The organism is Chelativorans sp. M5D2P16 (assembly GCF_034427935.1).
Taxonomy (GTDB): Bacteria; Pseudomonadota; Alphaproteobacteria; order Rhizobiales; family Rhizobiaceae; genus Chelativorans.
Window position 1 is genome coordinate 337,916 of sequence record NZ_JAXQNM010000008.1, and the last position, 56,862, is coordinate 394,777.

Sequence of the window (56,862 nt, forward strand, 5' to 3'; positions counted from 1 at the left end):
GCGGGGCTCTACGGCGAGCCGCTCCAGCATTTCATGGACGAAGGGCTTTGGCAGCCTGAAAACATGAAAGCTGCCGTTGTCGTCGAAGATACCGACTATGGCCGCGGCTGGGGCGAGGCGCTGGCGAATTCGCTGGAAAAGGTCGGTTTTGATGTCCTGCCCTATGACGTCATTCCGCTGGACGAAACGGAATTCACGCCTCTTCTGGCCAAGTACCGGGCGCAGAACGTCTCGGTAGTGGGAATGACGGTCACCGGTAATGTCAGTGCGTCAAACTTCGTCAAGCAGTTCCATCAGCAGCAACTGCCCGCACTGCTCATCGGTCATGGCCTGACCTGGTTCAGCGAATGGCACGAGTTGACGGGCGAGGCCTCCAACTACGTCATCACCATGGATTCACCGCGCGTGATTGCGCCCTATCAGCAGGAATGGGTCGAGCGCTATCGCGAGAAGTACGACGAGGACCCGTCTTTCGCGCCGGCCGGCCAGCAAGGCTACGATTACATGATGACGGCGATCAAAGTGCTCCAAAATGCCGGCACACTCGACTTCGAGACACTGGTCGAGGAAGCGCGCGCCATCGACCATCAAGGCGTGTGGCAGCGCATAAACTTTGCCGAGGAGGCGGGCGAAAGCGCCTTGTGCCCCGGAGAAGTGCAGGTGGGCGGCTTCGAGGAAGGCTTCTTCTTCCCGCTGGTGCAGCTCATAGACGGCGAGGCGAAGATACTCTGGCCGTTGGAACATGCCCAGGCCGAATTCCAGGCGCCGCCCTGGCTGCAGTAGCGCACTGTCGGCGAGCGCGGGGGGCGAATTGCACATCGGATTCGCCCTCCCGCCATCTCTGTCCAGCGGCTCGGCAAAGGGGACGGTGGCAATGGGGTTGCTCGAGATTCGCGGGCTGAAAAAGCAATTCGACGGCCTCGTCGTGCTCGATGGGATCGACATCGTCGTTGAGGACGGCGAGATACAGGGCGTGATCGGGCCGAACGGCGCGGGAAAGTCGACGCTCTTCAACATCGTCAGTGGAATATACAGGGCCGATTCGGGCAGCATCCGGTTCCGCGACCGCGAGATCGTCAACCGTCCCGTTTACCGGGTGGCGCGCATGGGCGTGGGCCGGACCTTTCAGGTCGCGCGCGCCTTCGACGAAATGACGGTCCTTGAAAACATGCTGGTGCCCAGCGTGGTCATGCACATATCCCGTGCCGAGGCCGTACGGCGCGCCGATGAACTGCTTGAACTGGCGACGCTCGACAGGGTGAGGGAGAACCCGGCGATCGAGATATCGGGCGGCCAACGAAAGCTTCTCGAGTTTGTGCGCATGATGATGACGGATCCCGATCTCATCCTCCTGGACGAGCCTTTCAACGGCATTAACCCGGCACTCATCGAAGTCCTCATGCGGCTTGTGCGCCGGCTCAACGAGCGCGGCAAGACGTTCCTGCTCATCAGCCATGAAATCCCGCATGTAAGTGAACTTTGCAATACGGTGACCGTGCTGGCTGCCGGCACCAATATCGCGCGTGGTACACCGGCCGAGATTCGTGAAAACCCGGCTGTCCTTGACGCCTATCTGGGACACTGAGCATGGCGCTGGAGATCAGGGACATCGTGGCCGGTTACACCCGCGAGGTGCCGATACTCGATGGCGTGAACCTGAAGGCCGAGGATGGACGCGTAACGGTCATTCTGGGGCCGAACGGCGCCGGCAAATCGACATTGCTCAAGGCGATCTACGGGTATTTGACGCCGCAACGTGGTGAGGTGCTGCACGACGGCAGGTCTATCGTAGGGCTGAAGCCGAACGACATGCTGCGCCAGGGCATCGCCTATCTGATACAAGGCCACAGCGTTTTTCCGCGCATGACGGTGGAGGAGAATCTCGAGCTCGGCGGCTGGATCATGCGCGGCGACCACCAGCGCATGCACACGGCACTGGATTCGGTCTACGCCCGGTTTCCACGGCTGAAGGAAAAGCGGCGCCTGCTGGCAGGTATTCTCTCGGGCGGAGAGCAGCGCATGCTGGAGGTCGCGCGGCTGACCATGACGGGTCCGCGGACCATCCTGCTTGACGAACCTTCCGTCGGTCTCATGCCACGCCTGGTCGACGAGGTATATCGGGAGATTATCAAGCTCAAGCAGGAGCGATATACCATCTTGATCGTCGATCAAAACGTCAAGAAGTCGATCTCGATCGCCGATTACGTATACGCGCTGGCACTCGGCCGAAACCGATACGAGGGGCCGAAAGAGGATTTCGAGAAACGCCTCGACGACATCGTGAGGGAGTGGATTTGATGGATTTCAGTCTCCTCTTGGAGCCGGCGATCCTGACCGAAGTGCTCGTGCAAGGGTTGGTTCGCGGCGCCATGTACGCCCTTATGGCTTCCGGGCTGTCGCTCATTTTCGGCATCATGGGCGTGAAGAACTTCTCGCACGGCGAACTGTTCATGCTCGGCACCTATGCCATGTTCTTCGTCACCGTGGTGCTTGGCTGGCCGTGGCCGCTGGGCATCGCCTTCGCGGCGCTGGCGCTGTTCGTGTTCGGCATGCTCTTGGAACGCACGTTGATCGAGACATTGCGCCGGCGCGCCGGGCGCGACTGGCTGCTCGACGCCTTCATTCTCACCATCGGAATGCTGGTGGTGATGCAGAACCTGGCGCTCATCATCTTCGGCACCGAGCGACGCGGCGTGACGAGCCTTGTTGACGGTGTCCTTGTCTGGGGTCCCGTGATCGTCAGCTACGAGCGGCTGATGGTGCTGGCGGTGGCAAGCGGCGTCGGGCTCGCGCTGTGGGCTTTCATCCGCTTTTCCAGCCTCGGCAAGGCCATCCGTGCCGCTGCCCAGGACCCGGATGCCGCCCAGACCCTGGGCATCGACATTCGCCTCGTCTACACGATCACCTTTGGTATCGGCGCTGCATTGGCGGGACTTGCCGGCGGGCTTCTCATTTCGATCTACCCCGCCCATCCCACGGTCGGCTTCCAGCCTGTGATCAAGTCGATCGCCTGCGTCATTCTGGGCGGGCTCGGCAACGTGCCCGGCGCCATTATCGCCGCCCTGCTTTTGGGCATCATCGAGGCCTATTCGACCTTCTTCATGTCTGCGGGCTGGCAGAATGTGGTCACGGCCGCGCTGGTGGTGATCATTCTCATCGTCCGCCCGAGCGGTCTTTTCTCCTCGAGCAAGGTAGAACGGGCATGAAGGCGTTGGAAGCGGCCTCGCAGCTCGCCGATGTGTGGCAGAGCAGGCCGGCCCGCATCATCAAAATCGGTCTTCTGATCGTCCTTCTGATTGCCGTCCCGCCTTTCCTGGACAATCCCTATATCACGCGCATTTTCATCTCCGCCGTGATGCTGGGCGTCATGGCCGCCATCTACGATCTCATGATCGGCTATGCCGGCCTCATCAACTTCGGCTATGCGGGGTTCCTTGCGGTCGGCGCCTATACCTCTGCCCTCGGCACTTTCCACTATGGCGTAAGCCCTTGGATCGGGCTGTTCACCGGCGGCGTGGCAACCGCCTTCGTGGGACTGCTGGCCGGCATCATCTCGCTTAGGCTCCGCGGCCTGTACGTGGCGCTTCTGACCTTCTTCGTCGGCGAGGCGATCCGCTTCACGATCTCCAACCTGCCCGATTATACGCGCGGTATGCTCGGCCTGTCCGTGCGTCCTTACCCCGATATTCTGGGCATCGATTTCGGTCGCAGGGATCTCATCGCCTACTATTACCTGCTGCTCGTTCTCGCCTCCGTCATCATGGGACTGATGACATGGCTGGTACGCTCGCGCTACGGCCTTGCCTTCAAGGCCATCCGCGAGGACCAGCTCGCCACCGAGAGCCTGGGGCTCAGCGCAACCAAGTACAAGCTCTACAATTTCACCATCGCCAGTTTCCTGGCCGGTATCATGGGCGCCTTTTATGCGCACTATCTGGGCATCCTCTCGCCCACGCCGGAGGAGTTCGGCGTTTATCGCACGGTGGAAATCCTCACCATCACCTATGTCGGTGGGCGCGGAACGCTCTGGGGGTCCATCTTTGCCGGATTCCTGCTGGTCGGCTTCCAGGAATATTTCCGCGGCATCGGACCGTGGCGACTGGTCATCTACGGCTGCCTTCTGATCTTCGTCATGCTGTTCGCTCGGCGCGGCCTGTCGGGCCTGAAGAAGTATGTGTGGTGATCCATCGCCCCGCTTTCCGGTGTCATTTCGGATCGAGTGCCGACCAGGTTTCGGCAAGCGCCACGGTGGACGCGTTAATGGGGCCACTTGGCAGTATGGGCATGACGGAGGCGTCGACGACGAAGAGGTTTTGCAGCCCCTTCAGTCTCAATTCGGCGTCGACCACCGCATCGTCCTCATTGCCCATGCGGCATGTTCCTGCGGGGTGATGGTGCGTGGAGACCGTTTGCGCGATGAACGCATCGAGGTCGACGTCCGAGAATTTCTGCGGGCCCGGAAGCACCTCGGCATCGCGCCATTCACTAAGCGCGGGATGCGCACCGACCGTGCGGGCGGTGCGCAGCGCGGCGCGGAGCGTCGCGCGGTCCTGTTCCGACGACAGATATTCGGGGTCTATGATGGGTGGGTCACTAAGGCGCGGTCCCGAGGGAAGGATACGGCCGCGGCTGGTGGGGTGCGTTATGCCGCACAGAATGGTGAAGGCCTGGCCGTACTCCGGGATATGAAATCCCTCCGCCGCCGATGGTGCCACGACACAGGCAAGCACGATGTCGGGACGCCCGCTGGTGGCGGTCAGGTCGGTGCTGTCGAGGTACATCAGGGATTCGGAGTGCTGAAGCCTGGACGGTGGTATCTTCCTTGCTGAGCGATAGACGTTACCCATCACCAGCAGATGGTCTTGGAGATTTGCGCCGACGCCGTTTCTCTCCACTGTGACATCGATCCCGACATCGGAAAGGACATCTTTGTTGCCGATCCCCGATCGCATGAGCAGAAGCGGGCTCTCGATGGCTCCTGCACATAGTACGACACGGTCGGCGTGGAACTGCTGCCGTCTGTCACCCGCGATCACCTCCAACGCCCGCGCCCGCGATCCATCCACCACGATACGCTCGACCAAATGGTCGGTCAGCAGCGTGAGGTTGGGGCGCTGAAGGACTTCATCCGGCAGATAGGCGTCGGCGAGGGAGAGCCTGCGGCCCTTGCGGATGTTGAGTGCATTGGCGCAGGTGCCGATCAGTTCCGGTCCGTTGTGGCTTTCGATCCGGGGCACCCCGAGCGCATTACCGGCGGCCATATAGGCGCGCACCACCGGATTGACCTGCTCCGTCGGCAGATAGACGTCCAGCGGTCCGTCGCCTTCGCGTGAACCGGTCGCGGCGTCGATCACCGCCTCGCTGCGGCGGAAGCCTGCCAGAAGCCCCTCGTAGGACCAGCGATCTCCCCCGGCCGCCCGCCACGGCTCGAAGTCTGAGGGATGCCCGCGCACATAGGCCATGGCGTGGAGGCAACTCGACCCGCCCACCAGCCGCCCGCGTGGCCAATCGTGGACGCGGTTTGCGGTGAAGGGCTGCGGGACGGTGCGATAGGCCCAGTCGAAGGCGCGGCCGGGCAGGGCGGTCCACTTGGCGGGATCGGCGATATCGGGATCCTCGGGCATGCCGCCCGCCTCGATCAGGCCAACCGAACAGGCCGCATCCTCGCTCAACCGGCTGGCAACCACGCAGCCGGCCGAGCCTGCGCCCACGACGAGGACATCGAAGCGCTCCCGCACCCGCTCTGCTCGGCCTCAGGCCGCGAAGGAGGCGGCGGTCGACCGCTCGTTGATCTGTGCCTGCACGGCCAGAAGATGTGCATGCATGGCCGCCTGCGCCGCCTCCGGATCGCGCTGCGAAATAGCCTCGGCGATGCGTCTGTGCTCGGCATCGCGCTGGGCGATCCGCTTCGGGCAGGTGGGCGAGGATGTGCCGGCGATCTTCATGCGCGCATCGACACCGACCTGCCGCAGCATCTTATAGAACTCGACGGCCAGGTGGTTGCGCGAGGCCTGGGCGATGGCGAGATGAAACGACAGGTCGACCTCGCCCGGCCGGGCGTTCGGTGGTGTCGTTGCAGCATCCATGATGCGTGCGATCTCGAAGGCGGAAGCGCGCAGCGAGGCCAATCGCGCCAGCCCCGGTTCGATGATCAGCCGCATCTCCAACACCTCAATGGGATTGCTGACGCGTACCAGTTCCTCGCCATAGCGGGGCAGGGCCTTCTTGGTGGACCTGCGAAGCCGCGGCGGTTGCAGGTCGCCCGCCTCGCGCATGGCCAGAAGCGCCTTGCGCAACTGATGACGCTTGATCTTCAACATGTCGGCCAGATCGCGCTCGGAAGGCAGCTTTCCGCGCTCGCGCTGGAGCCGGCGCACTTCCTCGATAATATCCTCGACGGTGAGGGTATCGGCGTCTGTTGCATCAGCTTTCAAACCAGGTCTCCCTGCAGGCTTTGCTCCAATCGGTCAGCGGGGGCTTGCCCGTCGATGCTTCAGCGCCGGCAAAGCCCGCCATCCGTATAGTCGGTATGGTCGAGCATGCAAGTCCCCAACCGGAGCTCAACCAGCTTATCCAAATATGTCGTGGTTGACAACCATTGGCACAGAGTGGTTGACTGGTCGCAACCAAGAGCGGTCTGCGTGCTTGCACGGTTGGCCGCATAAGAGGGGATTCTGATGCCCGACATCGGGAGCTACGACTACGTGATCGTTGGAGCTGGCTCGGCTGGATGCGTCCTGGCCAATCGGTTGAGCGAGGATCTCACTGTCACCGTGTTGCTCGTGGAGGCGGGCGACTGGGACCGCGACCCCATGATCCACGTTCCGCTTGGCTGGGGCAAGATCCTCACCGAACGGCGTCACGACTGGATGTATTTCTGCGAGCCGGAGGCCAATGTCGGCGGACGAAGGGTCGAATGCGCACGGGGTAAGGTCATCGGCGGCTCGTCCTCGACCAATGCCATGGCGTATGTGCGCGGCAACCGCGGCGACTACGACCGCTGGGCGGCACGGGGACTTTCCGATTGGTCTTACGAGAAGGTGCTTCCCTACTTCAAGCGCCAGGAAAGCTGGGAAGGTGGCGAGGACCCCTATCGCGGAGGCTCGGGCCCTCTCAATACCCAGTTCTGCCGCTACAAGGACGATCTGGTCGAGGCTTTCGCGCTCGCCAGCCGGCAGGCCGGCTATCCGCAAACCGACGATTACAACGGAGCGCAGCAGGAAGGTTTCGGCCGCCTGCAGATGACCATCAGGAACGGGCGCAGGAGCTCAGCGGCTTCCGCCTATCTGCGGCCCGCCCTCCGGCGCCGCAACCTGACGGTGCTGACCCGCGCCCTGGTCACCGGCGTCACGCTCGAGGACGGGCGGGCGACCGGCATCACCTACCGCCGCGGCGGGCAGGAGCACGGCGTCGTGGCGCGGCGCGAGGTGCTGCTGGCGGGGGGCGTCATCAACTCGCCGCAACTCCTGATGCTTTCTGGCATCGGTGCCCAGGCCGAGCTTTCCGCGCACGGCATTCGCACCCTGGTCGACCTTCCCGCAGTCGGAAAGAACCTGCAGGACCACGTGTCGGTCATCCTGATGTACAGGCGCAAACGGCCCGGCCCCTTCTTCGAGATGATGCGCGCCGACCGGATCGGCCTCGACTTTACCCGGACCTATCTGACAGGGCAGGGATTTTCAGGCGATGTGCCCGGCGGGGTGGTGGCATTCCTGCGAAGTGATGAGAACCGTCCCTTGCCGGACGTGCAGATCCTGTTCACCGCAGCGCCGCTTGCCTCCTGGCCCTATCTGCCGCCCTTCCGGGCTCCCTTCACCGATGGTTTCGCCACCCGCATCGTGGCTGTCCAGCCCAAAAGCCGCGGTAGCGTGAAGCTCGCAACCGCGGATCCCGCCGTGCCTCCGTTGATCCACCAGAACTTCCTTTCTTCGCCGCGCGATTGGGAGTCATTGCGTGCGGGCGTGCGCGTTGCGCGTGATCTGGCCGGTCAAGAGGCGATGCGGCCTTTTGTGGAGAGCGAAACCCTGCCTGGCGTTTCATGCCGCAGCGATGCTGCGATCGACGAGCACATCCGTAACACGTCCATCACGGTCCACCATCCGGCCGGCACGTGCCGCATGGGGGCCGATGAGGAGTCCGTCGTCGACCCGGAACTCCGGGTGCGCGGCGTCGAGGGGCTGCGCGTGGTCGATGCGTCGGTTATGCCGGACCTTGTCTGCGGAAATATCAACGCCGCCGTTATCATGATCGCCGAGAAGGCCGCTGATCTCATCCGAGGTCGTGTGGAGCAAGCCCAGGCGGCATAACAGACGCGGTCAACCGATATTTTGGTTGGCAGCGCACCCGCCATGTTGGTTGGAGCTCGATTCGGAGCGGTCGGGCGAACGGTGGCCGTGCGGAAATTTTCACGATGTTCTCATAACGCTTTGCGTTTTCTCCATTTCATCAAGGAACAACCGACCTTTCGTGGTGCAGCCAGGAACCAACTATCTGCGCAACCAAAAACTGCCAAAATGCAAATTTTCTCTATTGTGGTCGATAACCATTGGTCATATGGTTGCGGTGGTTGAAGAGATTTATCGAGGTGTTCGACATGTCCGTTTCCGTGGCGCAACCAGAGAACAAACCCAGCAACAAGAAGGCGGCCCTGCAGGATCTTTACGATCGGCTCTATGCCAAGAACATGTTTCCCTTCTGGGCGGCGTCCGAAGGCGTGGACCATGACGAGATCAAGCAGCTCATGGCGACGTCGAAGGCAGTGCCCTTCGTCTGGTCCTACAGCGATATCGAGCCGCTTCTGCAGAGTGCGGCGCAGCTGGTGACCATGGACGACAGCGAGCGGCGGTCGCTGATCCTGGTCAATCCCGGCCTGGCGCCCAAGCGCGCGTCCGTCAGCACCATGTACACCGCCTATCGGCTCAACGATCCCGACGAGATCATGCCGCCGCACAAGCACTCGCCGAGCGCCATCCGCTTCGGCCTGACCGGTGAAGGCAACTTCACCGGCGTCGAGGGCGAGGACGTCACGTTCGGTCCCGGAGACATGGTCCTCACGCCCAATGATGCCTGGCATAACCACGGCACCGTCGGCGGCGAGCAGGCGGTCAATCTGTCCGTGCTCGACCTGCCGCTGGTCGAAACGCTGCACGCCGTCCATTTCGACCATCGCTATACGGAGATGGAAAACGGCAAGGAGGTGGAGAAAAAGGTCCAGACGGCCCGCTACCCGAGCGACTATTCGCAGCGCATCTATGGTGAAGGCGGAATGATCCCGCGCTTCGTCGACCACAAGCGGGGCGGTGGACTGTCCTCGCCGATGTATGTCTACCGGTGGGAGAAGATGGAGGCCCTGCTCGAGGCCCACAAGGACTGGGACGGCGATCCGCATGAGGGGATCGTGATCGACTATGCCGACCCGACGACCGGCGGCCCCGTCTTCCAGACGATCAACTTCTACGTCCAGATGCTGCGGCCGGGCGAAAAGACGCTGCCCCAGCGCGAGACCGCGAGCCTGCTGCTGGCGCCGTTCCGCGGCAGCGGCCACTCCATCATCGACGGCGAGCGCTATGACTGGAACCAGTTCGACACGCTGGCCGTGCCGGGCGGTTGCTGGGTCGAGCACGTCAACGGTTCTTCGAGCGAACCGGTGATCTTCTTCGGTGCGACCGATGCGCCGACCCAGAAGAAGCTTCTGCTCTACAAGCGCTGGGGCCGCAACAAGGCGGGCGATCTTCTGCGCCTGGCCTGACCGGCCAGCGTTCACCTCTGCACGCCGCGACCACGCGGCGTGCTTCCCGCTCATTCAAAAAGACTTCGTTCAAGAAGACCAGCGAAAGGCGCAAGCGTTTGGTTTCCGCGTTCAACACGAAACATATTGCCCATATCGATTGCCCCGGAGGCGGCCAGGTCTGGGTCGACGGCAACACCCTCTACATCGGGCACATGCGCCCACCGAGTGGCACGACGATCGTCGATATCTCCGATCCACGTAAACCGCGTCAGATCGCCAGGATCGACGTGCCGCCCGGCTGGCATTCTCACAAGGTGCGCGCCCAGGACGGCATCGCCATCGTCAATCACGAACGCTTCGGCAGCGAGGGGCCGGCCGATTTCGGTGGTGGCCTGGCGGTTTACGACGTCGCCAGACCGGAAGAGCCGAGGCTGATCGGCAAGTGGACGACGGGCGGCAAGGGGGTGCACCGCTACGATTTCGACGGACGCTATGCCTATATCTCGCCGACGGCGGACGGCTATGTCGGCAATTTCGTCATGATCCTTGATCTTGCCGACCCGGCGAACCCGGTCGAGGTCGGTCGCTGGTGGATCCCCGGCCAATGGACCGGTGGCGGGGAGCAGTATCCCTGGGACGATTATGTGCCGCCGCGTTGCCACCACCCGATCCGCATGGGCGATCGGCTCTATGTAAGCTACTGGCACCACGGCCTGTTCATACTCGACATTTCGGATATGAGCCGCCCGCGCGCCATCGCCCATGTCAACTCCAGCCCGGCATTTCCCCATCCGACCCACACCTGCCTGCCAATTCCCCAGCCCCTGAAGGGACGCGACGTGATGGTGGTCGCGGACGAGGACGTGGCCAAGCTGCGGCCTTCGCCGCCGTCCTTTGCCTGGATCTACGACATCACCGACGAGACGAACCCGCTGCCGATCTCGACGTTTCAGGTGCCGGATCTCGATCCCGAGGGGGCGCCGCAGCCACCGATGAGCGGCTGCCATCAACCCTCCGAACGCTTCTCCGGCACGATCATCCCCTTCGCCTGGTTCGCGCAAGGAATGCGCCTGGTCGACATCGCCGACCCTTTCGCGCCGAAGGAGGTGGGCCACTTCCTGCCCGACGCGCCGGAGGGCGCCGACCGCGCATCGTCCAACGACGTTACGATCGATGATCGCGGCTTCGTCTATCTCATCGACCGCGTGCGCGGCGTCGACGTCATTGAAACGAGCGTATTGTAGGAGCCAGCCCGTGAACGACAGCGCCAGGAAGTCCGACACACATTACGCCATCGGCAAGAAGAACCCGAACCTGCCGTTCCACCCGGCCGTGCGTGCGGGAGACTACATCTTCGTTTCCGGACAGGTGCCCAAGGACGAGAACAACGACATGATCTCCGGCACCATCGAAGAGGAGACGCTGGCCACCCTGAAGACCATCGAGCGCGTCATCGCGCATGAGGGGGCGACGCTCGCCGACGTGGTGCGCATCACCACCTATCTGGAGGATGTGCGCGATTTCGGGCGTTACAACAAGGCTTTCCTCCAAGGCATCGGAGACGCCGTCCTGGCGCGCACCACGGTGGAGGCGCGCGCCGTCATAAACACCAAGATCGAAATGGACGCCATCGTCTACAAACCGAGGGACTGAGACGGGCACAGAAGCACCGGGCCTTGAAAAGATCCGTAAGAACAAGGGGAAGGCCCGGATCGCAATGGGAGAATGGACATGATCAAACGCTTTGCCGCAGCCGCGCTTTTCATTGGCGTACTCGGCGTTTTCACCACAGCGTCCGCGCAGACGGTCCGTTTCGGCGCTGGCCAGCAGGGCTCGCAGAACTACGGCGTCAATGCCGCGCTTGCCCAGGCGATCGACGAGCGCACGGAATTGGCCGCGACGCTCCAGGCCTTCGGCGGCCCCACGAGCTACCTTCCCATGCTGGGATCTGGAGAGCTCGACATGGCCGCCGTGGTGACGCCCGATTTCGGCGACGCCGTGCGCGGGACCGGTCCGTTTTCCGACATGCCACAGGAAACGCTGCGCGTCGTCGTGCCCCTGTTCCCCAGCCCGGTCGGCCTCATGGTGCGGGCGGACTCCGAGATCGGGTCGATCGCCGATCTGGAAGGAAAACGCGTCGCCTGGGGCATGCCCGCGCAGGCAAGCCTGCAACCCTACCTCGAGGGTGCGCTCGCCAATGGCGGCCTGACGGGCGACGACGTGCGCCCGGTGCCGGTGGCGAGCGTGGCAAACGGGGTCGCCGCACTCGTCAGCGGCAATGTCGACGCGACGCTGTTCGCCTTGCGCGGCGGCGCGGTGGTCGAGGCCGACGCGGCACTGGGAGGGATACGCTGGCTGCCCTTCGATAATTCGCCGGAAGCGGTCGAGCGGATGCAGGCCGTGGCGCCGGAAGCCTACCTGGTCACCGTGGAAGGCGATGCGGGGGTGACGGGCATCCCCGAAACCATGGACACCATGGCCTATGACTACGTGCTGGTGGCGCGCGGCGATCTCGCGGACGAGACGGTCGCCGCCGTGACCAAGCTTCTTGTCGATGAGGGTGTGGCGATTGCCGCAAAGAACAATGTGCTTGGCGCCATGGACCGCGAGACGATCCAGCGCCCCTATCCGGACCTGACCTTTCACCCCGCCGCTGAAGCGGTCCTGCGGGGCGAATAGGCGGCGCGTACGCGGAGAGCCGTCATGACAAGGGGGCACGAGAAAGCCAGCCAACCCGGCACGGAGCGCGCCTCGCCGGTGTTGGACAAGCTCGCCTCCGGGCTCGGATTCGCGCTCGTTCTCGTCTCGCTCGCCTGGATCCTCGATGCGGCGCGGCTTTTCGGAACGGCGCTTTTCGACGAACAGCCGATCGCGCTTGCGCTCGGCCTGTCGCTGGCGGTGGTCGCCTTCGGTCTGGGTCCCGCGCGCGGCGGCCTGGTGCGGGGAGGGGGTGTAATTCTCGGCCTGGCGCTTTTCGGCATCATGGCGACCCTGGCGCTGCGCTACCCCGAACTTGTTGTCAGTGCGATGATGCGCCCCGCGTGGCTGGTGGCCGTCAGCCTGGCACTGATCGCCGGCCTGCTCTTCCTGGTCTGGCGCACCATCGGCCTGCCAATCGTCCTGATCGTCCTTGTCCTGTCCGGCTGCGCCATTTTCGGGACGGCGCTCGGCATTCCGACGACGGCTGTCGATCGCTGGGCGATCTATCTCGTCATCGACCCGAACGGCCTCCTCGGCCTTCCACTGCGGGTCGCCGTGCAGATCGTCATTCCCTTCGTCTTCTTCGGCGAGCTTTTGCGCCATTCGGGCGGCAGCGCCTATCTCACCCAGCTCTGCCTGGGCGCCTTCGGCGGCTATCGCGGCGGCAGCGCAAAAGCCGCGGTCGGAGCCTCGGCCTTTTTCGGCACCATTTCGGGCAACGCCGTTTCCAACGTAGCCGGTACCGGCATCGTCACCATCCCGCTCATGAAACGCACGGGTCTGAGGTCGGAAACCGCCGCGGCCGTGGAAGCGGCCGCCTCCACCGGTGGTCAGCTTCTGCCGCCGGTCATGGGGGCGGCGGCCTTCGTCATGGCCGACATGCTGCAGGTTCCCTACCTGCACGTCGTAACGGCGGCTCTCCTGCCGGCGCTGCTCTACTATGCGGCGATCATCGTCCAGATCGACCGTATCTCGGTGCGAAACGGGATCAGCGGCGTGGACGCGTCAGAACGTCCAGATCTAACGGGACTGCTGCGCCGCGGCTGGCACTTCTTCATTCCCTTCGCCGCACTTTTTGCGCTCCTCTTCGTCAACCAGACCCGGCCGGAGATGGCTGCGGTGGGTGCCATTGTGGCCCTCGCAGTGGTCTCGGCCTTGCGCGGCTATGAGGGCAAGCGGCTCAGGCCGGGGGACGTCATGCGCGCGGTGATCGACACCGGTCACGCCGTTGCGCCGCTGCTGGTGATCACGGCGGCGGCCGGTCTCGTCATCGGACTGGTCAGCCTTACCGGGCTTGGCTTCTCGATCGCCGGCCAGGCGGTCGCGGCCAGCGGCGGCAACACGATCGCGCTTCTGGTTCTGGTCGCCCTCATCGCCATCGTCTTCGGCATGGGCATGCCGACGGTGGCCGTTTATGTGGTGCTGGCCACTGTGCTGGCGCCGGCGCTAGTCGAGACCGGACTGGCCCCCATGCAGGCGCATCTCTTCATCCTCTATTTCGGGCTGATGTCGATGCTGACCCCGCCGGTGGCACTGGCCTCCATCACCGGGGCCAGGATCGCCGGCGCCGACATGTGGCGAACCTTCTTCGTCGCCATGCGGCTGGCCTGGGTTGCCTATATCATCCCGTTCCTGTTCGCCTTCTCGCCCGAACTCCTGCTCGGCGGAACACCGGCAGGTGCAGCCGTTGCGGCGGTGACGGCGTTCCTGGGCACTTCGGCAATATCGGTGGCCGCCGTCGGCTACGCACGCGCGCCGATCTCCGGCCCGATGCGGCTCGTCTATGTCGCGCTCGGAGCGACGCTCCTGGTGCCGCCCGCCTGGGGCATGATGTTCGCTGTCGCCAACGTTCTCGGCGGCATCGCATTCATCGCCCTTTTCCTGGCATCAGCGCCCGCGCCGGTGGACGCGCGCAAACGCGGCGGAAAGCCCCGCATCCGCGAAGACAAACACCTACCGGCAATCAAGTCATGACGCCCGACAAACGAGGAGACGCAACATGTACAAACTTCTAGGCCGGCAGACCTCCGGCAATGTTCAAAAGGTGCTCTTCATGCTCGAGGAGATGGGAGCGCCGTACGAGCGGGAGGACTATGGCCGCCAGTTCGAGAACACCCAGACGGCGGAATACAAGGCGCTGAACCCGACAGCGAAAGTGCCGACCCTGATCGACGGCGAGACGGTCGTGTGGGAATCGAACACGATCCTGCGCTACATCGCCGCCAGCCCCGAGGGACAGCCGCTGCACGGGGCGAGCCCGGCGGAAAAGACGGAAGTCGAACGCTGGATGGACTTCCTTCTGTCCGCCGTCAATCCGGGCTATCTCGCCGCCTTCAAGGGCACCAAGCTGCCCCGGGAGGAGAGGGGTGCGGCCTTCGACGCCCAGGTCAAGGACCTGGTGGCGCAGCTCAAGATCATGGACGGCCATCTCGCGGGCCGGGACTTCTTCGCCCTCGGCCGCCTGTCCATCGCCGACATTGCCTGCGCACCCATCGTCAAGCGCTGCCTCGATTTCGATATCGACAGGCCGGCCCTGCCGGAGCTCGAGCGGTGGATCGCGTCGGTCGCCGTGCGTCCGGCTTTCAAGGCAGCGACCGGTGCGGCGGCCGCCGCCACGAAGGTCGCCTGATGATCGGGCGTGTCGCCCTTGTCGGTCTGGGGACGATGGGCCCCGGCATCGCCGCGCGTCTGGCGCGCGGCGGCATCGAGGTCGCCGCCTACGACATCGCGCCGGCCGCGGTGGAGCGCGCCCGCAACATGCTCGATACTGCCATGGCCGTGCTGGATCAGCTCGGCATCGCTCCTCCCGAAAGCGGAGCCGGGGCGGTCCGTTTCACCGGCAGTCTCGCCGAGGCGGTCGCCGATGCCGATCTCGTGATCGAGAACGTGCCGGAGAAGGAGGAAGTCAAGGCAGAGATCTACCGCGCGATCGACCCGTTGATCGGACCCGAGGTCATCGTCGCCTCCGATACCTCCGGCATTCCGATAACGAAGCTGCAGGCCCACATCTCCGCTCCCGAGCGCATGGTCGGTATGCACTGGTCGAACCCGCCGCACATCGTCCCCATGATCGAGGTCATCGGCGGCGAGAAGACCGCCCCCGATACGGTGGCCGCCATCCGCGAACTGATCCGCTCGATCGGGCTGTTGCCGGTGGTGGTGAAGAAGGATGTGCCTGGCTTCGTGGAAAACCGGGTGCTCTACGCCCTCCTGCGCGAGGCCGTCGATCTCGTCGAGCGCGGCGTCATAGAGCCCGAGGACCTCGACACCTGCGTATCCTGGGGCATCGGCTACAAAATCGCGGTCATCGGCCCTATGCAGCTTCTCGATATGGCCGGGCTCGACATCTACCGCTCGGTTTCCTCCTTCCTGAACGCCGACCTTTGCAATCGTGACGATGTCGCGCCGATGATCACGGAAAGGACGGAGTCCTCCAGGTTCGGCATCAAGTCGGGGGAGGGGGTGTTCCCCTACACGCCCGAGCGCATCGGCGCGCTCCAGGCCGAAAGGGCGCGCAAGCTGATCGCCGTGCGCCGCATCCTGGAAGGCGGGGAGTAGCGCGATGGAGGCGGCGGTGGACACGGGACGGAGCGGCACGCGCGGGGGCGGGGGCGGGGCGAGCGTCACCTTTGCCGTGCGGGCAAAGGAGGCGGCGCACCGCGTTCTGGGCGTGGCGCTCATCCTCGTGGTGGGGGCGAATGTCTTCAACGCCACCGGCCGCTACGTGCTCGGCTATTCGTTCACCGGCACGGACGAGTTCATGGTCTATACGATGATCTGGGTCGTCATGGCGGGCGCGGTCATGTCGCTGGCGAGCCGCGAGCATATCGGAATCAATCTGCTGCCCTTCTATGCGCGGGGGCGCTTGCGCCATCTTCTTCATTGCATTCACGACCTGACGGCGCTGCTGGCGTGCGGCTATGCGACCTATGCCTCCGTCGGCTTCGTCACGCGCATTGCGCGATTGGGCACCAAGAGCATGGGGCTCGGCCTACCCATGACAATGCCGCATGCGGCGCTTCTGGCCGGCTTCGCCGCGCTGACGCTGGTGGCGGGTCTTCTCCTGATGCGCAGCATCCTTGCGTTGATGCGCGGGGAACCGCACACGGAGGAGCGCTCGTGACCGCCGTGCTCGCCATAGTCCCGCTGGCGCTCCTGGCGCTGGGCACACCCGTGTTCCTGGTCTTCCTGGCGGCGGTCACGCTCACGCTCGTTTTCGTGCTGCCGATACCGCCGCTCGCCCTGCACCAGGTGATGTTCGGCGGCCTGGACCACTATGCGCTCCTGGCCATTCCTTTCTTCGTCTTCGCCGGCGAACTCATGGGCGCCAGCGGCATCGCTTCGCGGCTGATCGCCTGGGTGCTTGCGCTCGTGGGCCGGATGCCGGGCAGTCTCGGCGTTGCCACCGTCGGCGCTTCTACGGCCATGGGCGCCATTTCGGGCTCCAGCGTGGCGGCGGTCGGCGCATTGGGCAAGACGCTCTATCCAAGGCTCGTCGAGGGAGGCTACGGCCGCGAGCGCGCCGCCGGCCTCATCGCCTCGAGCGGCGCCGTCGATATCGTCATCCCGCCCAGCATCGCCATGATCCTTTACGGCCTCGCCGCCGAACAGTCGATCCCGCGTCTGTTCATGGCCGGTATCCTTCCGGGCCTGCTGATCGCTTCGATGATCTCGGTCTTCATCGTCCTCATGGCGACGGTGAAGGGCATCCCCGTGGTCGGCCGCTTCGACGTCAGAAAAGCCCTGTCGGCGACGAAGGATGCCGTGGCGGCGCTCTTCATGCCGGTTTTCGTGCTCGGCGGCATCTACAATGGCTGGTTCTCGCCGACCGAAGCCGGCGGCTTCGCATGCCTCTATGCCATGATCGTGGCACGCTTCGTCTACCGTTCCATGAGCTGGGGCGACATCGTTCAGGCGGCGGGCAACGCGGCCATGCTGTCGGCGCGCATCATGGTCATCGTGGCGGCCGCCAGCATCGCAACCTGGCTTCTGACCACGCAGGGGGTTCCGCAGGCCATCGTCACCTGGATCGAGGCGCTCGACATGTCGCCGGTGATGTTCCTCCTGGTCGTCAACATGGTGCTTCTGGGGATCGGCTGTCTGCTCGATCCCACGACGGCGATCCTCGTTCTCGCGCCGCTGCTGGTTCCCATCGCCGTCTCTCTCGGCGTCGACCCGGTCCATTTCGGCATCGTCATGACCGTGAACCTGGCCATCGGCATGTTCACCCCGCCCTTCGGGCTCAACATCTTCGTTGCGCAGTCGGTGACGGGCCTGCCGGCGCACGCGATCTATCGCGGCATCGTGCCCTTCCTGGCGGTGCTCGTGACGGCGCTCCTCATCATCACCTACGTGCCGGCGCTCTCGCTCGCGCTGGCTCCAGCAATCTGACGGGAGAGGCAAGTGCGATGACAAGGAAATTTTTGACGGCGGCCGGTATCTCCATAGTGCTGGCGGTGACGGCGCTGCCGGCCATGGCCCAGTCGACCATGAAACTGGCTTCGGCGACCATCAACGACGTCCAGCATGAATGGCAGAAGGTGTTCGCGGCGGAGCTGGTCGAACGTGTCGGAGACGCGGTCACCACCGAGATATATCCCGCCAGCCAGTTGGGCGCCATTCCGCGCATGTCGGAGGGCGTTCTGCTCGGCACCATCGAGGCCTTCACGACGCCGACGTCCTTCATGACGAACGTCGATCCGCGCTTTCAGGCCTTCGACGTGCCGGGCCTGTTCCGCACCCCGCAGGACGTGCGCAACGCCATCCATGACCCCGAGTACCGCGACCATCTAGAAGAAATGTTCCTCGACAAGGGTTTGCGCGTCATCGGGGCGATCTACAACAGCCCGACGGTGGTCTTCACCATGCAGCCAGCGGAGACGCTCGAGGACTTGAATGGCCTGAAGATCCGCACCTTTGCCTCGCCCATGCAGATGCGGCCCATGGAACTGCTCGGCGCCACGCCGCTGCCGTTGGCGCTCTCGGAGGTCATCCCGCAACTGGAGTCGGGCGGCCTCGACGGCATGCTGGTGGGCATGCCGATCCTCACCGCCTTCAAGTATTACGACGTCGGCAAGCACATCACCGATCTGCGCTTCGCCGAGATTGTCTCGGTGACCGTGGTCAACGAGGCCTGGTTTCAATCGCAGAGCGAGGAGGTCAAAACGGCGATCGTCGAAGCGGGACGCGAGGCCGAGCTTTCGGTGTTCGACTGGGGTGTCGAGAATGTCGAGCGCACCTATCAGGTGTGGCAGGACAATGGCGGCGTCGTCAACGAGCTTGCCCCGGAGGAACGCCAGCGCATGCTGGACGAATTCGCCGAACTGGCACGGACGCTGGTCGAAGCGGACCCGGCCCTCAAGGCCGAATATGAACGCTTGCGCAAACTGGTCGATGCGGGGAAGGGCGAATGAGGGCGGCCTTTTCCTACCGGCATTCGAGCCTGTCGCCGGCCGGTGTGCAAGCGATGTGGAGCGGCGCGGCGCGGGCGTGCGGCGCCCGGTCGAGAGGGACCATCCAACGCGTGACGTACGCCTTGCCGGCGATGCCGCACCAGACCCGCTCCACGGGCAGGGGCTCGCCGAGCGCGTTGCGGGCGAAATGGGTTCCCGTCGAACTGTCCACCCAGAGCGTAAATCCACCTTCCGTCCCCGGCGGGATCATCGCCAGGTCGAGAGAGAACCAGTGGGCTATCTCGGCCTTGCAGTCGATGGCCGAACGGCCCCCGTTGCCGACCGCGACCGGCCGGGCGGACAGCGCCTCACCGGCGGCCGGATACGAGACGATCACCATCGATACGCCGACAAGCACACGGGAGAATTGAAGCCGAAACACTATCGCCTCGAAAGAAGAGGAGGAGAATTCGTTTCGATACTAAACGATAAAAAGAAATGAAAACAATGACATAATTCTCTTATCAACAATGGGAGACGTGAAATGATGAAGTTTGTGAAGAGCATGGCAGGCGCAGCGCTGCTGAGCGGTGCCGTCATGGCGAGCACCTGGGCCGGCGAGATCGACTCCATCGCCATATTGACGCCGGAAGAAGGGACCGACTTCGGCTGGAACCAGCAGGGCATCGAGTCCGCGAAAGCCGCCGGCGAGGCGACCGGCGTGGAGGTGATCGTCGCGCAGGGCCTCGGCTATGGCGACGTACGTCCCACGTTGCGCGAGCTTGCCGAAGAAGGTGCCGGCCTGCTGATCGCGCACGCCAGCGGCTACAACACGTCGGCCCCCGAGATCGCCGAGGAACTGGGCGTTCCGGTGGCGGTGGTCGACACGCCGAGCGCGCGCACCGAAGGGCTGATCGCCGACTATACGCTCAGCGGGCATGAAGGTGCCTATCTCGCCGGACGGCTGGCCGCCAAGATGACGCGTTCCAAGGCGGTCGGCATCGTCGTGTCGGGTGAGCCGCCGTCCTGGAACTCGCAATCGGCGGGGTTTGCCGAAGGCGTCCGCGACGAGGATCCGGAAGTCGACATCACCTATGCGGTGATCGGGCCGGCCGCCTATTCCGACGCGGCTGGTGGCAAGCGGGTAACCGAAAGCGTGATCGCCGCGGGCGCCGATATCATTTTCGGCCAGGGCAACGGGTCGAGCTTCGGCATGATCCAGGCCGTCGCGACGGCGACGGCCGCTGATGGCGGCGAGGTCTGGTTCATCGACGTGATCGGCGACAAGTCGTCCGTCGCCGAGGACGTGCTCCTGTCCTCTGTCATCTGGGACATCACGCCGGTCTATACGGCGATGATCGAGGATATCAGGAGCGACACCTATGGCACCAAGACCTACGCCATCGGCCTTGCCGACGACTCGGTGAGACTCTTGAAGACCGACGCGATTCCCGACGATGTCTGGGCGGAGATCGAAGAAATTCGCGCGAACATCGTTTCGGGCGAGCTGACGGTCGAGCCGATCTTCGAGGCGACGAAGGTGCGGGCGCTGATGACCGACGTGTCGGAGTGAGCCGGCGCGCCTGACGCGCGGCCGGAGGCCCTGCCTCCGGCCTGTTCCCCGTCGATTGCCGAGTGAGCCATGAATATCGCCACCGAAACGCCGGAAGCCCGTCTCCATCCGCCCATCGTCGCGCTCGAAGGGGTGACGAAGCGTTTTCCGGGCGTCGTCGCCAATGACGACATCAACCTTGAGATCCGCCCCGGCGAGGTACACGCCCTCCTGGGTGAAAACGGTGCCGGCAAGTCGACGCTCATCGGCATGCTCTCCGGCCTGATCCAGCCGGACGAGGGGCGGATCCTGATCGACGGTGTGCCCACGCCGATCACCTCGCCGCGCCACGCTCTCTCGCTCGGCATCGGCACGGTCTTCCAGCACGTGATGCTGGTGCCGACGCTCACCGTGGCCGAGAACCTCCTGCTCGGAGGGACATGGTGGCAACGGCCGCGGATCGAGGAGCTGACCGAAAGGGTCGAGGCGATCAGCAAGACGCTGGGTATCTCGGTGCGGCTCGGAGCCCGCGTTTCGGAACTGTCGCTCGGGGAGCAGCAGCAGGTTGAGATCCTGCGTGCGCTCTTGCGCAACAGCCGGCTGCTCATTCTTGACGAGTCGACCTCGATGCTGACGCCGAAGGGCATCGAGGAACTGGGCTTGCTCATGCGCCGCCTTGTCGAAGAAGGGCTGGCGATCGTCTTCATCACCCACAAGTTGCGCGAGGCCGCCGCCTTCGGCGACCGCATCTCGGTGCTCAAGCTTGGCCGCAAGGTGGGCGAGATGCCGCCGGAGCGGCTGCGCGCCCTGGACGAGGACGGTTTCGTCGCCGAAGTCGTGGAGATGATGTTCGGCGCGGCCCGAAACGACGGCGCGGGACCTCGGCTGACGGCCAGGGCGTCGGCCGGCGAGGGGCCCCCGCTTCTCCAGGTGCGCGGCCTCGACGTGCGTTCGCACGGCGATGCGCCCAGCCTGCGCGACATCTCCCTCGAGATCGGCCGGGGCGAGATCTTCGGCATCGCCGGCATCGACGGCAACGGCCAGAAGCAGCTCGCCGAGGCGCTTGCCGGGCAGTTGCCCGCCGATGGCGGCAGCGTGATCTTCGAGGGTTCGCCGCTCGACGGGCTGGGGGTCGGCGAGCGGCGCCGGCGCGGATTGCGCTACCTGACGGATGACCGCCTGGGCGAGGGGACCGTCGGCTCGTTTCCGGTGTCCATCAACTATTTTCTGAAGCAGATAGGGTCTCCACCGCTCTGGCGTTCCGGCGTCGAGCAACGGGCTCTCATGCAGCAACGCGCCGGGGAACTGACTCGTCAATACGACGTGCGGACGCCGAGCCTTGCAACGCCGGTGGGGCGGCTGTCGGGCGGCAACATACAGAAGGTGCTCATCGCGCGCGAACTGGCCGAGGGCGCGCGCGCCGTCATCTTCAACAAGCCGACCCACGGGCTCGACGTTGCCAATACGCTGGCGACCCGGCAGCGCATTCGCGAGGTCGCCGAGCGCGGGCTCGCGGTGCTGCTGATTTCGACCGACCTGGAGGAACTTTTGAGCATGTGCCATCGCATCGCCGTCATCTCCGACGGCAGGCTCGCCGGAACCGTCGACAACACCGACGATGCGGCATCGCGCATCGGCCGCCTGATGATCGGGCTTGCGGCATGAGCGTGAATTCGGCAGACGCTCCGGGCCCGACCGCGCTCGACGCCGCACCGGGTGCCGCCCGGCTGCGCGAGGCGGGCAGGCGCATCGCCATGACCGTCGGGCCGATCCTGGCCTCGCTGGTGATCGCCGGCTTCATCCTGCTTGCGGTCGGGGTCGATCCGCTGAGCTATTACGGCTACGTTCTCGACCGGGGCCTCCTGTCGCCTTCAGGTGTGCAGCAGACGCTGACGCGCATGGCGCCGCTCCTTTTCGTCGCCGCCGGTCTCATCGTCGCCTTCCGCGCCGGCATGTGGAATCTCGGCGGTGACGGCCAGTTCCTGCTCGGAGCGGTCGTCGCGGCCGCCGCCGCGCCCGTCCTCGTCACGGTCATGCCCGGCTTTCTGGCGCTGCTGTGCGCCTTTCTGCTTTCCACGGCCGTGGCCGTGATATGGTCGCTCGTGCCGGCGCTGCTGCGCGCCTATCAGGGCGTCAACGAGATCATCACTACCTTGATGATGTCGTTCCTCGGCGTTTCGCTGGCCAATGTTCTGGTCAAGCTCGTCTTTCTCGATCCCGAGACCACCGTGCCGCAGACACGGACCCTGCCGGTGGCCGAGCGGCTGCCGCGCCTGTTCGACACCACGGTCTCCAGCGGGCTGATCTTCGGACTGGCGGCGGTCGTCATCGTGCATCTGGTGATGACGCGCACCGCCTTCGGGCTGCGGCTGCGCATCGTCGGCGCCAATCCGCGCGCCGCCATCCATGCCGGCCTTCGCGTGCCGCTCCTGACGGTGGCGGTGTTCGCCCTCTCGGCGGGGCTGATCGGCATGGCCGGGGCGATCGACATCCTCGGCGTGCAGGGCAATGTGCGGGCGGACTGGAACCCGGCATACGGGCTGGCCGTCATCCCCGTCGTCTTTCTGGCACGCATGAACGGCTTTGCGGCCATCGCCTTCGTGTTCCTGCTTTCGATGCTGTCGATCGGCGGCGAAAGCGCCGCCCGCCGGATCGGCGTGCCCAACCACTTCACGCTGGTACTGGTCTCGATCGTGCTGATCATGCTGGCGCTGGCCGAGTACATCGATCACCGTTTTAAACAGGCCAGGAGGGCGTGAGGGCATGGGTGGACTGTTCAGCGAGGTCTTCCTGAGCACGCTGCTTTTCGGCGCCGTCACGGCGGCTGTCCCGCTCCTTCTGGCGGGGCTGGGGGAGCAGATGTCGGAAAAGGCCGGCGTTCTCAATATCGGCATCGAAGGGATGATGATTTCAGGCGCCTATCTCGGCTTCGTCGGTGCCTATTATTCGAGTTCGCTGTGGCTCGGTTTCCTTACGGGCGCGGCTGGCGGCGTGCTGGTCGCGGCCGTGATGGCGCTCCTGTGCGTGCGCATCGGGCTCAATCAGATCGTCATCGGCATCGCCCTGACGCTGGGGCTCGAGGGCCTGACGGCGTTGCTGCATCATTTCCAGTTCTCGCGCAGCTATCCGCGTCTGCCGGCCGTACAGAACACCCATGTTCCGCTGCTGGCCGATATTCCGGTCCTGGGGCCGGCTTTCTTCCGCCACCACCTGATCGTCTATCTGGCCGTCGCCCTCGTTTTCGTCATGATCCAGGTCTACCGTCGCACGCAACTCGGCATGAGCCTGCAGGCGGCGGGCGACAAGCCGGCGGCGCTGGACGTCGCCGGCGTCGACGTCATCCGCACCCGCACCGCCGCCGTTCTCTTCACCGGGACCATGGCCGGCATCGGCGGCGCCTATCTCGCCAATGTCGGTGCCGGCATCTTCATTCCCTTCATCACCAACGGTGCCGGCTTCCTCGGCATCGTCCTGGCCATGCTGGCGCGCGGGCGCCCGCTATGGGTGCTTGCGGGCGCGCTCATCTTCGGCCTGTGCCTGTCGCTGACCACGGCCATGCAGGTCGGCGGCATCAACATACCCACCGACGTCATCCAGATGCTGCCGTTCCTGGCGGTGATGGTGATGCTGGTGATCTTCGGGCGGCGCGCCAGCCTGCCGGCCGCATTCGGCATTCCCTACAAGCGCGGCGAGCGATGAAGGCCAATCGAAAGCGGGGGAGCCCGCAGCAACAGGAGGAAAGAAATGTCGGACACCAAGGTCTACTTTCTCGACGGCGGCTCGCTCGTCCTCGACGGCTTCCACATCTTCTGGAACAAGGGGCCGGGCGGCGAGATCCGCTTTCCCACCTATTCCGTTCTCATCGAGCACGATGAGGGACGGTTCCTGATCGACACCGGCTATGACTACGACCATGTCCAGAAGGTGCTGCCCTTCGAAAAGCCCATGCAGACGAAGGACCAGACGATCCCTGGCGCCCTCGCCCTGATCGGCCTGGAGCCCAAGGACATCGACGTCGTCTTCAACACCCACTTCCATTTCGACCATTGCGGCGGCAACAAGTTTTTCCCCGATGCCAAGAAGATGTGCCACAAGGACGAGATTCGGCAGGCCGCCAGTCCCGAACCCTTCGAGATGCTCGGCTACTCCGACCTGAGCTTCTCGGCCGAGGCGGCCGAGGCACGCGGCCTGAGCGACCAGCTCTTGGAGGGGACGACCGCGGCCAATTCGCGTTTCGAGGGCGTGGAAGGCGATCTCGAGCTGGCCAAGGGCGTGCATCTCATCTTCACGCCGGGCCACGCCATCGGCCACTACAGCGTCATGGTGGAGCTTGCCAACCGTCGCCCCATGATGCTCGTCCTCGACGCGGCCTATACCAAGAAGAGCCTTGAGACGCTGTGCCAGGCGTCCTTCCACATCGATCCGGTGGCCGGCGTGCAATCCATGCGCCGCGTCAAGGAAATCGCCGAAAAGCACGATGCCGAGCTCTTCTTCTCCCACGACATGGAGTGCTTCAGGACATACCGCACCGGCACGCAATTCTACAGCTGAAACGGGAGAGGAGGACCGACATGCGATATACGCCCGAAATGGAGCCGGCCGTCACCCTGACCTCCGGCCCCGTCAACGCCTATCCGGATGTCCTGCGCGGGCTCGGCCGCACCGTTCTCTACGACTACGACCCGGCTTTTCAGCGCCTCTATGAACAGGTGGTGGAAAAGGCGCAGGTAGCGATGCGTACCGAGACGCGGCCGGTCATCCTGCAAGGCGAGCCGGTGCTCGGTCTGGAGGCGGCGGCGGCCTCGCTGATCGCGCCGGAAGATGTGGTTTTGAACCTTGTGTCCGGCGTCTACAGCAAGGGCTTCGGCTACTGGGCCAAGCGCTATTCGCCCAACGTCCTGGAACTGGAAGTGCCCTACAACGAGGCGGTCGACCCGGCCGCCGTGGCCGAGATGCTGAAGGCCCATCCCGAGATCACCGTCGTTTCGGCCTGCGAGCACGACACGCCTTCCGGCACGATCAACCCCATCGAGGAGATCGGCACGCTGGTGCGCGCGCACGGCGCCTATCTGATCGTCGATGCGGTCTCTTCCTTCGGCGGCATGCGAACGCATCCGGAGGACTGCCGCGCAGATATCTACGTCACGGGGCCGAACAAGTGCCTCGGCGCACCGCCTGGGCTCACCATGCTGGGTGTCAGTGGGCGGGGCTGGGACAAGATGAAGGCCAATGCGAACGCACCACGCGCCTCCATTCTCAGCATCCTCGATTGGGAGAACGCATGGTCGCGCGAGGAGGCCTTTCCGTTCACGCCATCGGTTGCCGAGATCAACGGCCTGGACGTCGCGCTCGACCTTTATCTTGGCGAGGGGCCGGAGAAGGTCTGGGAGCGGCATGCCCTGACGGCGGCCGCCACGCGTGCCGGCGTGACGGCCATGGGCGCCGCATTGTGGGCGGCACGCGAGACGATTGCCTCCCCGACCACGACCGCGGTCAGGACGCCGGAGGGGATCGACGAGGCCGAACTGCGCCGCGTTGCGCGCGAGCGCTACGGCGTAGTCTTCTCCTCGGGCCGCGCGGAGACCCAGGGCAAGCTGACGCGCATCGGCCACATGGGCCCGACGGCGCAGCCGATCTTCGCTGTGGCGGCTGTCACGGCGCTCGGCGGAGCGCTGAACGCGCTGGGCGGCACGGCGAACGTGGGACGCGGTGTGGAGGCCGCGCTCGCCGTCATCGATGCGGCGTGAGGCCGCATATTCGCAACAGAACTTCAAGGAGAATGAAAATGGCCGACAGGCTTGCGGGCAAGACGGCACTGGTGACCGGTGCGGCACAGGGGATAGGCAGGGCGATCGCCCAGCGCCTTGCTGGGGACGGCGCGACGGTGATCGTCAGCGACATCAATGCCGAGGGCGCGCAGGCCGCCGCGTCGGACATCGGCCGCGGCGCGCTGGCGATCGCCGCCGACATCTCCGATCCATCCTCCGTCGCCGCGCTGTTCGAGGAGATCGAGAGGCGCGCCGGCGGCCTCGACATTCTCGTCAACAATGCCGCCATCGTGCCTTTCGTGCCGTGGGACGAGGTCGACCTCGACCACTGGCGCAGAATAATCGACGTCAACCTGACCGGTACGTTCATCGTCACGCGCGCGGCGACGGACCGCATGCGTGCCGCGGGCAAAGGCGGGCGCGTCATCAGCATCTCGTCGAATACCTTCTTCGCCGGCACGCCCAATATGGCGGCGTATGTCGCCGCCAAGGGCGGAATTATCGGCTTCATGCGCGCGCTGGCGACCGAACTCGGTCAGCACGGCATCACCGCGAATGCCGTGACGCCGGGGCTGATCGAGAGCGACGGCGTCAAGGCCAGTCCCCACAATGAGTCCTTCGGGTTCGTAGAGATGCTGCAGGCCGTAAAGGGCAGGGGACAGCCGGAGCACATCGCCGATGTCGTGTCTTTCCTGGCCTCCGACGATTCGCGCTGGATCACCGGCCAGACACTGAATGTGGATGCTGGGATGATACGCCACTGACAACCACGACGGTGCGCACCTGTCTTGGGCGATTCCTAGCGCGTTCTGGTCGCTTTCGGTGCGGGCAGCGCTGCGGAGTTTGTCTGTGCCTGTTGGCATGGTAGAGACGGGTATCGGCGCCGCGGAGGTCAAGGATCTCCATGGCGTGGAGTTGTGATGGAGCGCCTGCGGCATGAAGATCACACGTCTTGAGACCTTTCGCGTGCCGCCGCGGTGGCTGTTCCTGAAGATTGACACCGATGCTGGAATAAGCGGCTGGGGCGAACCGATCCTGGAAGGCCGGGCCGGCACGCTCGAAGCGCTGGTGAACGAGCTGTCCGAAATGCTGATCGGCCATGACCCGCGCCGCATCAATGACGCCTGGCAGATGCTTTACCGCAATGGCTGCTACCGCGGCGGGCCGGTGTTGATGAGCGCAATTTCCGGCATCGACCAGGCGCTCTGGGACATTACCGGCAAGGCGCTCGGCGTTCCGGTCCATGCGTTGCTCGGTGGCACACAGCGCGATCGTGTTCGCAGCTATATCTGGATCGGCGGCGACCGCCCGCGCGACCTCGTCGCGCAGGCGCGCTCGGCAATGGAGGCGGGCTTTACCGCGGTGAAGATGAACATCTGCGACGAGCTTGCCGTCGTCGATTCCCATGCCGAGATCGACCGCATCGTCACGCGGCTCGCAGAACTGCGGGAAGCGGTCGGACTGCAACTGGATCTCGCCTTCGATTTCCACGGCCGTGTGCACGCGCCGATGGCGCGGGTTCTGGTGCGCGAACTCGAGCCGCTGCGGCCACTTTTTATCGAGGACGCGGTGGCACCGGGGCAACTGGAAGCCCTGCGCGAGCTGTCGCGGCTGACGTCGACCCCGCTGGCGGTCGGCGAGCGCATGCACAGCCGCGCCGAGTTCAAGGCCCTGTTCGAGGCACGGGCTGCACAGGTGATCAACCCGGACCCTTGCCATATGGGCGGCATCACCGAGACCATCCGCATCGGCGCGATGGCCGAGGCGTACGACGTCGCGCTGGCGCCACACTGCCCGCTGGGGCCGATCGCCCTTGCCGCCTGCCTGCAGATCGATGCCGTGTGCCACAACGCCTTCATCCAGGAGCAGAGCCTTGGCATCCACTATAACAGCGGCGGCGATCTTCTCGACACGCTGGCGCCGGAAAGCCAATTCGTGTGCGAGGACGGGTTCCTCCACATCCCCGACGGACCGGGCCTGGGGATCGTCGTCGATGAGGACGTTGTGCGCGATTATGCCGAGAAGGGGCACGACTGGCGCGCTCCTGTCTGGCGGCACAAGGACGGCTCCATCGCCGAGTGGTAGCACCGGGCTCTGCCGAGCAGGTCAGCCGATCGGGTCCCAGCCGGCGGTGTCTATACCCAGCATATGCGCGTGTCCCGTCAGCGCCCTGAAGCCGAAGGGTGTGGGGGCCGGTGCTCCGCGACGTGGGTGAAACGAGAGGCCGTTACGGCGGCAAAACAGCAACTTACCGTATATTGTTAACGTGTCGAGCGACTGGACGACGAAGGTCGCCATGGGTAGCAGCCGTGCATAGGCGGCACGGGCCTCGTTCTCCTTGCCGGCGGCCATGGCATTCCAGATCCTGATCAGGAAATCGGCGTATTCCGGTGCCGGGACATGGCCTTCGATCCCGGCATGCATGCAATCGATCAACTCCAGCCCTCCGCGCCCCGAAAAGACCTGCAGCCGCTCGCCCACCGCATCGACCAGGGCAGCCGTTTCAACGGCCGAGACCTCCTGCTTGACAGCGACAAGGTTGTCGTGATCGTCGCCCAAGCGACGGATGGCGTCGACGCCGAGGCCGACGCCGATGAATTGCGGCGCGTTCTGTATGGCGCCGGGGATCGGGCATTGCCGTAAGACCGTGCCGAATGCCGTGGCCAGCGCCGTTTCGTCCGAGGCCGTTACGGGCGGCTGGATGATAGCCCAGTCGGCGCCGTGATCGGCGGCATGAGCGATCGCCGAAATCTGTTCCTCTGGCGTCGGCTCGAAGATGGTGACGCCGAGTGGCACCCGGCCCGCGATGTCCGCGGCATTCCACTCGACAATGCGGCGGCGCTGCTGTTGCGTCAGGTGCCGCACCTCCGTCGCCAGTCCCAGCGTGACGATACCGGCGGCGCCATGCTGGTCGATACAGATCTCCACCTGGCGGCGCATCGCTTGGCGGTCCGGTTCGCCGTCGGCATCGAACAGGGCATAGAGGACGGTGTGCACGCCTTTCGGGAGCTTTTTCATCACTGCTTTCCGCGACCGGTGTCAGGAATGTGTGCGGGCGGCGCCTCTGGCGGTTTCCGCCCAGCGCGGGCAGAGGGGCTGGACACCACATTGAGCAGCGGCCGCGCTTCGGCTGCGCGGCGGATGTTTTCAACCATGAAGGCCAGCCGCCGCTCGACCGTGCCGGCCGTCCAGCCGGAAAGGTGCGGTGTCATGACGAGGTTGGGCAATGTCTCGAACGGATAGTGCCCGGGGCGCTGGTCGGAGTCCTCGGCGGGCGGATACCGGTACCAAACATCGATAACGGCCCCCCCGAGGCGGCGGTCGCTCAGCGCCTGCCAAAGCGCCGTCTCGTCCACGACCGGCCCGCGCGCCACGTTTACCAGCACCCCCTTGGCGCCCAGCGCATCGAGAGCGGCGCGATCGACGAGGCCGCGCGTCTCCCGCGTCAGGGCCAGTGCAACGACGAGAAAATCGCATTCGGCTGCCATTGCCGGCAGGTCATTCAGCGCGAACCGACCGTCCACACCCGAACCGTCGGGGATCGGTGAGCGGTTGGCCGCTAGGATGCGGACGCCGAAACCGCGCAACTGCCGCGCCAGCACCCGGCCGATCGCGCCGAAGCCGACAATGCCGACGGTTGAGCCCGAAAGCTCGCGATGCGGAGCTGCGCCGAAGCGGCTTGACCGCTCCCAGGACCCGCGCCGGAAGCTTTCCTCCGCCGGGCGGAGCCGATGACACCACTCCAGAATCTGGGCAACCGCGTACTCGGCGACACCTGTCTCATGCCCGCCGACATTGCACACGTTCGCGCCGGGCGGGACATGGGCGAGGTCGATGTCGTCCCATCCGATGCCGGGAACCTGGACGAGCCGGAGCGAGGCGGGGGCGGGCGTCGCCGCGTCGTAGCGGACGGTGATCGCCGCCACGGCATCGTCGAAGGCGGCTTGCTTCTCCTCGGCTGCCGCGCCGAGCCCGACGGCGACGACGCAGAACTTGTCGCCGAGCGCAGTCTCGATGTCGGCCTGCCGGTCGGCGAAACTGTCGCCATGAATGACGACCTTGAAGGATTTTGCGCGCCTGGTCATCTTCGTTCCGGTCTGCGCCTGGAAAAAGGGCAGGCGAGGGCGGCGCCGTGCCGGTGCGGCCGTTGCATCACGGGACAAGCTCCCTTGCCTGGCTGGCCGACAATTCGTGGGCGATTTCGATCGACTTGGCGAGAAGTGCGTCCAGAGCCGCTTCGGCTTCCGCGGCATTCCCCGCGGCGATGGCGTGCATGATCCGCACGTGCTCGCGGCCGGTCTCGGCAAGTCCCTTGCCTTCCGCGCCCGCATAGACGAAGCCCGCCCGGCGGTTGACGCAGTGCAGGGGCTCAAAGGTGCGGGCCGCCACTTCGTGCTGCGCCGCCTTGGCCAGTAGACGATTGAACGCATCGTCGATGCGCATGAAGCGCAGCGGGTCCGGCGCGTGCGCCGCCTCCTCGATCAGCGCCGCGAGATCGCGGAGCCGGCGACGCTGGAAATCGTCGGCCAGCTGTGCCGCCCGGCGGACCATCAGACGCTCCACAGACTGTCGTATGTCGATCGTCATGAGAATGTAGTCGACCTCGACGGGCCGGACGAGGACGCCGCGCCGCGGCAGTATGGTGACCAGGAAGCCATGGGAAAGCCGCAGCAGCGCCTCGCGCACCGGCGTGCGGCCGAGGCCGGTGCGCTCGCACAGCTTCTGCTCGGTGGTTACCGTGCCCGGCGGCAACTGCAGGGTGACGACCATCTCCTCGATCGCCCGGTAGGCTGCTTCCGATCGGCTTTCCGGCTCAAGCACGGGACTGGCCCCCTCGGTCACGCTGCGCATCTTTCCTGTTCCTGATCAGGCGGATCAGAAAGACGATCAGCGGCGACAGCCACAAAATGATCGTTACGGCCGCCAGGCCGCCGGCGACGGGCCTTTCCACGAAGGCCAGCAGTTCACCGCGCGCTCGCGTCAACGACGTAAGGAAGGTCTCTTCCAGCATCGGCCCGATCACCAGCCCGAGAATGGCCGGTGCCAGCGGATAGCCGCCTTCTTCAAGCGCGTAGGCGATGATGCCCATCATCAGCATGGTGAGGACGGCGAACATGGTGTTGTCGACGGCGAAGGCGCCGACGATGCAGAAGGCCAGGATCGCCGGCATCAGGACCGACTTCGGCACCTTGAGAACGTAGCGATAGCCGGCGATCGCGGCGAAGCCGAAAGGCACGATCAGGATATTGGCAATGAGGTAGGACAGGAAGACGGCATTGATCAGATCCGCGTTCATCAGGAAGACGTTCGGCCCGGGGTTGAGGCCCTTCATGAACAGGACGCCGATGATGATGGCGGTCAGGCTGTCTCCGGGAATGCCGAAGACGGTGGCCGGAATCAGCGCTCCGCCGATGGAGGAGTTGTTGGAGGCTGAAGCCGAGGCGATCCCGTCGGTGATGCCGGTGCCGAACTTTTCCGGGTGCCGGGAAAGACGCTTGGAGAGCGCATAGGAGACGTAGGCGGCGATATCGGCGCCGGCGCCGGGAATGGCGCCGATCACCGCACCGATTGCCGAACCGCGGGCGATCCCCCAGCGCAGCCGCTTCAAGTCCGTCCATAGCCCGTGAAACAGGCCGACGGCGGCAGCGGCGACTTGCGCCCCGTTGCGGCCGGCACCGAGGGCATAGCGCAGCAGTTCGGGAATGGCGAAAAAGCCAATGAGGACGGGGATGAAGCTCAGTCCTGCGGACAGGGCGCTGAAACCGAAGGTGAAACGCATCTGGCCGGAAACCGGGTCCAGGCCCACCTGAGCGATCGCCAGACCGAGCAGCAGCGACAATGCGCCCTTTGTCCAGTGTCCCTGGCTGACAGCCGCCGCCGCCGTCAGTCCCAGGCAGGCAAGCCAGAATTTCTCGTAGCTGGAGAACTGAAGGGCTATCCGCGCCAGCCATGGCGCCGCGGTGATCAGAAGTATCGCGCCGAAGACACCGCCGACGGCTGAACAGACGAGCCCCACGCCCAGCGCCTGCGACGCCCTGCCTTGCTGCGTCATGCGATAGGCTTCGTCGGCATAGGCGGCCGATGCCGGCGTGCCGGGGATGCGCAGAAGCGCGCCCGGTAAATCGCCGGCGAAGATCGCCATGGCCGAGAGGGTCATGACCCCTGCCAGCGCCGGCACGGGGTCGAGAAAATAGGTGATGGGGATGATCAGCGCCACGGCCATCGATGCGGTGAGGCCGGGGACCGAGCCGACGGCAAGGCCATAGATGGCTGCGAGCACCATGGCCGTAATGACGACCGGATCGGCCAGCAGCACGAGGGCGCGCAGCATCACATCCATGTCAGCACCCCTGCATACGGTTCAAGGAGGCCCCAGGGCAGCGGGACGCGCATAAGCTGCTGGAACAGAACCTGCAGGGCGAAGGCGATCGCCGTCCCGATCAGAAGCGAACTGATCCAGCGTCCGCGCATCAGGCCGATCAGGCCGCCAAGCAAGAGCGGCATGATGATGAGATAGCCGAGGGCAGGGGCGGCGGCGACGAATAGAAGGGGAACGGCGAGAAAGGCCACGACCGGCAGTCCGAACCGGCGCTCACCCCGCAAGCCCGGCGCCGCATCGGCGCCCGTCCAGGCGCGGATGGCGGCGACGAGACCGAAGACAATCATGCCGATACCGACGATATTGGGGAAGAGATCGGGACCGTAGGGAATGTGGCGCGGCGTCTCCAGCGGCATGGCGAAGACGATCAGTGCCGCGCCGAGAACCATGAACGCTCCCCCGATCGCGGTGTTTCTCGAATTCATGGACTTCTTTGGACCTGCATATATGGGCGCCGCCCGCCGACGGCGCCCGTCCATCTCGTAGTTGGAGCGGGCACTAAAGGCCCAGCGTGCCGATCAGTTCACGAACCTGCTCCTCCTCGTTGAGGAGGAAGGCCTTGAAGTCGTCCGAGTTGCGCCACCGCAGGCCGAAGCCGCGCGAGACCATCGTCTGCTGGAAATCCTCATCATTGTAGATGTCTTCCATGGCCGTCTCCAGCTGATCGGCGATCTCCTGGGGCAGGCCGGCGGGAGCGACAAGCCCGCGCCAGGCGCCCAGTTCGAGCTCCAGCCCGGTCTCTTCCTCCAGCGTCGGAATGTCGGGAAAGGCCTGCAGCCTTTCGGAGCCGAAGACGGCGAGTCCCTTGACCTGTCCGGCTTCGATCAGCGGACCGGCTTCCGGTACCGAGCAGGGCACGACATCAAAGCCGCCGGCGACCATCTCCTGCAGCGCCGCCGCGGCGCCCTGGCCGGAGATCATACGCACCTGCGAAAGATCCACCTCCCATTCCTGGAGCAGCGTTGCCAACGCGATCGGCCAGGAGCCGCCGCAGCCGCCGCCGCAGGCTATGTCGTAGGCGGCCGGATCGGCCTTGATGTCGTCCAGCGCCTGCGTGATCGAATCCCACTCCGAATCCTGGCGGACGTGGAAGCCGGCGGGATCGAAATTGTACTGGGCGATCGGCGTCAAGTCGTCGACGTCGAAATCACCCTGGCCCATCGGTTTGTAGTGGGCGAAGTTGTAGGCGATGCCGAGCGTGTAACCGTCAGGGTCGGCCTCGGTCATTGTCGTAAACCCGACGACGCCGCCGCCCTGGCCCTGGTTGACCACGTTGACCGGCTGGCCGAGGCGCTCTTCGAGCTCCTGCGCAAGCAGGCGCCCCGTCGCGTCGGTGCCGCCGCCGGCCCCGGCCGGGACGATCAAGGTCAAGGGGCGCTCCGGCCACTGGGCAAGAGCCGCCCCGTTCAGCGCGAGCATCCATCCGATGGCGGTGGCGGTTATGGAAAAGGCGATCTTCATCATTTCCTCCCTGTGATATCCTGTAATATATCAATAACGTGCCGTGTGGTGTCAACACACGCCTTGCGGGTCCGGTGGCAGCGGGGGAATCATGGGCGCGCTAGGATGAGGCACGGGACTGTGTCCTTCGTGCTGGCGTCAACGGCGGTGAAATCCTGGTGACGACAATCGAAAGCAAGAATGCCATGTGAAATTAAGGCACGAGCCTGACGGCACGTGGAGATGTTTATGGCTGACGATTCGTCACCCAGCGGGATCAAGGGCCTCGAGCGGACCTCGCCCGTCACCTCCACCACCGCTATTGAGCCTTTCACGGACGGCATAGGGTCGCCTCACACTCGCCATAGGGCACCCAGATGTTCTTGTCCTGGGTGCGCACTTGTACATACCACTCCCCCGAACCAATTTTACGAAGGTCGCCGTTCGTTGAACTCCTTCCCGGCGTGTGCGTTCGGTGTGCACAGAGAGATCAAAGTGCTAAAAGCGTGTGCAATCTGGTCCAAAAGCCAATGCACACGTTCTCGATCAGCTCCATGACAATGCAGGAAGATGCAGTATAACCAAGCCCTTAAGTTCGCCGTCGCACCCATGATGGACTGGACGGAGAATCCTTAGATCTCAACTTGTTAATGAGATCCCCGTGCATTTTCTGTGCAGTGACAAAGCGAAAATGAACGGATACCTGTTTCAGTGAGAGCGAAGTCCAGAAGCTAGCTAGATGTGGCTTTCTGGCGCTTCGTCGCTACGGATGATCTTCGCCGCACGGGTTCGACGCTTGTCAGTGAAGCGGCTTGAATGGCGACTGGTTCGAGAAGTGGACGCCAACGCGCGCTGGATACGCGTTCCGTCCTGTCTGTCGAAGGCCGGGTAGATGGAAGGGGGCGCGGGCTGCTTAGAGCTGCCCGGCCTCCTCCAGAATCCTGCGCGCGATGCGGAAGCATTCGACTCCGCATGGAACGCCGCCGTAGATCGCGACGACATGGACGGCCGCGCGGATCTGTTCCTTGGTAACACCGTTACGCAGGGCGCCGCGGCAATGGGTCTCCCATTCGTGCCAACGGCCGAGCGCTCCGAGCATTGCGAGATTCATGAGGCTGCGCGTCTTCGGGTCGATTGCATCGTCGCCCCATCCAAAGCCCCAGCACCACGCCGTCATCGCCTCCTGAAATGGAAGGCTGAAGTCATCCGCCGAGGCGAGATTCTTCTCGACGTACTCCGCGCCAAGCGTCGCCTTGCGCTTTGCCAATCCCTTGTCGAACAGTTTGTCGTCCATCTAGCTCTTCACCTTCCTGATAATGCCTGGTCGCCTTACGGAGCCCGGTCTGTTGGGCCATGGGGAACGGTGGCACCCACCGTGCATTGTCCCGTGCGAAGCGAGACAATGCAGCTCCCGCGACGCCGGGCGCGGCGGGAGGAACTTTCGTGGCGCGCAAGCACGCGCCGGCACTGATGCTGTCTTGCAGGCAAGCCCGCAGTCACTTTCCAAGAACGGCACGCGCGCGCTCGACATAGGCCTCGCCGTCGAAGCCGAGCTCCCGGGCCCGGTCGTAGAAGGCCTGATAGGCAGCCTCGGCATATTCTGGCGCGGTTACGCGGTTGACCTCGCTCTGTGGCGCCGTCCAGTACTCGATCCCTGCCGCTTCCATGTCGGCGACGGCGGCATTGACATAGTCATAGAAGTTATAGAGCGCCTCGTGCTCGAGATCGTCCATCTCCGCTTGGATCGCGGTGCGCAGGTCCTCGGGGATGGATTCCCATACATCCTTGTTGATGATGACGACCCAGCCGGTGATCGGCCCGATCTGCCAGTTCTGGACGTTTTCGGCCAGCCGCCAATATTCCTGGCCGTTGCCGTAGCAGGTGGATGTGAAGACACCGTCGATGACGCCGCGTTCGAGCGCCGGCGGTATCTCGGAGAGCGGCAGGGGTGCCGGCTCCGCCCCGATTGCCTCCATCAGCGCGGCCGTCTGGGGATTGTGGACCCTGAGCACCTTGCCGCGGAAATCCTCCAAGGTGCGGATCGGTTCTTTCGAGAACAGCGCCTGGCTGCACCAGGCCCCTTCGGCCAGAACGACAGAGTTCCAATTCTCCTCCCACAGCCGCTCCACGTCTTGGCACCAGAAGGCTTCACAGAGATAGGTGTATTCGGCCATGTTGTTGACGAGGCCGGGCAGGTTGAACAGACCCATCCGTGGATCGTCGCCCGCCAGATAGGTGTGCAACGCGCCGGACATCGGCACGCGTCCATCCCTTACAGCGGCGGTGATCTGCGTGCCGCCGACCAGCGAATCGTTGAGCGTGACCTGAACCTTCCCGCCGGTCGCTTTGGAGATGCGCTCGGGCACCTGCTCCATCATGGCCGTGTAGAGCGAGTTCGGAGACGCAAGCACACCCATCGTGAGGTCGAAGTCCTGGGCGGCCGCCTGCGAGGGCAGGGCCAACATGGCGGAAACGGCAAAGCCGAACGCAACGGCACGCGTAGCCACGCTGCCGATCAGCGACGCAATTCCGCAGGCACCCGCCTTGTCGAGTTTCCTTGTCATGCTGTTCCTCCCTGGTTGTATGGGCGCGGCCGAACTGCCCTCTGAAATCGGATGCACTGACAATAATACAATCACACAGGACATTGCAACGGTCGAAAGCCGATGCTAGCTTCGGTCGTGTTTTCCCTGTCTGCCGCGCGGCCGGTGTCGGTAGAGATGCAGCTGTGTCATGTGCCGGCGAGGGGAGCTTGAGCGGGAGGATTCAGATGCAGCACGCGGAGGAATGCGTGGATACGCCCTCGTCACCTTCGGGCGAAGCCACATCCACCATTATCCTCATCGACCGCGTCAGCGATGCAACGGGATATCTCAGCGCGCTCGCACTCGTGGTGATGACCTCGATCGTCTGCTTCGAGATCTTTTCCCGATATGCGCTCAACGATCCCACCTATTGGGGCACGGACATCGCCACCTACATCCTGGTCGGCATGACCTTTCTGGGGCTGGCCCAGGCGCAGAGGGCCGGCGACCACGTGCAGGTGGAGCTCGTGCTCGCCAACCTGCGGGCGGAGCGGCGCCGCGTCTTCGAGATCTTCGCCAATTGGCTCGGACTCGTTTTCGTCCTGTTCACCGGCTGGCAGATGGTGATCTTCAATTATCAGGAATATGTGAACGACACCCGCGACTGGGGTCTGCTGGGCACCCCGCAATGGATCCCGCAGGTCCCTGTCTCCATCGGCTATCTCGCCTTCGCGCTAGCCATTTTCGGGGATATCCTCAGGAGCAGCCGACCGTATCGCTCCGTTTCCGTGGTGGTGCCGCTGCTTGCGCTCGGCCTTCCCCTGTTCCTTGTCTGGCTCGGCATCGGACCGGTTCGACCCACTGGTTGGCCCCTCGATTACGGTTCGATGGCCATAGTGGTGGTGGCGCTGGCCGGTGTGCTCGTCGTCAACGGCCCTAGGATGCTCCTTGCCGTGGGGGCCGCGATCGGCACTCTCGGCCTCGTCTATTGGACGGCCAAGGGGGCGGCCCTGCCGCTGATGGGCCTTCTCCTTGTCGCCACACTTCTAGGCCTGCTGCTCGTCGGGGTGCGTGTGGCGCTCACGCTCGGCATCGTCGGGCTTTTGGGATTGGTCTTCCTCCTACCCAACCCGCTGCTTTCCGTGCTGGCGGAGCGATCCTGGAACAGCGTCAACACCTTCACGCTGACCGCTGTGCCCATGTTCGTCCTCATGGGTGCGCTGCTCATCCGCAGCGGGGTGACCAGCGAGATGTTTGACGCGCTGACGCGCTGGTTCGGCCGCACGCCGGGCGGCGTGGCGCATGCGACGGTGGGCGCTTCGGCGGTCTTCGCTGCGGTTTCCGGCTCGAGCCTGGCCACGGCTGCCACGATGGGCAAAGTCGCCTGTCCGGAGATGATCAAGCGCGGCTATAGCCAGAGGCTCACCTTCGGGGTCGTGGCGGCGGGGGCCACGCTGGGAATCCTGATCCCGCCCAGCATTGCCATGATCATTTACGGCACCACAGTGGGCGTGCCGGTCACCCAACTTTTCGTCGGCGGCATCATTCCGGGCATATTGTTGAGCCTCGGCTTCATGGGCGGTGTGGCAGCTTGGTCCGTCTTGCGGCCTGCGGCGACGCCGCGCGGCGAGCACTTCACAATTGCGGAGAAGCTGAGGGGAACGGCCTCCGTCCTGCCGTTCGCCATCATCATCCTGATGGTGCTGGGCTCGCTCTATCTCGGCATCGCCACGCCGAGCGAGGCGGGCGCGGTGGGGGCGGCCGCCTCCTTCTTCATCTGCCTCCTGCGCCGCATGATCACGTTGCGGGCGATGGCGGAGATCGCGCTGGAGACGGTTCGCATCACGTCCTTCCTGCTGATGATCGTCGTCGGCGCGGCGATCATGAGCTGGGTTTTCGACTTCCTGCGCATCCCGCGGACGCTGGTGAACTATGTCGAGGCGACCGAGCTTGCGCCATGGATGATCATGCTGGTGATCGCTGCGATCTATGTGGTGCTCGGCATGTTCATCGAATCCATCTCCATGATGCTGATGACGCTACCCGTCACCTTTCCTATCATCATGTCGCTTGGGCTGGATCCGCTCTGGTTCGGCGTGGCGCTGGTAATTATGATCGAGGTCGGGCTCGTCACGCCGCCGGTCGGCATCGTTCTGTTCATCCTCCGAGGCGTTGCCAGCAGTGTGCCCTTGCGCGAGATCGTCTACGGCGTCCTGCCGTTTGTGGGCATCATGCTGGGGTTCCAGGTCCTGATCTATGCCTATCCGGAGATCGTGACCTGGCTGCCGGAACGGATGAAGTAACGGCAGCGAAACCGCCGGGGCGGCGCTGCGCAAGGAATCAAGATCATACGGTAAGACAATATTGTTGCGGCCCGCGGGCAGTCCCTTCTATCGTACCCAAGGCAGCCAGGAAACACATATGGAAACGCCGCTCGAAGACTGGATCGGGAAGTCCGAGACGCGCGAGGATGTCCTCACCGCGGAGACGGTCGCGCGCTTCCTCGCGACTCTCGACCGCGACGATCCTCCGCCCGGTGAGGGCTATCCCGCGCCGCCGCTTTCCCATTGGCTCGTCTTCCTGCCGTGCGAAAGGCAGTCGGGACTGGGGCCGGACGGCCAGGCCAAGCGGGGCGGCTTCCTGCCACCGGTCCACCATCTGCCACGGCGGATGTGGGCGGGGAGCAGGCTCGACTTTGCAGGTGACCTGCCGGTCGGCGCGCCGCTCGTGCGGCGATCGATCATCGCCTCCGTAAAGCGGAAGGAGGGGCGGGCCAGCGAACTCGTCTTCGTCACGGTCCGCCATGAGATCGGCAGACCCGACGGGCCGGTTCTTGTCACAGACGAACACGATATCGTCTATCGCGGCCTGCAGCAGCCGGCGGTGACGCCCGCACCGGAGAAACGGGAACCTGGCGAATGGCACCGCTTGCTGGCGCCGGATCCGGTCCTGCTCTTTCGCTATTCCGCGCTTACCTTCAACGGCCACCGAATTCATTACGACCGGCCCTATGTCACCGACGTGGAAGGTTATCCCGGCCTCGTCGTCCATGGCCCGCTGTCGGCCACGCTACTGCTCGATCTTGTTCGCCGCAAGCTGCCGGCGGCGCGGATCAAATCATTCGGTTTCCGCGCCGTCTCGCCGCTCTTCGACGGCCGGGAGATGCATCTCAACGGCAGTCCGCCGGACCGGGAAGGTAGGGTTGATCTCTGGGCGACGAATGCCGAGGGCGGCCTGGCGATGACGGCAACCGCCGTGGTGGAGACATGACGCGCCCGCTCGACGGAATTCTCGTCGTTAGCCTGGAGCAGGCCATCGCCGCGCCCTATGCGACGCGGCTGTTGGCCGACCAGGGCGCCCGCGTCATCAAGGTGGAACGGCCGGATGGCGGCGACTTCGCGCGCCAATACGACAAGCGCGCGCGGGGCGAGGCCAGCCACTTCGTGTGGACAAATCGCTCAAAGGAGAGCCTCACGCTCGACCTGAAGAAGCCGGAGGCAGTCTCCGTGCTCAGGCGGCTTATAGAGAAGGCTGACGTCTTCGTGCAGAACCTGGCGCCGGGCGCGGCCGACCGCCTTGGACTTGGCCACGAGACGCTCCGTGCCGAAAACGAAAGGCTGATCACCTGCGCGATCTCCGGTTATGGAGAAGGCGGCCCCTATGGCGGGAAAAAGGCCTACGACCTCCTGATCCAGGCCGAGGCCGGTTTCCTCTCCGTCACGGGCACGCCGGAGGCGCCGGCCAAGGCGGGGATTTCTATTGCCGATACCGCGGCCGGCGTCTCGGCCTACAGCACTATCCTCGCTGCGCTCCTGAACCGTCACAAGACCGGCAGGGGCGACCACATCGAGATCTCCATGCTGGAAGCCATGGCCGAGTGGATGGGCTATGCCATGTATTTCGCCACCGATACGGCGGAGCCTCCGCGGCGCGCCGGAGCAGGTCACGCGACCATATTTCCCTACGGCCCTTATGACACCTCCGACGGCACGGTATTATTCGGCCTGCAAAACGACCGCGAATGGCAGGCCTTCTGCCGCCTCGTGCTGGAGCGGGAGGATCTTGCGGTGGACGAGCGCTTCAAGGGGAATGCGGGCCGTACGAGACACATGGAACTGCTCGATCCGCAGATCAGGTCGGCTATGGCCAAGCTGGCGACAGCAGAGGCCATGTCGAGGCTCGAGGCAGCCAACATAGGCACGGCGACCGTCAACGACATGGCCGCGCTCTGGGCGCATCCGCAGCTTGCCGCGCGCGGGCGATGGCGGGATGTCGGCATGCCTGGCCGCACCATCCCGGCCCTTCTGCCGTTCTCAGGTGCGGCGTGGCAGCCGCGGCTCGGCCCCGTTCCCGCTCTTGGTGAGCATACCACAGCCATTCTCCGCGAGATCGGATTGGGTGAGGAAGAGATTACCGCGGTAGGAAGCCAAGGAAGCGAGTCGCCATGAAAGCCACGCATGACGAACATCAAGACCTGCGCGAGGCGCTGCGCACGCTTTGTGCCGGCTTTCCGCCGGAGTACCACCGCAGGCACGGCGCCGATCGGACCTATCCGGAAGAATTTGTCGAGGCGCTGACCAAAGCCGGGTGGCTCGCGGCCATGATTCCCGAAAAATATGGCGGCTCCGGGCTGGGGCTCGTGGAGGCCTCCATCATCATGGAGGAGATCAACCGGGCAGGCGGCAATGCGGGCCACTGCCACGGCCAGATGTACAATATGGGCACGCTGCTGCGTCACGGCTCTGAGGCACAAAAGGAGAAATATCTGCCGAAGATCGCTTCCGGAGAGCTGCGCCTGCAATCGATGGGCGTCACCGAACCGACGACCGGAACGGACACCACGAGGCTGAAGACCACGGCGGAAAAGAAGGGCGACCGCTATCTCGTCAACGGCCAGAAGGTCTGGATCTCGCGCATCCAGCATTCCGATCTGATGATCCTGCTCGCCCGCACGACTCCATTGGCCGAGGTGAGGAAGAAGTCCGAGGGCCTTTCCATCTTCCTGGTCGACCTGCATGCGGCGATCGGCAACGGGCTGACGGTGAAGCCCATCCGCAACATGGTGGGCCACGAGACGAATGAGCTGTTTTTCGACGACCTGGAGATTCCGGCCGAGAACCTGATCGGCGAGGAGGGCAGGGGATTCCGGTACATTCTCGACGGGCTCAACGCGGAACGCACCTTGATTGCGGCCGAATGCATCGGTGACGGCTACTGGTTCACCGAAAAGGCGGTAGCTTATGCAAGGGAGCGGCGGGTCTTCGACCGCCCGACCGGTCAGAACCAGGGCGTCCAGTTTCCCATGGCCCGCGGCTATGTGAACATCGAGGCGGCGAACCTGATGCGCTTCAAGGCGGCGCGGAAGTTCGACGCGGGGGAAGACTGCGGTGCGGAGGCCAACATGGCCAAGCTGCTGGCGGCGGACGCCTCCTGGGAGGCTGCCAATGTCTGCTTGCAGACCTATGGCGGCTTCGGTTTCGCCGAGGAATATGACGTCGAGCGCAAATTCCGCGAGACGCGGCTCTATCAGGTCGCGCCGATCTCGACCAACTTCATCCTCTCCTATGTGGCAGAGCATGTCCTCGGCCTGCCACGTTCCTTCTAAAGGGATCGAGCCATGGGCGAACGCAATCCACTTCTTGGGAAGGCAAAAGGCACGGAGACAGCGGAACTCGCCGCCTTTGCGGCGGGACTCAGCTACGAGGCCATTCCCAATGACGTGATCGCGCGCATAACCGAGCTTTTCGTCGATTGGGTAGGATCCGCGCTTTCCGGCAATGGGCAGCGGCCGATTTCGGCCCTCGAGCAATATGCCGATGAGATGGGACCCGCGGCTGGCCCGGCGGAGATCCTGACCAACCACCGCACGACATCCCCCATCTTCGCCGCTGCGGTGAACGCCGCCGCTAGTCACGTCTCCGAACAGGACGACGTCCACAACGGCTCTGTCTTCCATCCGGCGGCCGTCGTGTTCCCGGCGGCGCTCGCGACGGCGCAGGCACTCGGCGCATCGGGCCGCGACCTTCTGGCCGCATCGGTGGCTGGCTACGAGGTCGGCATCCGGGTCGGCGAATTCCTCGGCCGCTCGCATTACACGGTCTTCCACACCACGGGCACGGCGGGCGCTCTTGCCGCGGCCGCAGCCGCCGGGCGACTCCTGGCTTTCGGTCCCGCGACCATGCTCCATGCCTTCGGCTCTGCCGGAACCCAGACGGCAGGCCTTTGGGAATTCCTGCGCGATGCTGCCGATTCCAAGCAGCTTCACACGGCCAAGGCCGCGGAAAACGGGCTTATGGCGGCGTGGCTCGCCAGGAATGGTTTTACGGGCGCAAAGAAGATTCTGGAGGGCAGGCAGGGGCTTGCGGCGGGAATGTCGAGCGATGCCGATCCCGCGCGGCTGCTCGACCGCCTGGGTGAGCGTTGGGCAGTGACGGAAACCTCCTTCAAATTCCACGCCTCCTGCCGGCATACGCATCCCGCCGCCGATGCGCTGCTTCAGGTGATCGAAACGCATAACCTTGAACCGGAAGACGTCGCCGAAGTCGTCACGCATGTACACCAGGGCGCGATCGACGTTCTCGGCGCCGTTTCGATGCCGCAGTCCGTTCATCAGGCCAAGTTCTTGATGGGCACCACCCTCGGCCTCGTGGCGGTGCACCGCCGCGCCGGGCTGGCGGAGTTCGCACAGGTGCTCAACGACGCCAAGGCGCTCTCCTTCATCGAGCGCACAAGAATGGTGCTCGACCCGGAAGTGGACAGCGCCTATCCGGCGCGCTGGATCGGCAAGGTGACCGTCATGACGGTCGAGGGCCGCGAGCTTCACGGTCGCGTCGACGAGCCGAAGGGTGACCCGGGGAATACGCTTTCGCGTGACGAAATCGAGGCGAAGTTCTGCTCGCTTGCCCTTTCCGGCGGCGCCGTGCGTGAGGGTGAACTCGGCCCGCTGCTCGATCGGCTCTGGCGAATCGGGGAGATTGAGCGCGTCAAAATCTTGTTGCCTTCCAACATGGAAGCGTCGAAAATCGCGTGACGTATCACGCGATTTCTTGGCCGCCGGGGGTGCAAGCATGGCGACAATCCCCGGCCGCCGACGGCCGGCGATTGTCCCCGCCGGTCGTCGATCAGCCGATCAATCCAGGCACGCCGCGCGTGCCTCAACGATGTGTGGTCATTCGCTCGGCCAGCGCGGCTCGGCAACCGCCAGTTCTCCCGGGAACACCGTGACCGGCACACCGTCCTGCCACTGGATGATGGTCAGGCTGGCGCCGTCGCGGCGCCCCTTTTCGTCGAAGCTGATCGTGCCGCCGGGATAGTACTTGCTGGGTCCCGCATCGAGATTGCGCAGCGCCTCGGCCACCGCTTCGCGGTCGCGGCTGCAGGCTTCCTCCAGCGCGGTCTTGAAGATCCACATATCGCCATAGGTGGAGATGGCGTTCTGCGTCATCCACGGCTCGCCGTAGCGCTCGTTGAGCCGCTGGATCAGGTCCTCCTGGCCCTTCACGCCCCAGTTGGCGACTGCCGACATGACGCCTTCCAGAAGCGCGGGATCCATCACGTTCAGCACCTCCGGCTCCGCGATGGCGATGCCGAAGGAGATGGTCGGCACGTCGACGCGGAACTCCTGCATCTTCTGCAGGATGAGATTGGCATCGGAGATCACGGTCGGCAGGAAGAAAAGGAGGTCGGGCCGGCTCGTGCGAACGCGCTGCACCAGTGCGGAGGCGTCGGCAAGCGGTGGTGTGAAGACCTCTTCCATGACCACTTCGAGGCCGAGCTCGTCGAGCAGGCCGCTCTTCATGCGCTCGACCGAAGAGAGGGAGGCGGCGGTGTTGTCAGTGATGATCGCCACCGTGTTCGGGCGCTCGCCCGTTTGCTTTTCCGCCAGGTCCATGATGATCGGCAGGGCGATGGAGGCCTGCGCGCCGGCCGTGGCCGAGGTCTGGAAGACGTTCTTGAAGCCGCGCTCGGTGATCAGGTCCGAATAGGAGAGGGTGAGCAGCGGCAGGTTGGCGCGCTCCGTCACTTCCGTGACCGCCAGCGTAAAGGAACTGAGATAGGCGCCGGTGGCGCCGACGAGATCCGGATATTCGGCAACCATGCGCTGGGCTGCGTTTGTCGCCTTCTCGACGCTGTCGCCGCTGTCGATCACCACCAGCTCCAGCAGTGCGCCGTCAAGGCAGGAGATGCCGCCGGCGGCATTCACGTCTTCGATGCCGAGTTCGGCGCCCATCTGCATGACCTGGCCGGGGCGAGCGTAGATTCCCGAGACGGGAACGATAAGGCCGATCTGCACCGGCTCCGTCCCGTCCTGGCCCATTGCCGTTCCGGCCAACGCCAGGGCGGCAAACGGCGCGGCGGCGCTTGCAAGTAGAAGCTTTCGCAGGGTACGCATTGTCATTTCCTCCCTTTCTGATTTCGGGCAGTCACATGCCCAGATAGGCCTGCCGGATTCGGTCGTCGGCCTGCAGAGCCTGGCTGTTGCCTTCGAGGACGACACGTCCGGTCTCCAGCACATAGCCGTGGTCGGCGAACTGCAGCGCTTCGGCGACACGCTGTTCGACAAGCAAGATGGTCAAACCTGTGTCCTTGCGGATCTCGATAAGCTTGTCGAAAATGAAATCGGCGATGGCGGGCGCCAGCCCCATCGACGGCTCGTCGAGCATCAGGAGCTTCGGCGCCGAGGCGAGGCCACGACCGATCGCCAGCATCTGCTGCTCACCGCCGGAAAGCGTGCCGGCGAGCTGCTCCGCACGCTCACGCAGGACGGGCAGCCAGGCGAAGATCTTGTCGATGTTCGTCTTCCACGATTTCCGGCCGGCCTCCGTGAAGGCGCCCATCTCCAGATTCTCGAGCACAGTCAGCGAGGCGAAGACCTGACGCCCTTCCGGGACATGGGCGATGCCCAGATGCGGGCGGTCCGATGGCGCGATCTTCAAGAGATCCTCGCCTTCGAAACGGATCGCCCCGCCCATCGGCGAGACGGTTCCGGAGATCGACTTGAAGAGCGTCGTCTTGCCCGCGCCGTTCGGCCCCACGATGGAGACGAACTGCCCGGCTCCGACGGTGATCGAGACCTCCCGCAGCACCGGGACTTCGGAATAACCCGATGTCAGCTTGCTGATCTCAAGCATTGGCGGCCCACTTCGCTCCAAGATATGCCTCGATGACGCGCGGATCCCTGGTGATCTCCTGCGGCTTGCCTTCGGTGAGGAGTTGCCCGTGATCAAGCACTAGGAAACGGTCAACGAGCTGCACCATGGCCTGCATGGTGTGCTCGATGATGATGATGGTGAAGCCGGTGGCGGCGAGTTCGCGGATAACCTCAACCACCTCCTTCGCCTCGTCGCTGCCGAGACCAGCGAGCGTTTCGTCCAACAGGAGGATCTCCGGCTGGCCGGCGGTCGCGCGCGCAAGCTCCATCAGGCGCAGCTCCTTGGTGGTGAGCGCGGAGGCAACTCTGTCGGAAATCGGGGCAAGCCCCACGCGCCTGACGGCGTCGCGCGCGATCCGCTGTGCGTCCTCCTCGTCCTTCGCCTTCACATAGGCGCCGACCTTGACGTTGTCGGCCAGGCTCCAGCGCTTGAAGGGCCGCATGATCTGGAAGGTGCGCCCGACGCCTGCCCGGCAGATATAGTGGGGCTTGCGGCCGGCGAGATCTTCCCCGTGCAGCAGGACCTGGCCCGTGTCGGGCTTCTGAAAGCCGTTCAACAGGTTGAAAAGCGTCGTCTTGCCGGCACCGTTCGGGCCGATGATGCCGAGGATCTCGCCCTTGCGCACGGTGAAGCTCACGTCTTGGACGGCCTTCAATCCACCGAAGCTCTTGGAGATGTTGCACACGTCGAGCACGATCTCGTCGGATATGCTGCGCATGGGAACCCGGCCGGCGCTGCCGTGATCCGCCGCCCGCGCCGCTTCCTTGGCTTCGGAGCGGGGAGCGGAGGGGCGCCGTGCGCGAAACAGGTCGCGGCCTTTCCAGAAAACGCCTTCCGGCGCTGCGATGATGAGAACGATGATGGCGAGGCCGTAGACGACGCCCTGGATGCCCGGCAGGTAGGAACCGAGCTCGGCATGCAGCACTTCGGCAATCGGGATCAGGAAGGCAGCTCCGATGATCGGCCCCCAGACCGTGCCCACGCCACCGAACATCGCAACCGTCAGCGCCTGCGCGGAGACAAGCATGCCGAAGACCGAATTGGGCGTGATGACGAGGATCACCACCGCATAGAAGGAGCCGACGGCACCGGCAATGGCACCGCTCAAGGCGATAGCCTTCAGCTTCCAGTGCAGAACGTCCACGCCGGCAGCATCCGCGGCCGCTTCGTTCTGCTTGATGGCGACCAACGACATGCCGAAGCGCGAGCGCTCGACCCAGCGGCTGATGACGACGACCACCGTAAGCAGGACGAGCGCCAGCACCGTGTAGACCCGGCCGTCGCTGAACTGCATGTAGACGGCCGGATTTTCAAGCACGCGCGGGATGGTGATTTCGGGGTAACCGAGCCACTGGAACACGTAGTACATCGCGAGCGGATAGGCGAGCATAGAGAGCGCGAAGTAGTGACCGCGCAGGCGGAAAGTGGGCAGGCCGATGAGCACGCCGGCGAGCGCTCCGATGAGCGCCGATACCGGCAGCATGATCCATGGAGACAGACCGAGATTGATCTGCGCCAGCACCGTGGCGAAGGCTCCGAGGCCGAAGAAGGACGCGTGGCCGAACGAGATCAGCCCCGTATAGCCGCTTAGCATGTTCCAGGAGAGCCCGAAGGCCGCCCAGACGAGCACGAGGGTGATGATAAGCTGATAGTAGGAGTTCCTCACCAACATGGCGACGGCGAGATAAATCGCCGCGAAGACGAAGAACGGAACGAGGGAGCGGACGAATGCCATCAGGTACGCTCCGTGACCCGGCCGAAGAAGCCTTGCGGACGCAAGATGACGATCAGCAGGAAGAAGACGAAGATCGTGGCGTTCTGGAGTTGCGTCGGCAGAACGAGGATCGAAAGCTGCTGCACGAGGCCGATGGCCATGCCGCCCCAGAAAGCGCCGATGATGCTGCCGATGCCGCCCAGCACCACGCCGGCATACATGATGATCACATATTCGAGACCGACAAAGGGATGGAAGGGATAGTTGGTGGCGAGCAGACCACCCGCGACGGCCGTGACCGCCGTGCCGAGGGCAAAGGCAGTGCGATGGGCGCGGTCGACATCGATGCCCATATAGGTGGAGGCTTCCGGATTGTCCGCCGCCGCGCGCAGGGATTTGCCCAACCGCGAACGCGTGATGACCAGCCACAATGCGAGAATGATCGCGCCGGAAATCACTGCCGCCACCACGCGCGCCTTGTTGAAGAAGACGGCCATCACCTCGCCCAGCGGCAGCATCCATGCGTCGCCGGTGAGCGGGGTGCGGACGGATATGAGCTGTGCCCCGAACAGGATCATGGCGCCATTCTGCAGCACCAGCGCGATGCCGAGCGTCAGGATGAGTTGGGCGTAATGCCCTTCGGCTTCCATTTCGGCCGTGCGGATGCCGGTGACCTGCCGGATGAGCAGCCGGTGGACGCCGTAGCCGAAGGCGAAGAGCAGCGGGCCTGCGACAGCCACGGCGATGTAGGGGCCCGCCACGGTGCCGAACAGCGCCTGCACGCCGAAGGTGACGAGCAGATAATAGGCGGCATACATGCCCAGCATCATGAAATCGCCCTGGGCGAAGTTGATGACCCGCATGATGCCGAAGATCATGGCAAGGCCTACGCACATCAGCCCGTAGATCGCGCCTATGAGAATGCCGGTCGCCAGGGCCTGCAATATGCTTTCGGCAAGTATCTGAGCGTCCGTCATGAACAGGGCCTCTGAGTTGTTACCGCACGGCCGGTCACTGCCTCAGGGGCCGGCGATCGTCATGCCGGAATCGATCTTCAGCGTGATCCCGGTGATGTTCTTCGCCTCGTCCGAAGCCAGGAACACGGCAGAGTCCGCGATCTCCTCAGCAGTGGGCAGGCGCTTCAACACGGATTTTCCAGCACGGCTTTCCCAGCCGCTCGCGTCGATGACGGAATTGGCGCCCGGGGTCGGCACCGAGCCGGGCGCGAGGGCGTTGACGCGAATCCCGTGCGGGCCCAATTCGGCCGCCTGTTGGCGTGTGAGGGCATCGACCGCGCCTTTGATCGAGGTGTAGACGGCGGCGTTCGGGAACGCCATGGACACCGCGATGGAGGACAAATTGATGATGCTGCCCCCGCCGCGGCGGATCAGATGCGGCGTGGCCGCTTGAAAGCACCAGTAGACGCCCTTGACGCCGACATCGAGCATTTGGGAAGCAATGTCCTCCGGGAATTCGGCCAGCGGCGCGTAGTGAAAACTGACCGCATTGTTGACCAGAATGTCGAGCCCGCCGGATGCTTCCGCATGCGTATCGATGGCGTGGCGGNCCGCCACGTCGCATTGATAGGGGTGGAGGTCGAGGCCTTTCGCTCCGTCGATTGCCTTGCCCAGGAGCTCAGCATTGATGTCGGCCATTCCGACCCGGGCATCCTCGCGGGCCATGGCAAGCGCAATCGCTAGACCGATGCCACCGGCAGCGCCCGTTACGAACGCAGCCCTCCCCTGAAGGCGACCCATAGCTCCTCCCCAACACTGTTCAACGGCACGGGGCCGCTGCTAAAAAGTACTACGATAATACAATCATATTTTGAAAGCGCAACTGGCTTGATGCGCCGCGGACACATGATAGTGGCGCACAGCACGGCGACAGATCCGCCGCGCCATACGGGCTCACCGGATGATGAATGGATTGGCGACGGACGTCTCCGTGGCGATCCAGACGGACTTCACTTGAAGATATTCCCTGACGGCCTCCAGACCGCTTTCGCGCCCGATTCCGCTGCGCTTGTAGCCGCCGAAGGGCGAGGTGTAGCTGACGGCTCGGTAGGTGTTGATCCATATCGTGCCCGCCCGCAGCCGCTCCGACATCTTGAGCGCCCTCGCCATGTCCCTGGTCCAGACGCCGGCGGCGAGGCCGAACTGGATATCGTTGGCGATGCGGACGGCATCCTCGTCGTCCTCGAAGGGGATCACCGCCAGCACCGGGCCGAATACCTCCTCCTGGGCAATACGCATCCTGTTCGTCACGCCGGTGAAGATCGTCGGCTCTACGAATTGTCCGCCGGGTGCATCGGCTACGGGCTTGCCGCCGAGCACGCAGCGCGCGCCTTCCTCGCGCGCGATGGCGATGTAGTCGAGCACCTTTTTGAACTGGGCCGGCGTGGTGACCGGGCCGACATTGGTGTCGGGCAGCATCGGGTCGCCGGTCTTGGCCGCCCGTGCCACCTCGAGCAGGCGTTCCATGAACCGGTCGTGGATCGAACGCTGCAGGAGCAGGCGCGAACCTGCGATGCAGGTCTGCCCGGTCGCGGCAAAGATGCCGGAGATGGCACCCATCACCGCCGCCTCCATGTCCGCGTCTTCGAAGACGATGTTGGGCGACTTTCCGCCGAGTTCCAGCGAGACGTGCTTGATCTGCCGGGCCGCCGCTTCATAGACCTTCTGTCCGCCGATGTCGGAGCCGGTGAAGGCGATCTTCGCGACGCCCGGATGGTCGACCAGTGCCGCCCCGACCTCCGTGCCGAAGCCGGTCACCGTGTTGACGACGCCGGCCGGAAAGCCGGCCTTCTCGAAGAGCGACATGAATTCGAGGGTGGAAGCGGATGTGAATTCGGACGGCTTGACTACCGCGGTGTTGCCCGCGGCAAGCGCTGCGGCCAGCTTCCAGGAAAGCAGAAGCAGCGGCGAGTTCCACGGGGTGATCATACCGACCACGCCGAGCGGCTCGTAGCGGGTGAAGTTGAAGATGCCTGCTTTGTCCGACGGGATGACGGCTCCCTCTATTTTGTCGGCAAGGCCGCCATAGTAGCGGTACCATTCGGCCAGATAGCGGGTTTGCGACAGCATCTCGGCATAGAGCTTGCCGTTGTCACGCACCTCGATCTTGGCGAGATGCTCGGCCTTCTCCTCGATCAGGTGGGCCAGCCGGCAGAGTATCTTGCCCCGGGCCGACGGCTTCAGCGCGCTCCAGACCTCGAACGCTTCGCGCGCCGCCGAAACCGCCCGGTCGATGTCCTGCTTCGAACCGCGGGCGATCTGTGCCCAGGGCTGACCGGTATAGGGGTTGACGGTGTCGAACCAGTCGCCGGAGGCCGGATCTGAAAATGCGCCGGCGATGAAGTGACCGTAGCGTTCCATGCTTTTCCTGTCCTTCACGATGAGTGAGTTCGTTAGGGTGGCAGAAATCACCAAAATCGTCTAGCGTATGATTGTATGACTATTCTTGACTGCGCCCGGTGTGCGGAGGAAACTTCGGGCGAACAAAGGGAGGAAAATCATGAAGTCCGACAGGAACGAGTCAAAACTTGCGCCCGCTGTGTGGGAGCGGCTGGCCGACCTCCGGCCCAATCGCCGCACAGTTTTGGCGGCGGCCGCGGCGGCGCTCGCCACGCCCTACATTTCGCGGCTGGCGTGGGCGCAGGACAGCGTCAATGTGGGTGTCGTGGTCCCGCTGTCCGGCGCCAATGCGCAGTTCGGCGTCAATTCGCGCAACGGTATCGAGATGGTCGCCGAGCAGATCAACACAAACGGCGGCATCAAGGCGCTTGACGGCGCGAAGATCAACCTCATCGTGGCCGACTCGACCTCGACGCCGACGACCGCCGCCACCGTCGGGCAGCGCATGATCACACAGCACAACGTGGTGGCGATCCTTGGTGCCTATGCCTCGTCGTTGACGCTCGCCCTCTCGGAGGTGACAGAGCGACGGCGCATTCCTCTCATGACCATGTCCTTCTCCGACCAGATCACCGGGCGCGGCTTCCGTTACGTCTTCCAGGCCATCAACAAGGCCTCCACGCTGGGCGCGGCGCAGCTCGAAGGTACGGCGCAGATCGCCGGCGGTGCGGGGCAGGAACTGCAGAGCATCGCCATCATGTACGAGGACACCGCCTACGGGACCTCGCAGGCGGCCGGCCTGCGCGACACGGCGGCGAAGCTCGGCATCGAGGTGGTGATGGACGAGGCCTATCCGCTCGGCATCACCGACGTCACCCCGCTCATCAACCAGCTGCGCGCCACCGATGCGCAGGCCGTTTTCCCGTGCTCCTATCTGAATGACGGGCTGCAGATCATCCGCTCCATGCGCCAACAGAACATCACGCTTCCGGTGATCGGCGGCGCCGGCGGCTATGTCATCCCCGATTTCAAGGAGGCGCTCGGAGAGTTCGCCGACGGCGTGATGTCGATCGCGCCGGGCAATTACGACCAGGCACCAGAGCTCACCGACGTTTTCAGGGAGCGCTACGGATACTTCATGGTGCATGAGGCGCTGGAGCATGCCGTCTGCCTCGACGTTCTGGCCAAGGCGCTCGAGATCGCGGGCGAGGCCGATCCGGAGGCCGTGCGCGAGGCGCTTTCAAACACGCGCTTCGAGGGGGGATGGTGTGCGGCCATGCCCAACGATGCGGTCGACTTCGACGAGACGGGGCTCAACACGCTGGCGCGTCCCTTGATGGTGCAATGGCGCGGCGAGGATCTCGTCACGGTCTGGCCGGAAGATCTGGCCAGGGGCGAAGCCGTCTGGACCGGCGCTTGATCCAGACCGGCCGCCGCAATCAGCTCCCGTGCGCCTGGTGCGGGAGCGGTTTCATACGACAATCGAATGGCGTCGTCCTCGGAGTGTTTCGGTGACCTTCGTGCAAGCTGTAATCGACGGGCTGATGATCGGCGGCGTCTATGCCGTCATCTCCATAGGCCTCACCCTCGTCTTCGGCGTGATGGGCATCATCAATTTTGCCCAGGCCGAGTTCCTTATGCTCGGCATGTTCATCGCCTATTTCGCCTGGAAGTTCCTCGGGCTCGATCCTCTCATAGGGTCGCTTCTTTCGTTTGCGCTGATCTTCGGCCTGGGCATTCTGGTGCAGCGGACCCTCATACAGCGCGTGCTCAACGCACCACCGCTCGCCCAGATCTTCGTGACGGTCGGCCTTCTGATCGTTATAGAGAATCTTGCCCTTATCGCCTTCGGTTCTGATTTCCGCTCCGTTTCGACGGCATATCAGACGACGGCGCTGCGACTGGGGCCGCTTTTCATCAGCGTACCTTATCTTGCGGCATTTCTGATGTCTCTCCTGTGCGGTGTCGCGCTCTGGCTCTTCACCAACGGGACCTGGTATGGCCGCGCCATGCGGGCGACCGCCCAGGATCCGATGGCCGCTCACCTGATGGGCATCAATGCCGACCGGATGCGCCAGATCGCTTTCGGTCTCGGTGTAGGGCTTACGGCCTTCGGCGGCGCGGTGATCCTACCTTACTTCACCGTGCATCCGACGGTTGGCCAGCAATTCGTGGTGCTGATGTTCACGGTGGTTGTGCTGGGCGGGCTCGGCAGCGTGGCGGGAGCGGTCGTGGGCGGGTTGGCGGTCGGTGTCATCCAGTCGGTCTCGACCCTGTTCTTCCCGATCCAGCTCCAGAACCTGGTGCTCTTCATCGTCTTCATTACCATGCTGGCGCTGCGTCCGAACGGCCTTCTCGGGGGTGCCCGATGAGGTGGTGGATCGCCGGTGTGGCGGCAGTGGCCTTGGCTGCCGCCCTGCCACTCTTTCTCGACCCGCTCGGCTACGCCATCCGGGTGCTGACACTGGCACTGCTGTTCGCGGCACTGGGCCAGGCCTGGAACATCGTCGGCGGGCTTGCCAACCAGATCTCGCTCGGCCATGCGGCCTTTTTCGGCCTCGGTGCCTACACCTCCACGCTGCTGCTCATCCATTTCAGCGTCTCGCCGTGGCTCGGCATGCTGGCCGGGGCCGCTATCGCTGCCGTGGCCGCCTATCTGCTCAGTTTCCCGACCATGCGCTTGCGTGGGCACTATTTCGCGCTTGCCACCCTTGCCTTCAGCGAGGTGTTGCGGATCATCGCGATCTCCTGGTCGGGCGTAACGGGCGGTCCCGTCGGACTCTCGGTCCCGTTCGCGATGGAGGACAGCTTCGCGCTCCTCCAGTTCAGGAGCACCTTGCCCTACTACTACATCATTCTCGGGGCGCTTGTGCTGATCTCCTGCGTCTTTCTCGTCATCCGCCACAGCGCGCTCGGCTACCGACTGCGGGCGGTGAAGGAGAATGTCGAGGCGGCCGAAGTCATCGGCGTCGACACGACGCGGGTGAAGATCGTCGCCGCAGTGATCTCGGCCGCCCTGACGGCGATCCTCGGCACGCTTTACGCGCAGTTCAACTATTTCTTCGATCCGGATGCCGTATTCGGTATCGTGCCGGTCTCCATCCGTGCGGCGATCGTGACGATCCTCGGCGGCGCGGGCACTGTTCTGGGGCCGATTGTCGGCGCCTTCTTCATCATCCCGGTAGAGGAACTCGCCAACAGCTACCTGTCCTCGCAGATGGCGGGCCTGTCCCAACTTGCCTTCGGTCTCGTGCTGATCGCCGTGATCCTGGTCCAGCCGCGCGGCATTCTCGTGCTGATCAGGGATGGGGTGGCACGCTTCAGGAGAGGAGACGGGGCATGAACGGACCGCTCCTCGAGATCCGCGGAATCAGCAAGCGCTTCGGCGGGCTGCAGGCGCTGGAGGACCTGTCCTTCGATGTTTCGAAAGGCGAAATCGTCGGGCTCATCGGGCCGAACGGAGCGGGCAAGTCCACGCTTTTCAACACGCTTGTCGGCCTGCACAAGCCCACAGCCGGAGCAGTTCGGCTGGAGGGTAAGGATGTCACCGGCCTCAGGCCGCATCGCATCGCAAAGCGCGGCATGACGAAGACGTTTCAGAATGTCGCGCTCTTCGCGGAAACCTCCGTGCTCGACAACGTGCTGATCGGGGCTCTCCTGCGCGAGAGCGTTGCCGATGCCCGCGCGACCGCGCGAACCTGCCTGGAGCGGGTCGGGCTTGCCGACGTGGCGGAGAAGGCGGCGAGCGATCTTTCCTTTCCCGAACGCGCCCGGGTGGAGGTGGCGCGCGGCCTGGCCACGCGCCCGAAGGTCCTCTTGCTGGACGAGGTGATGGCCGCGCTTAACCGCGTCGAGATGGAGGAGATCATGGTACTCATCCGCTCGCTGCGGGAGGACGGCCTGACCGTGATCGTGGTGGAGCACCACATGCACGCCATCATGTCGCTGTGCGAGCGCATCGTGGTCTTGAATTTCGGCAGGAAAATCGCCGAGGGTTCGCCGCAGGAGATCTCGCGAAACCAGGAAGTCGTTCGCGCCTATCTGGGCAGGGAATACGCATGAGGGAGGTCGAGCACGTGCCGGGCGAGCCGCTGCTTTCCATAGAGGATCTTTACGCCGGCTATGACGGTGAGGTGCTGCACGGGGTCTCGCTGGAGGTGAGGGAAGGGGAGTTCGTCTGCGTTATCGGGGCCAATACGGCGGGCAAGAGCACGCTCCTGCGCTCCATCTCGCGTCTGGTTCCGCGGTCGCGCGGCAGGATCGTTTTTGGCGGGGCTGACCTCATGCGGCTTCAACCCTATGAAGTGCCGAAGCTCGGCATCGCCCACGTTCCCGAGGGTCGCCATCTCTTCCCGGACATGACGGTGGAGGAGAACCTGATGCTCGGAGCGTACCCGGTGCGGCGCGACCCTGGGCATGCGCGGCGACTGGAGGAATGCTTCGCGCTCTTCCCACGTCTCAAGGAAAGGCGGAACCAGCGGGCCGGCACGCTTTCCGGCGGCGAGCAGCAGATGGTCGCGCTCGGTCGCGCGATGATGCTCGGCATGCGAATGCTCATCCTGGACGAACCGAGCCACGGCCTTGCACCCATCGTCGTCGACCAGGTGCACGACGCGCTGGTGAAAATTCACGAGAGCGGCACGTCCATCCTGCTGGTGGAGCAGAACACCGCGCTCGCGCTGTCCGTGGCGTCGCGCGGCTACGTGCTTGAGTCCGGCCGGGTCGTGCTGAGCGACACGTCTCGGGCCCTGCAACAGAATCCGAAGGTCCGCGAGGCCTATCTCGGCCTGTAGGGAAGCCTATCGGCAGTTGGGGCGAGGTACGGCACCTCCAGATGTGCCGTGCTTCCTGCTTAAAGTATTTTGCAGCCAGATGGAATCATCTAGCGTCGCATAAATGCGGCGAAACAAATAGATAGGCCGGATCAGCGTTTCAATGAAACGATGAACCGGTCTAAGATTTCGGGTCGGCGTCGAGCCGCACCACCACGCCTTCAAGCCCCTGAGAGGGGGCGGGATAGCGGTCGAGGATGATCGGATCGTGTCCCGGGATCACGTTCGACCGGTCGTTCGCCAGATCCCACAGCCGTTCATAGCCTTCAAGCGTGTCGGCCAGGCTGTGCATGATGGGAAACGCGCGGCCCTGCTCCATATTTGCGTAGAAATGGCTGGCGTCCGACGCGACGACGAGCCAGCCGCGGCGGGTCCACACTCGCACGACCTGTAGCCCCTTGCTGTGGCCGCCGACGTGATGAACCGAAATGCCCGGAGCAAGCTCCGCTGCGCCGTCATGGAATTTGACGCGGCCGGCAAAGACCTTCCGGACCATGGCGACGACATCCTCCTCCTCGAACGGCGCCTTCAGCGCCGTATGGCACATACATCGGCCGGTGCAGTAGGCCATTTCAATGTCCTGCAGATGGTATTTCGCATTCGGGAAGAGGTCGTAATTGCCGCAATGATCGTAATGCATGTGCGTGAGGATCACGTCCTGGATCGAATCGGGATCGATACCGATGGCCTTCAGGCCCTCGCCAGGGGAACGCAGGAAATCCCGCTGACGCTTCTTGGCCATCGCCTCGTCGAAGCCCGTATCGACGATGAAGGTGCGGCCGTTGCCCCGGATCGCCCAGACGAAGTAATCGAGCGGCATCGGCACGTCATGCGGGTCTCCGCCGACGAAATTGTGGGCCGATCGCGCTGCGGGGTTGTGCGCATAGCGAATGGCGAAGACCTCATACGGCTCAGGCGACATGATGTTTCCTCCGTCAGGTGCGTTCGGCTGTCAGTCGGCTGCCATGAAGTCGAGCTCCGGCATCAGATATGTGCGGAAAAGCTCATAATTCTCGATCATCGGGAAATGCCCGATATTCTCCATCTCGGTGTAGCGGCACCCGGGGATTTCCTTGACGACCGCCTCGGTCATCGCAGGCGTGCAGGAATAGTCATAGCTGCCGGTAAGCAGGCTCACCTTGCACTTGGACGTGTCGATTCCCCTGATGTGCTCGCGCGCGTCGAAATCGAAACTGTAGAACATGACGTCGCCACGATAGACCCCGGGTCCCGACTGGGCGTAGTACCACCAATTGTCTCGCTTGCCCGCTTCCGGGCTGTGAGGCGCGTTCAGGCCCCATGTGTAGGTCGCCACCAGTTCG

Annotated in this window: 53 protein-coding genes (2 of these 53 only partly in view); 34 read left to right on the forward strand and 19 right to left on the reverse strand. The window is 64.2% G+C overall.

Annotation, left to right across the window (positions count from 1 at the left end):
- From SIN08_RS04550 to SIN08_RS04570, 5 genes are all read left to right on the forward strand, one after another.
- Positions 1 to 783, forward strand: the 3' portion of a protein-coding gene (locus SIN08_RS04550) for an ABC transporter substrate-binding protein (RefSeq protein WP_322450389.1). 555 nt of this gene lie to the left of the window's left edge; only the last 783 of its 1,338 coding nucleotides appear in the window; its start codon lies beyond the left edge, outside the window; its stop codon occupies positions 781 to 783.
- A 91-nt stretch (positions 784 to 874) separates the two neighbouring features.
- A complete protein-coding gene (locus tag SIN08_RS04555) occupies positions 875 to 1,585 on the forward strand; it encodes an ABC transporter ATP-binding protein (RefSeq protein ID WP_322450390.1) in 711 nt (236 codons plus the stop codon).
- Positions 1,586 to 1,587: 2 nt separating this feature from the next.
- Complete coding sequence (locus SIN08_RS04560) at positions 1,588 to 2,298, forward strand: ABC transporter ATP-binding protein (RefSeq protein ID WP_322450391.1); 711 nt, start codon at positions 1,588 to 1,590, stop codon at positions 2,296 to 2,298.
- Positions 2,298 to 3,206, forward strand: a complete 909-nt coding sequence (locus SIN08_RS04565) for a branched-chain amino acid ABC transporter permease (protein WP_322450392.1) — start codon at positions 2,298 to 2,300, stop codon at positions 3,204 to 3,206. The genes SIN08_RS04560 and SIN08_RS04565 overlap by 1 nt, the downstream gene beginning before the upstream one ends.
- Positions 3,203 to 4,183 carry a branched-chain amino acid ABC transporter permease gene (locus tag SIN08_RS04570; protein ID WP_322450393.1) on the forward strand — a complete coding sequence of 327 codons (981 nt, stop codon included), beginning with the start codon at positions 3,203 to 3,205 and terminating at the stop codon, positions 4,181 to 4,183. Before SIN08_RS04565 ends, SIN08_RS04570 begins: the two co-directional genes overlap by 4 nt.
- 22 nt (positions 4,184 to 4,205) lie before the next feature.
- On the opposite strand, the gene SIN08_RS04575 is transcribed toward SIN08_RS04570, so the two are convergent.
- Together SIN08_RS04575 and SIN08_RS04580 are read right to left on the reverse strand one after the other, a co-directional pair.
- The gene (locus SIN08_RS04575; RefSeq protein WP_322450394.1) at positions 4,206 to 5,738 is read right to left on the reverse strand and encodes a GMC family oxidoreductase; all 1,533 of its coding nucleotides are present in this window, start codon (positions 5,736 to 5,738) and stop codon (positions 4,206 to 4,208) included.
- A gap of 15 nt (positions 5,739 to 5,753) precedes the next feature.
- Entirely contained in the window at positions 5,754 to 6,434 is a 681-nt protein-coding gene (locus SIN08_RS04580; RefSeq protein WP_322450395.1) for a FadR/GntR family transcriptional regulator, read from the reverse strand.
- A gap of 243 nt (positions 6,435 to 6,677) precedes the next feature.
- Between SIN08_RS04580 and SIN08_RS04585 the strand changes: the two genes are divergently transcribed.
- From SIN08_RS04585 to SIN08_RS04635, 11 genes are all read left to right on the forward strand, one after another.
- Entirely contained in the window at positions 6,678 to 8,306 is a 1,629-nt protein-coding gene (locus tag SIN08_RS04585) for a choline dehydrogenase (RefSeq protein ID WP_322450396.1), read from the forward strand.
- Positions 8,307 to 8,566: 260 nt separating this feature from the next.
- Positions 8,567 to 9,748: a cupin domain-containing protein gene (locus tag SIN08_RS04590; RefSeq protein ID WP_322450397.1), complete on the forward strand. Its 1,182-nt coding sequence runs from the start codon at positions 8,567 to 8,569 to the stop codon at positions 9,746 to 9,748.
- 98 nt (positions 9,749 to 9,846) lie between these two features.
- Positions 9,847 to 10,974, forward strand: a complete 1,128-nt coding sequence (locus SIN08_RS04595; protein WP_322450398.1) for a hypothetical protein — start codon at positions 9,847 to 9,849, stop codon at positions 10,972 to 10,974.
- A gap of 10 nt (positions 10,975 to 10,984) precedes the next feature.
- Entirely contained in the window at positions 10,985 to 11,383 is a 399-nt protein-coding gene (locus SIN08_RS04600; protein ID WP_322450399.1) for a RidA family protein, read from the forward strand.
- Positions 11,384 to 11,461: 78 nt separating this feature from the next.
- Positions 11,462 to 12,409: a TAXI family TRAP transporter solute-binding subunit gene (locus tag SIN08_RS04605; protein WP_322450400.1), complete on the forward strand. Its 948-nt coding sequence runs from the start codon at positions 11,462 to 11,464 to the stop codon at positions 12,407 to 12,409.
- 24 nt (positions 12,410 to 12,433) lie between these two features.
- A complete protein-coding gene (locus SIN08_RS04610) occupies positions 12,434 to 14,404 on the forward strand; it encodes a TRAP transporter fused permease subunit (RefSeq protein WP_322450401.1) in 1,971 nt (656 codons plus the stop codon).
- Between the two features lie 25 nt (positions 14,405 to 14,429).
- A complete protein-coding gene (locus SIN08_RS04615; protein WP_322450402.1) occupies positions 14,430 to 15,059 on the forward strand; it encodes a glutathione S-transferase family protein in 630 nt (209 codons plus the stop codon).
- Positions 15,059 to 15,988 carry a 5-formyl-3-hydroxy-2-methylpyridine 4-carboxylate 5-dehydrogenase gene (gene fhmpcd1, locus SIN08_RS04620; RefSeq protein ID WP_322450403.1) on the forward strand — a complete coding sequence of 310 codons (930 nt, stop codon included), beginning with the start codon at positions 15,059 to 15,061 and terminating at the stop codon, positions 15,986 to 15,988. Before SIN08_RS04615 ends, fhmpcd1 begins: the two co-directional genes overlap by 1 nt.
- Positions 15,989 to 15,992: 4 nt before the next feature.
- On the forward strand, positions 15,993 to 16,553 hold the full coding sequence (locus tag SIN08_RS04625; RefSeq protein ID WP_322450404.1) for a TRAP transporter small permease: 561 nt from the start codon (positions 15,993 to 15,995) through the stop codon (positions 16,551 to 16,553).
- Positions 16,550 to 17,821, forward strand: a complete 1,272-nt coding sequence (locus SIN08_RS04630) for a TRAP transporter large permease (protein WP_322450405.1) — start codon at positions 16,550 to 16,552, stop codon at positions 17,819 to 17,821. Before SIN08_RS04625 ends, SIN08_RS04630 begins: the two co-directional genes overlap by 4 nt.
- 17 nt (positions 17,822 to 17,838) lie before the next feature.
- Positions 17,839 to 18,843, forward strand: coding sequence for a TRAP transporter substrate-binding protein (locus SIN08_RS04635; RefSeq protein WP_322450406.1), 1,005 nt, complete (start codon positions 17,839 to 17,841; stop codon positions 18,841 to 18,843).
- Positions 18,844 to 18,856: 13 nt separating this feature from the next.
- Here the strand turns inward: SIN08_RS04635 and SIN08_RS04640 are convergent, their stop codons facing one another.
- Positions 18,857 to 19,222, reverse strand: coding sequence for a hypothetical protein (locus SIN08_RS04640; RefSeq protein ID WP_322450407.1), 366 nt, complete (start codon positions 19,220 to 19,222; stop codon positions 18,857 to 18,859).
- Between the two features lie 144 nt (positions 19,223 to 19,366).
- On the opposite strand from SIN08_RS04640, the gene SIN08_RS04645 reads away from it, so the two are divergent.
- The 8 genes from SIN08_RS04645 to dgoD all read left to right on the forward strand — a co-directional run bounded on the left by SIN08_RS04645 (position 19,367) and on the right by dgoD (position 28,227).
- Complete coding sequence (locus tag SIN08_RS04645; RefSeq protein ID WP_322450408.1) at positions 19,367 to 20,395, forward strand: putative B6 ABC transporter substrate-binding protein; 1,029 nt, start codon at positions 19,367 to 19,369, stop codon at positions 20,393 to 20,395.
- A 69-nt stretch (positions 20,396 to 20,464) separates the two neighbouring features.
- Positions 20,465 to 22,039 (forward strand): putative B6 ABC transporter ATP-binding protein, encoded by a 1,575-nt coding sequence (locus SIN08_RS04650; protein ID WP_322450409.1) that lies wholly within the window; start codon positions 20,465 to 20,467, stop codon positions 22,037 to 22,039.
- Entirely contained in the window at positions 22,036 to 23,133 is a 1,098-nt protein-coding gene (locus SIN08_RS04655; protein WP_322450410.1) for a putative B6 ABC transporter permease subunit 2, read from the forward strand. Before SIN08_RS04650 ends, SIN08_RS04655 begins: the two co-directional genes overlap by 4 nt.
- A 4-nt stretch (positions 23,134 to 23,137) precedes the next feature.
- Positions 23,138 to 24,073 carry a putative B6 ABC transporter permease subunit 1 gene (locus tag SIN08_RS04660; RefSeq protein ID WP_322450411.1) on the forward strand — a complete coding sequence of 312 codons (936 nt, stop codon included), beginning with the start codon at positions 23,138 to 23,140 and terminating at the stop codon, positions 24,071 to 24,073.
- Between the two features lie 45 nt (positions 24,074 to 24,118).
- The gene (gene pldA, locus SIN08_RS04665) at positions 24,119 to 24,925 is read left to right on the forward strand and encodes a 4-pyridoxolactonase (protein WP_322450412.1); all 807 of its coding nucleotides are present in this window, start codon (positions 24,119 to 24,121) and stop codon (positions 24,923 to 24,925) included.
- 20 nt (positions 24,926 to 24,945) lie between these two features.
- A complete protein-coding gene (gene ppaT / locus SIN08_RS04670; protein ID WP_322450413.1) occupies positions 24,946 to 26,121 on the forward strand; it encodes a pyridoxamine--pyruvate transaminase in 1,176 nt (391 codons plus the stop codon).
- A 38-nt stretch (positions 26,122 to 26,159) separates the two neighbouring features.
- Positions 26,160 to 26,906 (forward strand): pyridoxal 4-dehydrogenase, SDR-type, encoded by a 747-nt coding sequence (gene pldH, locus SIN08_RS04675; RefSeq protein WP_322450414.1) that lies wholly within the window; start codon positions 26,160 to 26,162, stop codon positions 26,904 to 26,906.
- A 172-nt stretch (positions 26,907 to 27,078) separates the two neighbouring features.
- Positions 27,079 to 28,227, forward strand: a complete 1,149-nt coding sequence (dgoD, locus tag SIN08_RS04680; RefSeq protein WP_322450415.1) for a galactonate dehydratase — start codon at positions 27,079 to 27,081, stop codon at positions 28,225 to 28,227.
- Between the two features lie 21 nt (positions 28,228 to 28,248).
- On the opposite strand, the gene SIN08_RS04685 is transcribed toward dgoD, so the two are convergent.
- The 8 genes from SIN08_RS04685 to dctP form a co-directional block, all read right to left on the reverse strand.
- Entirely contained in the window at positions 28,249 to 29,160 is a 912-nt protein-coding gene (locus SIN08_RS04685; protein WP_322450416.1) for a dihydrodipicolinate synthase family protein, read from the reverse strand.
- On the reverse strand, positions 29,160 to 30,227 hold the full coding sequence (locus tag SIN08_RS04690) for a 2-hydroxyacid dehydrogenase (protein ID WP_322450417.1): 1,068 nt from the start codon (positions 30,225 to 30,227) through the stop codon (positions 29,160 to 29,162). The genes SIN08_RS04685 and SIN08_RS04690 overlap by 1 nt, the downstream gene beginning before the upstream one ends.
- Positions 30,228 to 30,294: 67 nt before the next feature.
- The gene (locus SIN08_RS04695; protein WP_322450418.1) at positions 30,295 to 30,993 is read right to left on the reverse strand and encodes a GntR family transcriptional regulator; all 699 of its coding nucleotides are present in this window, start codon (positions 30,991 to 30,993) and stop codon (positions 30,295 to 30,297) included.
- Positions 30,956 to 32,482, reverse strand: coding sequence for a tripartite tricarboxylate transporter permease (locus tag SIN08_RS04700; protein WP_322450419.1), 1,527 nt, complete (start codon positions 32,480 to 32,482; stop codon positions 30,956 to 30,958). Before SIN08_RS04700 ends, SIN08_RS04695 begins: the two co-directional genes overlap by 38 nt.
- Entirely contained in the window at positions 32,473 to 32,946 is a 474-nt protein-coding gene (locus tag SIN08_RS04705) for a tripartite tricarboxylate transporter TctB family protein (protein WP_322450420.1), read from the reverse strand. Before SIN08_RS04705 ends, SIN08_RS04700 begins: the two co-directional genes overlap by 10 nt.
- Before the next feature lie 73 nt (positions 32,947 to 33,019).
- Positions 33,020 to 33,985: a tripartite tricarboxylate transporter substrate binding protein gene (locus SIN08_RS04710; protein WP_322450421.1), complete on the reverse strand. Its 966-nt coding sequence runs from the start codon at positions 33,983 to 33,985 to the stop codon at positions 33,020 to 33,022.
- A gap of 889 nt (positions 33,986 to 34,874) precedes the next feature.
- Positions 34,875 to 35,255: a carboxymuconolactone decarboxylase family protein gene (locus tag SIN08_RS04715; protein WP_322450422.1), complete on the reverse strand. Its 381-nt coding sequence runs from the start codon at positions 35,253 to 35,255 to the stop codon at positions 34,875 to 34,877.
- A gap of 202 nt (positions 35,256 to 35,457) precedes the next feature.
- On the reverse strand, positions 35,458 to 36,525 hold the full coding sequence (dctP, locus tag SIN08_RS04720; RefSeq protein ID WP_322450423.1) for a TRAP transporter substrate-binding protein DctP: 1,068 nt from the start codon (positions 36,523 to 36,525) through the stop codon (positions 35,458 to 35,460).
- A gap of 206 nt (positions 36,526 to 36,731) precedes the next feature.
- Between dctP and SIN08_RS04725 the strand changes: the two genes are divergently transcribed.
- The 5 genes from SIN08_RS04725 to SIN08_RS04745 all read left to right on the forward strand — a co-directional run bounded on the left by SIN08_RS04725 (position 36,732) and on the right by SIN08_RS04745 (position 43,516).
- On the forward strand, positions 36,732 to 38,789 hold the full coding sequence (locus tag SIN08_RS04725; RefSeq protein WP_322450424.1) for a TRAP transporter large permease subunit: 2,058 nt from the start codon (positions 36,732 to 36,734) through the stop codon (positions 38,787 to 38,789).
- Between the two features lie 118 nt (positions 38,790 to 38,907).
- Entirely contained in the window at positions 38,908 to 39,756 is an 849-nt protein-coding gene (locus SIN08_RS04730; RefSeq protein WP_322450425.1) for an FAS1-like dehydratase domain-containing protein, read from the forward strand.
- Entirely contained in the window at positions 39,753 to 40,934 is a 1,182-nt protein-coding gene (locus SIN08_RS04735; RefSeq protein WP_322450426.1) for a CaiB/BaiF CoA-transferase family protein, read from the forward strand. Before SIN08_RS04730 ends, SIN08_RS04735 begins: the two co-directional genes overlap by 4 nt.
- Positions 40,931 to 42,091, forward strand: a complete 1,161-nt coding sequence (locus SIN08_RS04740; protein WP_322450427.1) for an acyl-CoA dehydrogenase family protein — start codon at positions 40,931 to 40,933, stop codon at positions 42,089 to 42,091. The genes SIN08_RS04735 and SIN08_RS04740 overlap by 4 nt, the downstream gene beginning before the upstream one ends.
- Before the next feature lie 12 nt (positions 42,092 to 42,103).
- Positions 42,104 to 43,516, forward strand: coding sequence for an MmgE/PrpD family protein (locus SIN08_RS04745; protein ID WP_322450428.1), 1,413 nt, complete (start codon positions 42,104 to 42,106; stop codon positions 43,514 to 43,516).
- 138 nt (positions 43,517 to 43,654) lie between these two features.
- Here the strand turns inward: SIN08_RS04745 and SIN08_RS04750 are convergent, their stop codons facing one another.
- The 6 genes from SIN08_RS04750 to SIN08_RS04775 form a co-directional block, all read right to left on the reverse strand.
- A complete protein-coding gene (locus tag SIN08_RS04750; RefSeq protein WP_416208014.1) occupies positions 43,655 to 44,878 on the reverse strand; it encodes an ABC transporter substrate-binding protein in 1,224 nt (407 codons plus the stop codon).
- Between the two features lie 31 nt (positions 44,879 to 44,909).
- Positions 44,910 to 45,617 (reverse strand): ABC transporter ATP-binding protein, encoded by a 708-nt coding sequence (locus SIN08_RS04755; protein WP_322450430.1) that lies wholly within the window; start codon positions 45,615 to 45,617, stop codon positions 44,910 to 44,912.
- On the reverse strand, positions 45,610 to 47,373 hold the full coding sequence (locus SIN08_RS04760; protein WP_322450431.1) for a branched-chain amino acid ABC transporter ATP-binding protein/permease: 1,764 nt from the start codon (positions 47,371 to 47,373) through the stop codon (positions 45,610 to 45,612). Before SIN08_RS04760 ends, SIN08_RS04755 begins: the two co-directional genes overlap by 8 nt.
- Positions 47,373 to 48,329, reverse strand: coding sequence for a branched-chain amino acid ABC transporter permease (locus SIN08_RS04765; RefSeq protein WP_322450432.1), 957 nt, complete (start codon positions 48,327 to 48,329; stop codon positions 47,373 to 47,375). Before SIN08_RS04765 ends, SIN08_RS04760 begins: the two co-directional genes overlap by 1 nt.
- A 42-nt stretch (positions 48,330 to 48,371) precedes the next feature.
- The gene (locus SIN08_RS04770; RefSeq protein WP_322450433.1) at positions 48,372 to 49,109 is read right to left on the reverse strand and encodes an SDR family oxidoreductase; all 738 of its coding nucleotides are present in this window, start codon (positions 49,107 to 49,109) and stop codon (positions 48,372 to 48,374) included.
- A 153-nt stretch (positions 49,110 to 49,262) separates the two neighbouring features.
- Positions 49,263 to 50,729, reverse strand: coding sequence for an aldehyde dehydrogenase (locus tag SIN08_RS04775; protein WP_322450434.1), 1,467 nt, complete (start codon positions 50,727 to 50,729; stop codon positions 49,263 to 49,265).
- Positions 50,730 to 50,868: 139 nt separating this feature from the next.
- Between SIN08_RS04775 and SIN08_RS04780 the strand changes: the two genes are divergently transcribed.
- The 5 genes from SIN08_RS04780 (at position 50,869) to SIN08_RS04800 (ending at position 55,501) form a co-directional block, all read left to right on the forward strand.
- Positions 50,869 to 52,128, forward strand: coding sequence for an ABC transporter substrate-binding protein (locus SIN08_RS04780; protein ID WP_322450435.1), 1,260 nt, complete (start codon positions 50,869 to 50,871; stop codon positions 52,126 to 52,128).
- A gap of 91 nt (positions 52,129 to 52,219) precedes the next feature.
- On the forward strand, positions 52,220 to 53,080 hold the full coding sequence (locus SIN08_RS04785; RefSeq protein WP_322450436.1) for a branched-chain amino acid ABC transporter permease: 861 nt from the start codon (positions 52,220 to 52,222) through the stop codon (positions 53,078 to 53,080).
- Positions 53,077 to 54,051, forward strand: a complete 975-nt coding sequence (locus tag SIN08_RS04790; RefSeq protein ID WP_322450437.1) for a branched-chain amino acid ABC transporter permease — start codon at positions 53,077 to 53,079, stop codon at positions 54,049 to 54,051. The genes SIN08_RS04785 and SIN08_RS04790 overlap by 4 nt, the downstream gene beginning before the upstream one ends.
- A complete protein-coding gene (locus SIN08_RS04795; RefSeq protein ID WP_322450438.1) occupies positions 54,048 to 54,770 on the forward strand; it encodes an ABC transporter ATP-binding protein in 723 nt (240 codons plus the stop codon). Before SIN08_RS04790 ends, SIN08_RS04795 begins: the two co-directional genes overlap by 4 nt.
- Before the next feature lie 29 nt (positions 54,771 to 54,799).
- On the forward strand, positions 54,800 to 55,501 hold the full coding sequence (locus tag SIN08_RS04800) for an ABC transporter ATP-binding protein (protein WP_322450527.1): 702 nt from the start codon (positions 54,800 to 54,802) through the stop codon (positions 55,499 to 55,501).
- 160 nt (positions 55,502 to 55,661) lie between these two features.
- Here the strand turns inward: SIN08_RS04800 and SIN08_RS04805 are convergent, their stop codons facing one another.
- Positions 55,662 to 56,462 carry an N-acyl homoserine lactonase family protein gene (locus SIN08_RS04805; protein WP_322450439.1) on the reverse strand — a complete coding sequence of 267 codons (801 nt, stop codon included), beginning with the start codon at positions 56,460 to 56,462 and terminating at the stop codon, positions 55,662 to 55,664.
- Between the two features lie 30 nt (positions 56,463 to 56,492).
- Positions 56,493 to 56,862, reverse strand: partial view of an alpha/beta hydrolase gene (locus SIN08_RS04810; RefSeq protein WP_322450440.1) — the final stretch only. The gene runs 473 nt beyond the window's last position; 370 of the gene's 843 nt are visible here — the last part of the coding sequence; its start codon lies off the right edge, out of view — the gene reads right to left on this strand; the stop codon is at positions 56,493 to 56,495.

Coding starts and splice junctions, on each gene's coding strand:
- SIN08_RS04565 (WP_322450392.1), top strand. CDS start 2,298: ATGGATTTCAGTCTCCTCTTGGAGCCGGCGATCCTGACCGAAGTGCTC.
- SIN08_RS04755 (WP_322450430.1), bottom strand. CDS start 45,617: ATGCTTGAGATCAGCAAGCTGACATCGGGTTATTCCGAAGTCCCGGTG.
- SIN08_RS04750 (WP_416208014.1), bottom strand. CDS start 44,878: ATGCGTACCCTGCGAAAGCTTCTACTTGCAAGCGCCGCCGCGCCGTTT.
- dctP (WP_322450423.1), bottom strand. CDS start 36,525: ATGACAAGGAAACTCGACAAGGCGGGTGCCTGCGGAATTGCGTCGCTG.
- SIN08_RS04560 (WP_322450391.1), top strand. CDS start 1,588: ATGGCGCTGGAGATCAGGGACATCGTGGCCGGTTACACCCGCGAGGTG.
- ppaT (WP_322450413.1), top strand. CDS start 24,946: ATGCGATATACGCCCGAAATGGAGCCGGCCGTCACCCTGACCTCCGGC.
- SIN08_RS04710 (WP_322450421.1), bottom strand. CDS start 33,985: ATGATGAAGATCGCCTTTTCCATAACCGCCACCGCCATCGGATGGATG.
- SIN08_RS04805 (WP_322450439.1), bottom strand. CDS start 56,462: ATGTCGCCTGAGCCGTATGAGGTCTTCGCCATTCGCTATGCGCACAAC.
- SIN08_RS04725 (WP_322450424.1), top strand. CDS start 36,732: ATGCAGCACGCGGAGGAATGCGTGGATACGCCCTCGTCACCTTCGGGC.
- SIN08_RS04700 (WP_322450419.1), bottom strand. CDS start 32,482: ATGGATGTGATGCTGCGCGCCCTCGTGCTGCTGGCCGATCCGGTCGTC.
- SIN08_RS04695 (WP_322450418.1), bottom strand. CDS start 30,993: ATGCGCAGCGTGACCGAGGGGGCCAGTCCCGTGCTTGAGCCGGAAAGC.
- fhmpcd1 (WP_322450403.1), top strand. CDS start 15,059: ATGATCGGGCGTGTCGCCCTTGTCGGTCTGGGGACGATGGGCCCCGGC.
- SIN08_RS04615 (WP_322450402.1), top strand. CDS start 14,430: ATGTACAAACTTCTAGGCCGGCAGACCTCCGGCAATGTTCAAAAGGTG.
- SIN08_RS04645 (WP_322450408.1), top strand. CDS start 19,367: ATGATGAAGTTTGTGAAGAGCATGGCAGGCGCAGCGCTGCTGAGCGGT.
- pldA (WP_322450412.1), top strand. CDS start 24,119: ATGTCGGACACCAAGGTCTACTTTCTCGACGGCGGCTCGCTCGTCCTC.
- SIN08_RS04775 (WP_322450434.1), bottom strand. CDS start 50,729: ATGGAACGCTACGGTCACTTCATCGCCGGCGCATTTTCAGATCCGGCC.
- SIN08_RS04685 (WP_322450416.1), bottom strand. CDS start 29,160: ATGAAAAAGCTCCCGAAAGGCGTGCACACCGTCCTCTATGCCCTGTTC.
- SIN08_RS04730 (WP_322450425.1), top strand. CDS start 38,908: ATGGAAACGCCGCTCGAAGACTGGATCGGGAAGTCCGAGACGCGCGAG.
- SIN08_RS04715 (WP_322450422.1), bottom strand. CDS start 35,255: ATGGACGACAAACTGTTCGACAAGGGATTGGCAAAGCGCAAGGCGACG.
- SIN08_RS04640 (WP_322450407.1), bottom strand. CDS start 19,222: ATGGTGATCGTCTCGTATCCGGCCGCCGGTGAGGCGCTGTCCGCCCGG.
- SIN08_RS04585 (WP_322450396.1), top strand. CDS start 6,678: ATGCCCGACATCGGGAGCTACGACTACGTGATCGTTGGAGCTGGCTCG.
- SIN08_RS04570 (WP_322450393.1), top strand. CDS start 3,203: ATGAAGGCGTTGGAAGCGGCCTCGCAGCTCGCCGATGTGTGGCAGAGC.
- SIN08_RS04740 (WP_322450427.1), top strand. CDS start 40,931: ATGAAAGCCACGCATGACGAACATCAAGACCTGCGCGAGGCGCTGCGC.
- dgoD (WP_322450415.1), top strand. CDS start 27,079: ATGAAGATCACACGTCTTGAGACCTTTCGCGTGCCGCCGCGGTGGCTG.
- SIN08_RS04635 (WP_322450406.1), top strand. CDS start 17,839: ATGACAAGGAAATTTTTGACGGCGGCCGGTATCTCCATAGTGCTGGCG.
- SIN08_RS04660 (WP_322450411.1), top strand. CDS start 23,138: ATGGGTGGACTGTTCAGCGAGGTCTTCCTGAGCACGCTGCTTTTCGGC.
- SIN08_RS04735 (WP_322450426.1), top strand. CDS start 39,753: ATGACGCGCCCGCTCGACGGAATTCTCGTCGTTAGCCTGGAGCAGGCC.
- SIN08_RS04555 (WP_322450390.1), top strand. CDS start 875: ATGGGGTTGCTCGAGATTCGCGGGCTGAAAAAGCAATTCGACGGCCTC.
- SIN08_RS04650 (WP_322450409.1), top strand. CDS start 20,465: ATGAATATCGCCACCGAAACGCCGGAAGCCCGTCTCCATCCGCCCATC.
- SIN08_RS04610 (WP_322450401.1), top strand. CDS start 12,434: ATGACAAGGGGGCACGAGAAAGCCAGCCAACCCGGCACGGAGCGCGCC.
- SIN08_RS04765 (WP_322450432.1), bottom strand. CDS start 48,329: ATGACGGACGCTCAGATACTTGCCGAAAGCATATTGCAGGCCCTGGCG.
- SIN08_RS04690 (WP_322450417.1), bottom strand. CDS start 30,227: ATGACCAGGCGCGCAAAATCCTTCAAGGTCGTCATTCATGGCGACAGT.
- SIN08_RS04790 (WP_322450437.1), top strand. CDS start 53,077: ATGAGGTGGTGGATCGCCGGTGTGGCGGCAGTGGCCTTGGCTGCCGCC.
- SIN08_RS04795 (WP_322450438.1), top strand. CDS start 54,048: ATGAACGGACCGCTCCTCGAGATCCGCGGAATCAGCAAGCGCTTCGGC.
- SIN08_RS04745 (WP_322450428.1), top strand. CDS start 42,104: ATGGGCGAACGCAATCCACTTCTTGGGAAGGCAAAAGGCACGGAGACA.
- SIN08_RS04625 (WP_322450404.1), top strand. CDS start 15,993: ATGGAGGCGGCGGTGGACACGGGACGGAGCGGCACGCGCGGGGGCGGG.
- SIN08_RS04605 (WP_322450400.1), top strand. CDS start 11,462: ATGATCAAACGCTTTGCCGCAGCCGCGCTTTTCATTGGCGTACTCGGC.
- SIN08_RS04705 (WP_322450420.1), bottom strand. CDS start 32,946: ATGAATTCGAGAAACACCGCGATCGGGGGAGCGTTCATGGTTCTCGGC.
- SIN08_RS04760 (WP_322450431.1), bottom strand. CDS start 47,373: ATGGCATTCGTCCGCTCCCTCGTTCCGTTCTTCGTCTTCGCGGCGATT.
- SIN08_RS04780 (WP_322450435.1), top strand. CDS start 50,869: ATGAAGTCCGACAGGAACGAGTCAAAACTTGCGCCCGCTGTGTGGGAG.
- pldH (WP_322450414.1), top strand. CDS start 26,160: ATGGCCGACAGGCTTGCGGGCAAGACGGCACTGGTGACCGGTGCGGCA.
- SIN08_RS04655 (WP_322450410.1), top strand. CDS start 22,036: ATGAGCGTGAATTCGGCAGACGCTCCGGGCCCGACCGCGCTCGACGCC.